Annotated in this window: 60 protein-coding genes; 27 read left to right on the top strand and 33 right to left on the bottom strand. The window is 63.8% G+C overall.

The features are described 5' to 3' along the window. Positions 1-30: 30 nt before the first annotated feature. Positions 31-1020, bottom strand: coding sequence for an aldo/keto reductase (locus LI72_RS13360; RefSeq protein ID WP_033926448.1), 990 nt, complete (start codon positions 1018-1020; stop codon positions 31-33). Next, entirely contained in the window at positions 1017-2237 is a 1221-nt protein-coding gene (locus tag LI72_RS13355; protein ID WP_033926447.1) for a dicarboxylate/amino acid:cation symporter, read from the bottom strand. Before LI72_RS13355 ends, LI72_RS13360 begins: the two co-directional genes overlap by 4 nt. Positions 2238-2390: 153 nt before the next feature. Here LI72_RS13355 and glmM point away from each other — a divergent pair, with 153 nt between their 5' ends. The 5 genes from glmM to LI72_RS13330 all read left to right on the top strand — a co-directional run bounded on the left by glmM (position 2391) and on the right by LI72_RS13330 (position 6480). Beyond that, entirely contained in the window at positions 2391-3734 is a 1344-nt protein-coding gene (gene glmM, locus LI72_RS13350; protein ID WP_033926446.1) for a phosphoglucosamine mutase, read from the top strand. Further along, positions 3734-3964 carry a DUF1272 domain-containing protein gene (locus tag LI72_RS13345; protein WP_017670217.1) on the top strand — a complete coding sequence of 77 codons (231 nt, stop codon included), beginning with the start codon at positions 3734-3736 and terminating at the stop codon, positions 3962-3964. The genes glmM and LI72_RS13345 overlap by 1 nt, the downstream gene beginning before the upstream one ends. 96 nt (positions 3965-4060) lie before the next feature. Then, entirely contained in the window at positions 4061-5206 is a 1146-nt protein-coding gene (thiD, locus tag LI72_RS13340; protein WP_033926445.1) for a bifunctional hydroxymethylpyrimidine kinase/phosphomethylpyrimidine kinase, read from the top strand. A 112-nt stretch (positions 5207-5318) separates the two neighbouring features. Continuing rightward, the gene (locus tag LI72_RS13335; RefSeq protein WP_033926444.1) at positions 5319-5942 is read left to right on the top strand and encodes a superoxide dismutase; all 624 of its coding nucleotides are present in this window, start codon (positions 5319-5321) and stop codon (positions 5940-5942) included. Positions 5943-6102: 160 nt separating this feature from the next. Next, positions 6103-6480, top strand: coding sequence for an STAS/SEC14 domain-containing protein (locus tag LI72_RS13330; RefSeq protein WP_156139617.1), 378 nt, complete (start codon positions 6103-6105; stop codon positions 6478-6480). Positions 6481-6625: 145 nt separating this feature from the next. Here the strand turns inward: LI72_RS13330 and LI72_RS20060 are convergent, their stop codons facing one another. The 6 genes from LI72_RS20060 to LI72_RS13300 all read right to left on the bottom strand — a co-directional run bounded on the left by LI72_RS20060 (position 6626) and on the right by LI72_RS13300 (position 12945). Beyond that, entirely contained in the window at positions 6626-7384 is a 759-nt protein-coding gene (locus LI72_RS20060; RefSeq protein ID WP_156139616.1) for a hypothetical protein, read from the bottom strand. A 111-nt stretch (positions 7385-7495) separates the two neighbouring features. Further along, on the bottom strand, positions 7496-8140 hold the full coding sequence (locus LI72_RS13320) for an inner membrane-spanning protein YciB (protein WP_231562477.1): 645 nt from the start codon (positions 8138-8140) through the stop codon (positions 7496-7498). Then, positions 8137-9063, bottom strand: a complete 927-nt coding sequence (ftsY, locus tag LI72_RS13315) for a signal recognition particle-docking protein FtsY (protein WP_033926441.1) — start codon at positions 9061-9063, stop codon at positions 8137-8139. The genes LI72_RS13320 and ftsY overlap by 4 nt, the downstream gene beginning before the upstream one ends. Then, positions 9060-10415 carry a tRNA (N(6)-L-threonylcarbamoyladenosine(37)-C(2))-methylthiotransferase MtaB gene (mtaB, locus tag LI72_RS13310; RefSeq protein WP_033926440.1) on the bottom strand — a complete coding sequence of 452 codons (1356 nt, stop codon included), beginning with the start codon at positions 10413-10415 and terminating at the stop codon, positions 9060-9062. The genes ftsY and mtaB overlap by 4 nt, the downstream gene beginning before the upstream one ends. Before the next feature lie 5 nt (positions 10416-10420). Then, positions 10421-11215, bottom strand: coding sequence for a diaminopimelate epimerase (gene dapF, locus LI72_RS13305; protein ID WP_033926439.1), 795 nt, complete (start codon positions 11213-11215; stop codon positions 10421-10423). A 41-nt stretch (positions 11216-11256) separates the two neighbouring features. Then, entirely contained in the window at positions 11257-12945 is a 1689-nt protein-coding gene (locus LI72_RS13300; protein ID WP_033926438.1) for a putative bifunctional diguanylate cyclase/phosphodiesterase, read from the bottom strand. 418 nt (positions 12946-13363) lie between these two features. On the opposite strand from LI72_RS13300, the gene ffh reads away from it, so the two are divergent. The 9 genes from ffh to LI72_RS13255 all read left to right on the top strand — a co-directional run bounded on the left by ffh (position 13364) and on the right by LI72_RS13255 (position 20845). After that, a complete protein-coding gene (gene ffh / locus LI72_RS13295) occupies positions 13364-14854 on the top strand; it encodes a signal recognition particle protein (protein WP_033926437.1) in 1491 nt (496 codons plus the stop codon). 51 nt (positions 14855-14905) lie between these two features. Continuing rightward, positions 14906-15355, top strand: a complete 450-nt coding sequence (gene rpsP, locus LI72_RS13290) for a 30S ribosomal protein S16 (RefSeq protein WP_033926436.1) — start codon at positions 14906-14908, stop codon at positions 15353-15355. 97 nt (positions 15356-15452) lie between these two features. Continuing rightward, positions 15453-15926, top strand: coding sequence for a ribosome maturation factor RimM (gene rimM, locus LI72_RS13285; RefSeq protein WP_033926661.1), 474 nt, complete (start codon positions 15453-15455; stop codon positions 15924-15926). Positions 15927-15957: 31 nt separating this feature from the next. Continuing rightward, on the top strand, positions 15958-16233 hold the full coding sequence (locus LI72_RS13280) for a hypothetical protein (protein WP_033926660.1): 276 nt from the start codon (positions 15958-15960) through the stop codon (positions 16231-16233). Further along, complete coding sequence (locus LI72_RS13275) at positions 16230-16604, top strand: type II toxin-antitoxin system VapC family toxin (protein WP_033926435.1); 375 nt, start codon at positions 16230-16232, stop codon at positions 16602-16604. The genes LI72_RS13280 and LI72_RS13275 overlap by 4 nt, the downstream gene beginning before the upstream one ends. Beyond that, positions 16601-17332: a tRNA (guanosine(37)-N1)-methyltransferase TrmD gene (trmD, locus tag LI72_RS13270; RefSeq protein ID WP_033926434.1), complete on the top strand. Its 732-nt coding sequence runs from the start codon at positions 16601-16603 to the stop codon at positions 17330-17332. Before LI72_RS13275 ends, trmD begins: the two co-directional genes overlap by 4 nt. Positions 17333-17342: 10 nt before the next feature. Further along, on the top strand, positions 17343-17732 hold the full coding sequence (gene rplS, locus LI72_RS13265) for a 50S ribosomal protein L19 (protein ID WP_033926433.1): 390 nt from the start codon (positions 17343-17345) through the stop codon (positions 17730-17732). 96 nt (positions 17733-17828) lie between these two features. Next, complete coding sequence (locus LI72_RS19120) at positions 17829-19682, top strand: putative 2OG-Fe(II) oxygenase (RefSeq protein WP_081984975.1); 1854 nt, start codon at positions 17829-17831, stop codon at positions 19680-19682. A gap of 137 nt (positions 19683-19819) precedes the next feature. Continuing rightward, on the top strand, positions 19820-20845 hold the full coding sequence (locus LI72_RS13255) for an aspartate-semialdehyde dehydrogenase (RefSeq protein WP_033926432.1): 1026 nt from the start codon (positions 19820-19822) through the stop codon (positions 20843-20845). 43 nt (positions 20846-20888) lie between these two features. Here the strand turns inward: LI72_RS13255 and LI72_RS13250 are convergent, their stop codons facing one another. Genes LI72_RS13250 through LI72_RS13240 form a run of 3 tightly spaced genes read right to left on the bottom strand, consistent with a single transcriptional unit; the run spans position 20889 to position 24026 of the window. After that, on the bottom strand, positions 20889-22478 hold the full coding sequence (locus tag LI72_RS13250; protein ID WP_033926431.1) for a DHA2 family efflux MFS transporter permease subunit: 1590 nt from the start codon (positions 22476-22478) through the stop codon (positions 20889-20891). Positions 22479-22489: 11 nt separating this feature from the next. Beyond that, complete coding sequence (locus LI72_RS13245; protein WP_033926430.1) at positions 22490-23599, bottom strand: HlyD family secretion protein; 1110 nt, start codon at positions 23597-23599, stop codon at positions 22490-22492. Further along, complete coding sequence (locus LI72_RS13240; protein WP_033926429.1) at positions 23592-24026, bottom strand: MarR family winged helix-turn-helix transcriptional regulator; 435 nt, start codon at positions 24024-24026, stop codon at positions 23592-23594. The genes LI72_RS13245 and LI72_RS13240 overlap by 8 nt, the downstream gene beginning before the upstream one ends. A 94-nt stretch (positions 24027-24120) precedes the next feature. Here LI72_RS13240 and LI72_RS13235 point away from each other — a divergent pair, with 94 nt between their 5' ends. From LI72_RS13235 to LI72_RS13220, 4 genes are all read left to right on the top strand, one after another. Beyond that, the gene (locus tag LI72_RS13235) at positions 24121-24771 is read left to right on the top strand and encodes a 2-hydroxychromene-2-carboxylate isomerase (protein WP_033926428.1); all 651 of its coding nucleotides are present in this window, start codon (positions 24121-24123) and stop codon (positions 24769-24771) included. After that, positions 24768-25532, top strand: a complete 765-nt coding sequence (locus tag LI72_RS13230; RefSeq protein WP_052129836.1) for an alpha/beta fold hydrolase — start codon at positions 24768-24770, stop codon at positions 25530-25532. The genes LI72_RS13235 and LI72_RS13230 overlap by 4 nt, the downstream gene beginning before the upstream one ends. Positions 25533-25624: 92 nt before the next feature. Then, positions 25625-26515, top strand: coding sequence for a bestrophin family protein (locus tag LI72_RS13225; RefSeq protein ID WP_033926427.1), 891 nt, complete (start codon positions 25625-25627; stop codon positions 26513-26515). 78 nt (positions 26516-26593) lie between these two features. Further along, positions 26594-28429 (top strand): M2 family metallopeptidase, encoded by a 1836-nt coding sequence (locus LI72_RS13220; RefSeq protein ID WP_033926426.1) that lies wholly within the window; start codon positions 26594-26596, stop codon positions 28427-28429. Positions 28430-28569: 140 nt separating this feature from the next. On the opposite strand, the gene LI72_RS13215 is transcribed toward LI72_RS13220, so the two are convergent. From LI72_RS13215 to LI72_RS13195, 5 genes are all read right to left on the bottom strand, one after another. Beyond that, positions 28570-29145 carry a hypothetical protein gene (locus LI72_RS13215; protein ID WP_033926425.1) on the bottom strand — a complete coding sequence of 192 codons (576 nt, stop codon included), beginning with the start codon at positions 29143-29145 and terminating at the stop codon, positions 28570-28572. Positions 29146-29332: 187 nt separating this feature from the next. Further along, complete coding sequence (locus LI72_RS13210) at positions 29333-30961, bottom strand: SulP family inorganic anion transporter (protein WP_156139615.1); 1629 nt, start codon at positions 30959-30961, stop codon at positions 29333-29335. A gap of 50 nt (positions 30962-31011) precedes the next feature. After that, positions 31012-31683, bottom strand: coding sequence for a carbonic anhydrase (locus LI72_RS13205; protein WP_033926424.1), 672 nt, complete (start codon positions 31681-31683; stop codon positions 31012-31014). A 33-nt stretch (positions 31684-31716) separates the two neighbouring features. Then, a complete protein-coding gene (locus tag LI72_RS13200; protein ID WP_033926423.1) occupies positions 31717-32058 on the bottom strand; it encodes an ArsR/SmtB family transcription factor in 342 nt (113 codons plus the stop codon). A gap of 143 nt (positions 32059-32201) precedes the next feature. Beyond that, positions 32202-33647, bottom strand: a complete 1446-nt coding sequence (locus LI72_RS13195; protein ID WP_443018125.1) for an AMP nucleosidase — start codon at positions 33645-33647, stop codon at positions 32202-32204. 131 nt (positions 33648-33778) lie between these two features. Between LI72_RS13195 and LI72_RS13190 the strand changes: the two genes are divergently transcribed. Then, positions 33779-34354 (top strand): YbjN domain-containing protein, encoded by a 576-nt coding sequence (locus LI72_RS13190; protein WP_156139614.1) that lies wholly within the window; start codon positions 33779-33781, stop codon positions 34352-34354. A gap of 87 nt (positions 34355-34441) precedes the next feature. On the opposite strand, the gene rplI is transcribed toward LI72_RS13190, so the two are convergent. The 5 genes from rplI to LI72_RS13165 all read right to left on the bottom strand — a co-directional run bounded on the left by rplI (position 34442) and on the right by LI72_RS13165 (position 38529). Continuing rightward, entirely contained in the window at positions 34442-35050 is a 609-nt protein-coding gene (rplI, locus tag LI72_RS13185; protein WP_033926420.1) for a 50S ribosomal protein L9, read from the bottom strand. A gap of 12 nt (positions 35051-35062) precedes the next feature. Continuing rightward, positions 35063-35287, bottom strand: a complete 225-nt coding sequence (rpsR, locus tag LI72_RS13180; RefSeq protein WP_017670246.1) for a 30S ribosomal protein S18 — start codon at positions 35285-35287, stop codon at positions 35063-35065. Between the two features lie 20 nt (positions 35288-35307). Beyond that, positions 35308-35667 carry a 30S ribosomal protein S6 gene (gene rpsF, locus LI72_RS13175; RefSeq protein ID WP_033926656.1) on the bottom strand — a complete coding sequence of 120 codons (360 nt, stop codon included), beginning with the start codon at positions 35665-35667 and terminating at the stop codon, positions 35308-35310. Between the two features lie 205 nt (positions 35668-35872). Continuing rightward, the gene (locus LI72_RS13170) at positions 35873-37018 is read right to left on the bottom strand and encodes a GGDEF domain-containing protein (protein ID WP_033926419.1); all 1146 of its coding nucleotides are present in this window, start codon (positions 37016-37018) and stop codon (positions 35873-35875) included. Between the two features lie 101 nt (positions 37019-37119). Then, the gene (locus LI72_RS13165; protein WP_033926418.1) at positions 37120-38529 is read right to left on the bottom strand and encodes a phosphotransferase family protein; all 1410 of its coding nucleotides are present in this window, start codon (positions 38527-38529) and stop codon (positions 37120-37122) included. Positions 38530-38667: 138 nt separating this feature from the next. On the opposite strand from LI72_RS13165, the gene fabD reads away from it, so the two are divergent. From fabD to mltG, 5 genes are all read left to right on the top strand, one after another. Beyond that, positions 38668-39603, top strand: a complete 936-nt coding sequence (fabD, locus tag LI72_RS13160) for an ACP S-malonyltransferase (protein ID WP_033926417.1) — start codon at positions 38668-38670, stop codon at positions 39601-39603. Positions 39604-39683: 80 nt separating this feature from the next. Then, positions 39684-40421, top strand: a complete 738-nt coding sequence (gene fabG, locus LI72_RS13155) for a 3-oxoacyl-[acyl-carrier-protein] reductase (RefSeq protein ID WP_033926416.1) — start codon at positions 39684-39686, stop codon at positions 40419-40421. A 108-nt stretch (positions 40422-40529) separates the two neighbouring features. Beyond that, positions 40530-40766, top strand: coding sequence for an acyl carrier protein (locus tag LI72_RS13150; RefSeq protein WP_023836488.1), 237 nt, complete (start codon positions 40530-40532; stop codon positions 40764-40766). A gap of 224 nt (positions 40767-40990) precedes the next feature. Beyond that, positions 40991-42250, top strand: a complete 1260-nt coding sequence (gene fabF / locus LI72_RS13145) for a beta-ketoacyl-ACP synthase II (RefSeq protein ID WP_033926415.1) — start codon at positions 40991-40993, stop codon at positions 42248-42250. A 9-nt stretch (positions 42251-42259) separates the two neighbouring features. Continuing rightward, a complete protein-coding gene (gene mltG / locus LI72_RS13140) occupies positions 42260-43231 on the top strand; it encodes an endolytic transglycosylase MltG (protein WP_033926655.1) in 972 nt (323 codons plus the stop codon). A gap of 12 nt (positions 43232-43243) precedes the next feature. Here the strand turns inward: mltG and LI72_RS13135 are convergent, their stop codons facing one another. Continuing rightward, positions 43244-43663: a hypothetical protein gene (locus tag LI72_RS13135; RefSeq protein WP_052129835.1), complete on the bottom strand. Its 420-nt coding sequence runs from the start codon at positions 43661-43663 to the stop codon at positions 43244-43246. Positions 43664-43885: 222 nt separating this feature from the next. Between LI72_RS13135 and LI72_RS13130 the strand changes: the two genes are divergently transcribed. Both LI72_RS13130 and LI72_RS13125 read left to right on the top strand, forming a co-directional pair. Then, positions 43886-44431, top strand: a complete 546-nt coding sequence (locus LI72_RS13130; protein WP_033926414.1) for a peroxiredoxin — start codon at positions 43886-43888, stop codon at positions 44429-44431. Positions 44432-44566: 135 nt separating this feature from the next. Next, complete coding sequence (locus tag LI72_RS13125; protein ID WP_197051926.1) at positions 44567-45058, top strand: 2'-5' RNA ligase family protein; 492 nt, start codon at positions 44567-44569, stop codon at positions 45056-45058. A 6-nt stretch (positions 45059-45064) separates the two neighbouring features. Here LI72_RS13125 and LI72_RS13120 read toward each other — a convergent pair whose 3' ends face one another. The 9 genes from LI72_RS13120 to LI72_RS13080 form a co-directional block, all read right to left on the bottom strand. Further along, positions 45065-45550 (bottom strand): hypothetical protein, encoded by a 486-nt coding sequence (locus tag LI72_RS13120; protein WP_156139612.1) that lies wholly within the window; start codon positions 45548-45550, stop codon positions 45065-45067. A gap of 153 nt (positions 45551-45703) precedes the next feature. Further along, positions 45704-46126: a MucR family transcriptional regulator gene (locus LI72_RS13115; protein WP_033926412.1), complete on the bottom strand. Its 423-nt coding sequence runs from the start codon at positions 46124-46126 to the stop codon at positions 45704-45706. A 164-nt stretch (positions 46127-46290) separates the two neighbouring features. After that, positions 46291-46971: a GNAT family N-acetyltransferase gene (locus LI72_RS19115; protein WP_052129834.1), complete on the bottom strand. Its 681-nt coding sequence runs from the start codon at positions 46969-46971 to the stop codon at positions 46291-46293. A gap of 85 nt (positions 46972-47056) precedes the next feature. Then, complete coding sequence (locus tag LI72_RS13105; RefSeq protein ID WP_052129833.1) at positions 47057-47485, bottom strand: winged helix DNA-binding protein; 429 nt, start codon at positions 47483-47485, stop codon at positions 47057-47059. Continuing rightward, positions 47451-47903, bottom strand: a complete 453-nt coding sequence (locus LI72_RS19110) for a hypothetical protein (protein WP_052129832.1) — start codon at positions 47901-47903, stop codon at positions 47451-47453. The genes LI72_RS13105 and LI72_RS19110 overlap by 35 nt, the downstream gene beginning before the upstream one ends. Before the next feature lie 31 nt (positions 47904-47934). After that, positions 47935-48285: a hypothetical protein gene (locus LI72_RS13095; protein ID WP_033926411.1), complete on the bottom strand. Its 351-nt coding sequence runs from the start codon at positions 48283-48285 to the stop codon at positions 47935-47937. A gap of 56 nt (positions 48286-48341) precedes the next feature. Beyond that, a complete protein-coding gene (locus LI72_RS13090) occupies positions 48342-48809 on the bottom strand; it encodes a helix-turn-helix domain-containing protein (RefSeq protein WP_033926410.1) in 468 nt (155 codons plus the stop codon). Positions 48810-49076: 267 nt separating this feature from the next. Then, positions 49077-49994 carry a cysteine synthase A gene (gene cysK, locus LI72_RS13085; protein WP_033926409.1) on the bottom strand — a complete coding sequence of 306 codons (918 nt, stop codon included), beginning with the start codon at positions 49992-49994 and terminating at the stop codon, positions 49077-49079. Continuing rightward, on the bottom strand, positions 49991-51304 hold the full coding sequence (locus tag LI72_RS13080; RefSeq protein ID WP_033926408.1) for an MFS transporter: 1314 nt from the start codon (positions 51302-51304) through the stop codon (positions 49991-49993). Before LI72_RS13080 ends, cysK begins: the two co-directional genes overlap by 4 nt. Before the next feature lie 189 nt (positions 51305-51493). On the opposite strand from LI72_RS13080, the gene LI72_RS13075 reads away from it, so the two are divergent. Next, the gene (locus LI72_RS13075) at positions 51494-53239 is read left to right on the top strand and encodes a DUF885 domain-containing protein (protein WP_033926649.1); all 1746 of its coding nucleotides are present in this window, start codon (positions 51494-51496) and stop codon (positions 53237-53239) included. Between the two features lie 4 nt (positions 53240-53243). Here LI72_RS13075 and LI72_RS13070 read toward each other — a convergent pair whose 3' ends face one another. Both LI72_RS13070 and LI72_RS13065 read right to left on the bottom strand, forming a co-directional pair. Then, entirely contained in the window at positions 53244-53585 is a 342-nt protein-coding gene (locus LI72_RS13070; protein ID WP_033926407.1) for a BufA1 family periplasmic bufferin-type metallophore, read from the bottom strand. Between the two features lie 214 nt (positions 53586-53799). Next, positions 53800-54403, bottom strand: a 604-nt coding sequence (locus LI72_RS13065; RefSeq protein ID WP_033926406.1) for a 2OG-Fe(II) oxygenase, incomplete at its 5' end; no start/stop codon positions are given.

Below are 54403 nucleotides of genomic sequence, written 5' to 3'. Positions count from 1 at the left end.
CCCCGCTCCAGCGGTCGCGATCAGGTCAGTTCAAATCCGCACCATCTTCATGCCCATTTCGCCATAGCGCGGACCCGCGGTCGCGCCTGCGGGCGCGGCGGCATCGAGCGCGTCGAGATCGGCGCGCGTCAGCGTCACGTTCACCGCCGCCATCGAATCTTCCAGCGTCGCGCGGCGCTTCGATCCGGGGATGGGGACCACGTCATTGCCCTGCGCCAGCAGCCAGGCGAGCGCGATCTGTGCCGGGCTGACGCTGTGCGCTGCCGCCACCTTCTTCACCGCATCGACGATGGTCATGTTGGCGGCAAAATTCTCATCCGAGTAGCGCGGATCGTTGCGCCGGTAATCGCCCTCGGGAAGGTCGGACCGCTGGCTGATCTGGCCGGTGAGGAAGCCGCGCCCCAGCGGGCTGTAGGGCACGAAACCGATTCCGAGGTCCTGGCACAAGGGCAGGATTTCGTCCTCCACGCCGCGCTCCCACAAGGAATACTCGCTCTGCAGCGCCGCGATCGGGTGGGTGGCATGCGCGCGGCGGATGTTGTCTGCGCCCGCCTCGGACAGGCCCAGGAAACGCACCTTGCCCTCTTCGACCAGCCGCGCCATCGCGCCCACAGTCTCCTCGATCGGCACGTTGGGATCGACGCGGTGCTGGTAATAGAGGTCGATGGTGTCGACACCCAGGCGCTTCAGCGAGCCCTCGCACGCGCGGCGGACATTCTCGGGCGAGCTGTCGACGCCGCGATAGCCGCCATCCTCGATCTTGAAGCCGAACTTGGTGGCGATCACCAGCCGGTCGCGCCGTCCGCGGATCGCCTGGCCCAGCAGCTCCTCGTTGACATAGGGCCCATAGACCTCGGCGGTATCGAAGAAGGTCACGCCGAGCTCGATCGCGCGCTCCAGCGTGGCGATGGACTCGCGATGGTCGGCCTTGCCGTACATCGCCGCGCCAATGCCCGCCATAGGCATGCAGCCCAGGCCCAAAGCCGAGACATCCAGACCCCCGAGGTTGCGATAGATCATTTCGTGTCTCCTTCGGCACGGGCGATAGCCGTTGTCACCGCCATGTCCATGGTCACGTTGCCCAATGTGCGCATGATATCGGGGAATACCTCGATCGCCAACAACAGCGCCAGCGGCTCGATCGGCACGCCCATCGCAAAGCAGATCGGCGCGATGGCGCTGATGAAGCTGATCGACCCCGGCAGCGACACCGACCCCATGGTGGTGATCGCTGCAGCGGCGAGCCCTGCGGCGAGCGCAACGGGGCCAAGCTCAATGCCCATCAGATGCGCGACATAGACCGCGACCGCCATGTTCATCGCCGGGCCGGTGGCGCGGAACAGCGCGACCGCAATCGGCAGCACGACATCGGCGGTGCGCTCGCCCACGCCCAGGCTGCGCACGCCGGTGAGCATCGTCGGTAGCGAGGCAAGCGAGGACTGGGTGGAAATCGCCACCGCCTGCGCGGGGATCGACGCGCGCAGAAAGGCAGGCGGGCTGATCCGCCCGGCAAAGGCGGCGATGGCAAAAGCGGTGAACCACATCACCGACCCCACGCTGACCACGATCAGCACATAATGGCCCAGCGCCCCGAACGCTGCGCCGCCGGCGCGTGCGCCGACCACAAGACCCAGCGCGAACACGCCGATCGGCGCCAGCGCGAGCACCCAGCCGATCAGGATGATCATGGCATCGCCCGTCGCGCCGAAAAAGCCCTGCACCGGCATCCGCTTTTCGGCGGGCAGACGGGTCAGCGCAAAGGCGAAGGCGAGCGTGAAGATGATCAGCGGCAAGATCGCGTCATTAGCCGCGGCGGCAATCGGATTGGTGGGAACCAAGGCGCGCAGGAATTCGGTGAAGGGCGGAACCTCGCCGGTCGGCTGCGCGGACGACAGCGCCCCCTGCAATGCCAGGCGCGCGGATTCGGGAAGCGGGAACAGGCCCAGCAGCGAAGGGGTGACCACCGTCGCCATTGCCGCCGACGCCCAGAGCAAAATGATCATCGTGACGATCGCGCGCACGGTCAGCCGTCCGGCGCTCGCCATTTCGGCGGTGCGCAATATGCCGGTGATCAGCAGCGCCACCACCAGTGGCACCACCGTCATCTGCAAGCCCCGCAGCCACAGCGAACCGATCACATCGGCCGCATCGACAATGCCGGGCGCGCCGTTGCCCAAGGCGATCCCGATCGAGATGCCGATGATGAGGGCACCCAGCACCAGCAGTGTTTTCAGCATTCAAAAGCCCCTGTCATGTTGTCTACCTGCCCGCATCGGCGGGGATTTTCCATGTTTCTTTACCCTGGTCTGCCACCATAGAAGCGCGCGGATGGCTGGCAAGCGGCAACGCAATCGGTTAGGCCCATACGCTGCAAACGGAGAAAAGCATTCGTGACACGCAAGTTTTTCGGCACTGACGGCATCCGCGGGCGCACCAACAGCGGTTTCATGACCGCAGCGATGGCCATGTCCGTCGGCCAGGCGGCAGGCGCGCACTTTCTGCGCGGCACGCACAAGCACCGCGTGGTGATCGGCAAGGATACCCGGCTGTCGGGCTACATGATGGAAAACGCGCTGGTCGCGGGCTTCACCAGCGTGGGCATGGACGTGGTGCTGGTGGGGCCGATGCCGACGCCTGCGGTGGCTTTGCTCACGCGGTCGATGCGCGCGGACCTGGGCGTGATGATCTCGGCCAGCCACAACCCGTTTCAGGATAATGGCATCAAGCTGTTCGGTCCCGATGGCTTCAAGCTCTCCGACGAGGACGAGATGCGGATCGAGGCTTTGCTCGAACAGGGCGAGCCGCAGCTGGCGGCGTCCGAGGCGATCGGCCGGGCGCGGCGGATCGAGGATGCGCGCGGGCGCTATATCCATGCGGTCAAGGAATCCCTGCCCGATCGGGTGCGATTGGACGGCCTCAAGATCGTCGTCGATTGCGCGCATGGCGCCGCCTATCAGGTCGCGCCCTCGGCCTTCTGGGAACTGGGCGCGGAGGTCATTGCCATCGGCGTGACCCCCAATGGCCTCAACATCAACGACCGCGTCGGCTCCACCCATGTCGAAACGCTGCAGGAGCGCGTCGTCGCGGCGGGCGCGGATATCGGCATCGCGCTCGATGGCGATGCCGACCGGCTGATCGTGGTCGATGAAAAGGGCAGCGTCGTCGATGGCGACCAGATCATGGCGCTGATCGGCAGCGCCTGGGCGCGGCAGGGCCGTCTGCGCGGCGGCGGCGTGGTCGCCACGGTGATGTCGAACCTGGGGCTGGAGCGCTATCTGCAGGGCCAGGGGCTCGAGCTGATCCGCACCAAGGTCGGCGACCGCTATGTGCTGGGCGCGATGCGGGCAGGGGGCTATAACGTCGGCGGCGAACAGTCGGGGCATATGATCCTGCTCGACCATGCCACCACCGGCGATGGTACCGTGGCAGCGCTACAGGTGCTCGCCGAGCTGGTGCGCGAGGGCAAGCCCGCGAGCGAGCTGCTCCACGTGTTCGATCCGGTGCCGCAGCTGCTCAAGAACGTGCGCTTTGCTGGCGGCAAGCCGCTGGAAAACCCCCGCGTGCAGGCGGTGATCGCCGAGGCCGACGAGGAACTGCGCGGCAAGGGGCGGCTGGTCATCCGGCCATCGGGCACCGAACCGGTCATCCGCGTGATGGCCGAGGGCGATGATGCGGCGCAGGTCGAGACGATCGTCGATCGCATCTGCGCGGTGGTGGCGGAGGTGACGGCCTGATGCTGGAAATGCGGCCCGATTGCGAACGCTGCGGCGCGGATACACCCGCCGAGGCCCCCGGCGCGTTCATCTGCTCGTTCGAATGCACCTTCTGCGCCGAATGCAGCGAGGCGCTGGACGACATCTGCCCCAATTGCGGCGGCGAGCTGGTCGACCGCCCGGTACGGCCGAAGAAGCTGCTCGCCAAGTTTCCGGGGTCGGCTGTGCGGAAGTTCACGCAGCATGGGTGAGTTTCTTCCGTTTGTCCCGAGCGAAGTCGAGGGACCTTTTTGCTACCCTTTCGGATACGTCCCTCGACTGCGCTCGGGACAAACGGGGGTTGGGGTGTGAATAAGCCCGCCCGCATTCTCACCATCGCAGGCTCGGATTCCGGCGGCGGCGCGGGCATTCAGGCCGATATCAAGACGATCACCATGCTGGGCGGCCATGCGATGACCGCGATCACCGCGATCACGGCGCAGAATTCGCGCGGGGTCGATGCGGTGCAGGTGCTGGGGGCCGACATGGTCATCGCGCAGATCGACGCGGTGGCGCGCGATTTCGGGCTCGATGCGATCAAGATCGGCATGCTGGGCTCGCCCGAGATTGCAGAGGCGTTGGCCGATTGGCTGGCGGCGCAGGGGGGCGTGCCCGTGGTGTTCGATCCGGTGATGATCGCATCGAGCGGCGCGGTGCTGGCCGATGCTGCCACCATCGCGGCCTTCCGGCGCTTGATGGCCTGCGCCACTTTGGTCACGCCCAACCTGCCCGAACTCGAGGCGCTGGGCGGCGAGGCTGCGGTGCTGGAACTTGCCCCTGCGCTGCTGATCAAGGGCGGCCATGCGGGCGGCGAGACCGTCACCGACCGGCTGTTGACCCGCGAAGGCGAGATCGCCCGCTGGGAAGACCCGCGCATCGACAGCCCGCACAGCCATGGCACCGGCTGCACGCTTTCCAGCGCGATCGCGACGCTGCTCGGCCAGGGCATCCCACTCGAACAGGCGGTGGAGCGCGCGCGGACCTTCGTGCGGCTGGCGTTGCGCGATGCCCCGGCGTTCGTCGCCAGCAACGGCCCGATGGGACACCAGAGCGTGCGCAACGATGCGCTCGGCCCCGGCTGGCACCTCAACCAGATCACGCTGGGCGCGACCGATTATGCTGCCTCGGTGACCTTCTACCGCGCTTTGGGCCTGCGCCAGATCGTCGACAGCCCGGACAATTATTATGCCCGGTTCGAGGCGGACAACGGCGCGACGCTCTCGATCCATGTCGGCGAGGACGCGGGCGGGGCAGTGGCCTATCTCGAATGCGCCGATCTCGACGCGCGCGTTTCGGCGCTGGCATCGGAAGGCTTCGCCTTCGACCAGATGCCGCAGGACGAAAGCTGGGGCTGGCGCGAGGCGCGGCTCAGCGATCCGGCGGGCAATGTGCTGTGCCTGTATTCCGGCGGCGAGAACCGGCGCTACCCGCCATGGCGGATCGCAACCGATTGAGACACGCCCCGTAATTGCTGCAACCCCGTACGCTTTGGCCCTTTACCCGCAATGGCAATTGCCCATATGCGTTGCGGCAACAGTTCAACCGTTCCCAAACAGGAGATGACCCATGGCTTTCGTCCTTCCCCCGCTCCCCTATGAAAAGACCGCATTCGGCGACATCATGTCGGCCGAAACCTTCGATTATCACCACGGCAAGCACCACAATGCCTATGTCGGCAAGGCGAACGACATGGTGAAGGGCACGGACCTCGAAGGCGCGAGCCTCTCCAAGGTCATCGTCGCTGCCAAGGACAAGGGCAACAAGGGCCTGTTCAACAACGCCGCACAAATCTGGAACCACACCTTCTTCTGGCATTGCCTCAGCCCCGAAGCGCAGACCATCCCCGGCTCGCTCGAAGAGCGCATCAACGCCGATTTCGGTTCGGTCGCCGACATGAAGGACAAGCTGAAGGCAGAAGCCGTCGGCCATTTCGGCAGCGGCTGGGCATGGCTGGTGCTCAACGGCGACAAGCTGGAAATCACCTCGCTGCACGACGCGGACTCGCCGGTCGCGCACGAAGGCATGAAGCCGCTGCTAACGCTCGATGTGTGGGAGCACGCCTATTACATCGATTACCGCAATGCGCGCCCGGATTACCTGACGACCGTGCTCGACAAGGCGATCAACTGGGAATTCGTGGCGCAGAACCTCGACGGCAACGGCACCGCCCGGGCTGATCAGGAAGGCTGACGCTATCAGTCTTGATACCCCGTTCGCTGTAAAACATCAGCGAACGGGGATGATACTTACCACCATATCTCCGCATCACGCTCGACTTTCCGATTGTTCGTCCCTTTGACAAGGCGCATAAAGTCTTCCCACAAAAAGTGGTTGTGGCTTAGGGGGGCGTGTGTTTGAATTTTCATATCAGCGAGACCAGCGTCTGTTACGTGTGACCCAGCAGGGTTATTGGTCCTTGGAAGAATTCCGGGCTTTTGAAGCGGAGTTTCTTCGTCTTGACGCATCCATCAGGCACGATTGCCCCGTTTATCGCGCTCTGGCTGATTGCCGGGATTTTCCAGTCCAGTCTCCTGATATTGGAGAGGCCTTCAGCGCGTTGTTCAAAACACAGTTGTTAGACAATATCGACCGCTATGCAATCGTGGCTGGATCGTTTCTGAACAAGCTCCAGGTAAAGCGCGTTTTCCAGCAACCCAATTTCAGAACGTTTTTCGATCTGGATGAAGCCATGGCTTGGGTCGGTGAAGCCTCCAGTAAGGCAAGCTGACGTTCACTCCCCCTGCGCAGGCAGGGACCCATCATCAAACCTTCAAAGATTGCCCGGCGGGATAGGTCAGCAGATGGGCCGCTGCCTTCGCAGGGGACCGGTCAGGATGCTGAAGGTCGCTTTGCTACTCTTCCGTTTAAGCAGTTCACCTCATCAAGCGTTTGAGTTTGACCACTTGACGTTTCACCTGAGCCATCACTCTTTGTGAGATTTTTGCTGGTTCTTCCGTACCAGTCTCAGCGCATTCGAATATCGTGCTCGCCATCTCATACTCAGTGTCTGCGGCGGCAATCGCAAAATCCACTGCATAAGGCGTACCGGAGAGACTGCGCTTGAAGTCATCAACGGCTTGCCTTGCCGGAGCCAAGATCGCGTCATTACTACCAGCCTCGGTCAACGTGCATGGTGCATATGTCGTCGCTGTCAGCCGTCGCGCATCGGCACGAAAGGCTGCGCTCAACCCGTCTGGCGCGAAGGCGGGCGCATTTAGTGGAGGAGCGGATTTTGCCTGCTCGTCGAAGGCCATCAAACTGCCGCGAACATCTTCCCTTGTCATTTCAACATGTTTTTCTGCCCACACCAACTCACCGGAATCATTCCAGCAACCTGACTTTGTTTTCTGCTCGAAATCCGCATCTGCAGATGCGATTGCCAGATGAAACTTGCTAGCTGATGGTGCGCGCTGCTCGTAAGCCTGAACCGCTTCATGCTCCGGCTTGAGTTTTGCCGCGCGGTCAAACCCCTTGGGCGCATCGCATGAAGGTTTTCGTAGCGAGCTGTACATTTGACGAGCAGTGAATCGAAACGCCGCGTCATTTTGCGAAAATCCAAACTCGGAGCCGGGCCATGAAGAGCACGCAGCGCAGGGTATCAAAAGCGCTAAAAGGGGAATGCCCATCTTCATCGCGTGTCTCTCCGGATCCAATTTCTCGGATGATACTATCTCGACGATTTGTCTGTGACCAACACTCTGGTGATGGGCCCCTGCCTTCGCAGGGGTTCAGCAAGGGCGAGATTACTCTCCCTTCGCCCCCTCGATCGCTAGGCCATGCTTCATCAGCATCGGGATCTGGCTCATTGCGAAGAGGAAGGAGAGGGCGGTGACGCCCCAGACCTTGACCGTCAGCCAGGTTTCGAAGTCGAGGCTGTAGCGCAGGCCTTCGTTGATCAGCGCCATGGCGGCGAAGAACAGCCCCCAGTTGCGCGAGAGCTTGAGCCAGCCGGTCTCGTCCAGCCCGTCATAGGCGGCCTGCAGCAGATAGCGCAGCAGCGGGCGGCCGGTCATCCATCCGCCGAGCAGCAGCACCGCAAAGGCGGTGTAGATGATCGTCGGTTTGATCTGGATGAAGCTCTCGTCATTGAAATAGACGGTGAGCGCGCCGAAGCCGACGACCAGCACCGCGGACAGCCACAGCATCGGCGAGACGCGGCCGAGCTTCCATTTGGACATTGCCACAGCCACCAGGATCGCGGCCATGAACGCCAGTGTCCCGTTGATCGCGGCGCGGGTGGAGGCGAGCGCGGCGCCGTCGCTCTGGGTCAGCTTGAACACCGCGAAGAAGATCAGCAGCGGGCCGAAATCGAGCAGCAGCGGGAGCAGGCTGCCTTCCGATTTCTTCGGCGCTACGACTTCGGTCGCCTGAGGCATTTCTTCGCTCATTTCGCTCCTCCGGCGATCACATGCGCCAGATATTCGGGGTCAAAGGGCCTCAAGTCATCGATGGTCTCGCCCACGCCGATCGCATGGATCGGCAGGCCGAACTTCTCGGCCGCCGCCACCAATATGCCGCCGCGCGCGGTGCCATCGAGCTTGGTCATCACAAGACCGGTAACGCCCGCAACCTCCTTGAAGGTTTCAATCTGCGACAGGGCGTTCTGTCCGTTGGTCGCATCGAGCACCAGTACGACATCATGCGGCGCCTGTGGGTTCAGGCGGCCCAGCACGCGGCGGATCTTGGCGAGTTCGTCCATCAGCTCGCGCTTGTTCTGCAGCCGGCCTGCGGTATCGACGATCAGCACGTCGATGCCGGTGGCGGTCGCCTGCTTGACCGCATCGAATACGATGCCTGCCGCATCGCCGCCTTCCTTGCCGCTGACGATGGGGATGCCCAGCCTGTCCGCCCAGATCTTGAGCTGGCCGATGGCGGCTGCGCGGAAGGTGTCGCCCGCTGCCAGCATCACGCCATAATCCTGTTCCTGGAACAGGTGCGCCAACTTGGCGATGGTCGTGGTCTTGCCCGACCCGTTGACGCCGATCACCAGGATCACCTGGGGGCGCGGGAAAGCAATGATGTCGAGCGGCTCGGCGACGGTGCGAAGCGACTTGGCGATTTCCTCGCCGACGATCTCGCGCAGGCCTTCATCATCGAGCCCGCGCTCGAACCGGCCTTCGGACAGACGATTGCGCACCTTGCCCGCCATCTGCGGCCCCAGATCGCTGACGATCAGCGCTTCCTCGATCTCGTCGAGCTGATCCTCGTCAAGCCGCGACTTGGTGACCAGCCCGGTGAGGTTCTGGGTCAGCTTGTCCGACGTCTTGCGAAAGCCGCCCAGCAGGCGCTCGCTCCAGCTGCCCTCGCTCATATTCTTGTCTCCGCTGTCAGCGTATCGCCATCCTGCCCCGTGATGGTCACTGGCACGATCTTTCCGATATGGGAAGCATCGGGGCCGGGCAAAGCGATGCGCACAAAGTTTTCGCCATGGCCGGTGCGTCCGTCGCGCTCGACCAGAAGGTTCTGATGGGTGCCGATGAGACCCTGCCGCCAACGCGCCGCGCGTGCCTGCGCAGCCCCCCGCATCTCGGCGGCGCGGGCCTTGACGAGCGCGTGGTCGAGCTGCGGCATCCGTGCGGCAGGCGTACCGCTACGCGGCGAGAAGGGGAAGATATGGCCGTGGACGACATCGCAGGCGTCGAGGATCGAGAGGTTGTTGGCGTGCATGCCATCGTCCTCGGTCGGGAAGCCCGCGATCAGGTCCGCACCGATCGCGATCTCGGGCCGCCTTGCCTTCAGCCGCTCGACCAGCGCGATCGCCTGCGCGCGGCTGTGGCGGCGCTTCATCCGCTTGAGCATCATGTCGTCGCCCGATTGCAGCGACAGGTGAACGTGCGGCATGATGCGCGGCTCGCCGGTGATCAGATCGAACAACCGGTCGTCCACCTCCACCCCGTCCAGCGAGGAGAGGCGAAGGCGCTTCAGATCGGGAACGAGCTTCAGCACGCGTTCGATCAGCATGCCGAGGCTCGGCGATCCGGGCAGGTCTGGGCCATAGCTGGTGACGTCTACCCCGGTCAGCACCACCTCGGCATAGCCGCGTTCGACCAGCGCGCGCACCGCATCGACCACCGCGCCTGCGGGCACCGAGCGGCTGTTGCCGCGGCCATAGGGGATGATGCAGAAGGTGCAGCGATGGTCGCAGCCGTTCTGCACCTCGACAAACGCGCGGGCATGTTCGGCAAAGCTGGTAACCATGTGCGGCGCGGTCTGGCGCACGGCCATGATGTCGGAGACTTGGACCTTTGTCGCGTCCAGACCAAACTCCCCCCCGTTTGTCCCGAGCGAAGTCGAGGGACGTGGCGCATTACGTCCCTCGACTTCGCTCGGGACAAACGGAGAGAGGAAGGATGATGCCGTCAGCTTCTCCACATTCCCCAGCACCCGGTCCACTTCGGGCATGGCCGCGAACATCGCAGGGTCGGTTTGCGCTGCGCAGCCGGTGACGATGACCTGCGCGTGCGGCCGGGCCTTGCGCGCCTTGCGGATCGCCTGGCGGGTCTGGCGCACCGCCTCGTTGGTGACCGCGCAGCTGTTGATCACCACCACATCGTCGCGCCCCGCCAGCAGTCCGCGCATGGCCTCGCCCTCGGCAATGTTGAGGCGGCAGCCCATCGAGATGATCTCGGGGCCGGTCGGGGCGGGGGCAGGCAATGCGGACATGATCGTCAGAGGTCGATCTCGCCGGTAAACACATGGGTCGTGGGGCCGGTCATCTGGACGGTGCCGCCCGGCTGCCAGTCGATGGTCAGCGTGCCGCCCGGCAGATGCACCGCGACGGGACCGGTCACCAGCTTGCGCCGGATAGCCGCCACGGCGGTCGCGCACGCACCGGTGCCGCAGGCAAGCGTCAGGCCTGCGCCACGCTCCCACACGCGCAGGTGGATGCCATCGTCGGCGATCTGCGCGACATTGACGTTGACCCGCTCGGGAAACAGCGGGTCATGTTCGATCAGCGGCCCCAGCCGGTCGAGTTCGATGGCCTGGGAATCGGCCACGAAAAAGATCACATGTGGATTGCCCATGTTGACCGCCGCAGGATCGGTCAGATCCTCCCAGCCGACTGGCATGGTCAGCGTGTCCATCGGATAGGCGAGGGGGACAGCATCCCATTCCAGCCGCGGCTGGCCCATGTCGATGGTCACCGCGCCATCGGCCATCACGCCTCGGAGCAGGCCCGCACCGGTCTTTATGGTCACGTCATGGCCGGCCAGCGCCACCACGCAGCGCGTGGCATTGCCGCAGGCGCTGACCTCGCTGCCATCGTGATTGAAGATCTGCATGAAGAAATCGGCGTCCTGCGCGGGGCGCATCACGATCAGCTGGTCGCAGCCGATGCCCAGATGCCGGTCGGCAAGCGCGCACACCTGATCGGCCGTCAGCGACAGATCCTGTTCGCGCGCGTCGAAAACGACAAAGTCGTTGCCGAGGCCGTGCATCTTGTGAAAGCGGTGTTGCGCCATGGCGGCGCTTTATACGCTGGGTCGGCGCTTGTTAAGCGCTATCACTCGCCGCGCGCGGCGCGCAGCTGCGGTTCGGTCAGTTCGCCGGGCAGTTCGGGCACTTCAATCTGCGGTGACCAGCCATGGCCCAGCAGGTTGCGGTCGGCCAGCAGGCGGCGCGCCTGTTCGACCGACAAAGGCTGGCCGAAATGGAAACCCTGGCCCTTGGCGCAGCCGATTTCGGTCAGATGCGCGATCAGATCGCCATCCTCGATGCCTTCGGCGGTGATCGGCAGGCCCATCGACTCGCCCAGCATCGCGATCGTCTGGACGATGGCGCGGCTTTCCTTGCTCTCGTTCATCGAGGTGACGAAGCTACGATCGATCTTGATCCGGTCGAACGGCAGCGCACGCAGATGTGCGAGCGAGCTGTAGCCGGTGCCGAAATCGTCGAGCGCGACGCGCACGCCCTGGTTCTTGAGGCTGCCGATGATCGACTGGGCCAGGCCCATGTTCTCGAACAGGCAGCTTTCGGTGATCTCGATTTCCAGTCGGCTCGCGGGGAACCCGGTTTCGACCAGCAGCTTGACGATCTTCTGCGCCAGCCACGGGTCGCGCAGCTGCACCGGCGAGATGTTGACCGAGATGGTCAGGCTCTGATCCCAGCCGCGCGCATCTTCCATCGCCTGGCGGATGACGCAGGCGGAAAGGTCGCCGATCATGCCGGTATCCTCGGCGATCGGTATGAAGATGTCGGGAGAAATCTGGCCGAGTTCGGGCGAGTTCCAGCGCGCCAGCACCTCGAATCCGATCAGGGTGCCGGTGGCAAGGTCGATCTGCTGTTCGTAGAACGGCACGAATTCGCCGCGGCCGATGCCGACGCGCATGCCCGATTCGATCTTGTTGCGGAACTGGACTTCGCTTTCCATCCGCGGATCGAACCAGCAATAGCGGTTCCGGCCGTGCTTCTTGCTGGCATACATCGCGATGTCGGCGCGGCGCATGAGCACATCGAGGCTGTTGTCGCACAGATCGGCGCGGGCGATGCCGATCGAGGCGGTGACGGTGAGTTCGGCATCGCCGCTGCTCGCCGGGCCGCTGATCGGCTTGCTGACCTGTTCGATCAAGTCTTCGGCTACGCGCTGCACGGTCTCTGGGAAATCGGAATCGAAAATGAAGGTGCAGGCGAATTCATCGCCGCCCAGCCGTGCGACATGGCTGTTGGGGGGCATCGTGGCCTTGAGGCGGCGCGCAACCTCGACCAGCACCTTGTCGCCGGCATCATGGCCCTGGATGTCGTTGATGTTCTTGAAGTTATCCAGATCGAGCATCAGGTATGCGACCGTCATCTCGCGGCGCGCGGCCTGGGCGATCAGGCTGGCCGACGCTTCGCCGATCGCGCGGCGGTTGAGGCAGCCGGTCAGCGGATCGGTGACCGCCAGCGTCTTGGCCTGTTCCTCGGCGCTCTTGTGATGGGCGATCTCGCGGTACAGTTCGCTGTAGCGCCGCCAGCCGAAGATGATCAGGGCGATGTTGAGCAGCAGGGCAGTGACCGCGACATTGTCCGGCGACACGGCCTTGCCGTAGAAATGGCTGATGGCATCGGGCAGAACGCTGCCCGCGCTGCCCACGAACATCAGGATGGCCGCGGTCATGATGCCGCCCGCGACGAAATCCCGGCTGCGGACGGCGCGACCGGTCAGCGCGTCGGTGCGGCTGCTGTTGGCATTGGCGGTGGTGTCATGCAGCACGGTTCATCCCCTCGGCCGGAGTGAGGCAGCCGGCCGAATGGATGAAGACTAGGTTACGAGCGTTAAAAGAGTGTTTATGTTGAAACCGCCAAAATGGGGCGGAATTAAGCTTTGCTGCGGGACACGGTGGTAAACCTGCGGTTAACGCGGCTGCAGCGCGGGCGCGTGCCGGTGGAGGTGCCTTGTGGGGCTTGCCAGCCCGTATCGATTGCGCTAGGGGCCACCCCAGCTTTTTGCGCAGACCCTGTGCAGCGAGCACCCAAGTACAGCCGCCTCAGATCGCCTGGTCGATCTATGTGCGCGCCGGTCGGCGAGGTTTCGCCCACCGGCGTTTTGTGCGTTTGTCGCAGGACAGGCCGGGTGTTCTTGATCGGGGCGAGTTGGGCATCCATGTGGGCGGACAGAAGGAGAAGCGGATATGTTCGATAATCTGACTGATCGCCTTGGCGGCGTGTTCGACAAGCTGCGCGGTCGCGGCGCGCTGAAGGAAGAAGACGTCCGCTCGGCGATGCGCGAGGTTCGCATCGCGCTGCTCGAGGCCGATGTCGCGCTGCCCGTCGTCCGCGATTTCATCAACACCGTTACCGAGCAGGCCGTCGGCCAGTCGGTGCTCAAGTCGGTCGCGCCGGGCCAGCAGGTCGTCAAGATCGTCAACGACGCGCTGACCGAAATGCTCGGCTCCGAAGCAAGCGACCTCGATCTGGCCGTGGCCCCGCCCGCCGTCATCATGATGGTCGGCCTGCAGGGATCGGGCAAGACCACCAGCACCGCGAAGATCGCCAAGCTGCTCAAGGAAAAGCACGGCAAGAAGGTCATGATGGCCTCGCTCGACGTGCAGCGTCCCGCCGCGCAGGAACAGCTCAAGGTGCTGGGCGAGCAGGTCAATGTGGCGACTTTGCCGATCGTCGCCGGCCAGATGCCGGTCGATATCGCGCGGCGCGCGCTGCAGTCGGCCAAGCTGCAGTCGTTCGATGTCGTGATGCTCGACACCGCAGGTCGGCTGCACGTCGACCAGCAGTTGATGGACGAGATGAAGGCGGTCGCCACCGAGGCGACGCCTAAGGAAATCCTGCTCGTTGTCGACTCGCTGACCGGTCAGGACGCGGTCAACGTTGCGCAGAACTTCTCCGAGCAGGTGCCGCTGACCGGAGTGGTGCTGACCCGCATGGATGGCGATGCGCGCGGCGGTGCGGCGCTCTCGATGCGTGCGGTCACCGGCCGCCCGATCAAGTTCGTCGGCATGGGCGAGAAGATGGACGCGATCGAGCCGTTCCATCCGGGCCGTGTCGCGGGACGTATCCTGGGCATGGGCGATGTCGTCAGCCTGGTCGAAAAGGCCGCAGCAACGGTCGAGAAGGAAGACGCCGACAAGCTTGCCGCCAAGATGTCCAAGGGTCAGTTCGATATGAACGACCTGCGCACCCAGCTGCGGCAGATGACCAAGATGGGTGGGCTTGGCGCGCTGGCGGGCATGATGCCGGGCATGAAGAAGGCCAAGGCCGCGATGAGCGCCAGCGGCGTCGACGACAAGGTGCTGGTCCATATGGATGCCATCATCGGATCGATGACTCCCAAGGAGCGCGAAAAGCCCGCGCTGCTCAACGCCAAGCGCAAGATCCGCATCGCCAAGGGATCGGGAACCACCGTGCAGGACGTCAACCGGGTGCTCAAGATGCACCAGGAGATGGAAGGCGCGATGAAGAAGATCCGCAAGATGGGCGGATTGAAGGGCCTGGCCGCGATGTTCGGCGGCGGCGGTGGCGGCGGTCCTCTGGGCGGCGGCAAGATGCCGAGCGAGGACGACATCGCCGGGTTGCTGGGTGGCAGCGGCGGCAAGGGCATCGGCGGCGGGCTTTCCGGCCTGCCGGGCGGGCTTCCCCCCGGGTTTCAGAATTTCAAGAAAAAGTGATTTAAGTTCAAATATTTCAGACTAAATATTCCAAGAAAGGTTAAGGTTCACATGTCGATTTCCATGCGTCTGTCGCGCGGCGGTTCCAAGAAGCGCCCCTATTACAAGATCGTCGTTGCCAACAGCCGCGCGCCGCGCGACGGCAAGTATCTTGAGCAGATCGGCACCTACAACCCGCTGCTCGCCAAGGATTCGGGCGAGCGCGTCAAGATCAACGAAGAGCGCGCCAAGCACTGGCTGTCGGTCGGCGCACAGCCCACCGATCGCGTTGCCCGTTTCCTCGATGTCGCCGGCATCAAGGAGCGCAAGGCTACCGTGAACCCCAAGAAGGGCGAGCCGGGCGAAAAGGCCAAGGAACGCGCTGAGGAAAAGGCGACCAAGATCGCTGAAGCCGAAGAAGCCGCTCGCGCAGCTGAAGAGGCCAAGAACGCACCGGCCGAAGAGCCTGCCGCTGAAGAAGCACCGGCTGAAGAAGCCGCTGCCGAACAGGCTGAAGGTTAAGTCACTGCGCCTCTCCCCTCCCGCTTGCGGGAGGGGGCAGGTTCAGCATCGCTGAACCGGGGTGGGCCAGAATGAATTCTCTGTTGAAAGCGTCTGCATGTCTGACCGCCCGATAACCCTGGCCGTCATCATCGGCGCGCACGGCATCACCGGCGAAGTCCGTCTCAAGCTGTTCGGCTCGGGCCTGGACGGGGTGAAGGCGCACAAGAGCTTCAACAACGGCGCGCTGACGCTCAAGTCGCTGCGCCCGCAAAAGGACCTTGGCATCGCGCGCTTTGCCGAGATCACCGACCGCAACGCCGCCGAAGCCGCACGCGGCACCGAACTCACCGTTCCGCGATCGGCGCTCCCGCCGCTGGCCGAGGGTGAATATTATCACGCCGACATGGTCGGCCTGCCCGTGGTGTCGGAAACCGGCGAACCTTTGGGCACCGTTCGCGCGATCGAGGATTTCGGCGCAGGCGACCTGCTCGATATCGCCAAGGCAGACGGCAAGACTTTCATGGTGCCGGTGGCCGCCGCCAATATCGGCGAGGACCGCATCGCAATTGACCCTGTCTGGGCCGAATAGTATATACATCACGTATATACAGGAGGCCGTGATGGGTAAGGAATACCGCGCGAAGAGTTTCAAGTCGGGTAATTCCGTTGCCATCCGCATGCCCGCGGCTTTGGGGATCGAGCCGGATCGCGAATGGACGATTACCGAACAGAATGGCGAGTATGTCGTTCGGGAGATTGGTGCGCCACGGCGCAAGTTCAATATAGACAAGGTCGCAGGCTCAGCGACGAACCTCAAGCCGATCAGACCCGAGGATAGGGTATTTGAAGAGCGGCCGCTGCGGTGGGATTTGTTGAGCGGCAGTTATGACGCATGAAATACCTGCTCGACAGCAACGTCATCATTGCTCTGACCATGAACGCGGATCATCGCGTAGTCGGTCGCGCTGGCGAGTGTTTCGAGGGCGACATCGTCACCTCCGCGATTGCTATCGCCGAAGTTGCGCTCGGCTCGGTGCGGGGAAAGCCTCCGGGATTTTTTCAGTTGCAAGCCTTTCTCGAGGAAGTACCGGTTTTGGCTTTCGATATCGCTGCTGCCCGTGCCTATGCAGCGTTGCCGTTCAAGCGTCGCAGTTATGACCGCTTGATTGCTGCACAGGCATTGTCCCAGAATCTCATCATGGTCACAGACAATGAGAGAGATTTTGCCGATATCCCCGGCCTCGCGGTCGAGAACTGGACCCAATGACCTTCGCAGCCCAGATCCTCACGCTCTACCCCGAGATGTTTCCCGGACCGCTCGGCCACAGTATCGCCGGACGTGCGCTGGCCGAGGGGCGCTGGTCGCTCGACGCCATCCAGATCCGCGATTTTGCCACCGACAAGCATCGCAGCGTCGATGATACGCCTGCAGGCGGAGGGGCAGGGATGGTGCTGCGCGCCGATGTGCTGGCGAGCGCTGTCGATCATGCCCTGGAACGCTCGCCGAACGCGCCGGTGATCGCGATGACACCGCGCGGCGCGCCGCTCACCCAGGCGCGCGTGAGGCAACTCGCGGACGGCCCCGGCGTCACGATCCTGTGCGGGCGATTCGAGGGGTTTGACGAGCGCCTGTTCGATGCGCGCCCCATCGAGGAGATTTCGATCGGCGATTACGTGCTTTCGGGCGGGGAAACCGGGGCTTTGGTGCTGCTTGACGCTTGCGTTCGGCTGTTGCCCGATGTAATGGGCGCCTCTTCCAGCGGAGACGAAGAATCGTTTGAGAACGGTTTGCTCGAATATCCGCACTACACCCGACCTCAAATCTGGGAAGGGCGTGCGATCCCCGAAGTGCTGCGATCGGGGGATCACGCGAAAATCCGGGCATGGCGTGACAGTCAGGCTGCGGAGATCACACGGCTAAGGCGGCCGGATCTTTGGGAGCGCCATGGGGGCACTCCGGATCTGTCGCCCTCTGGTGCGCGGCGAAAAAGATAGGACAGGTCATATGAACCTCATCCAGACGCTCGAGGCAGAAGCCATCGAGGCATTCAAGGCTACCAAGTCCATCCCCGACTTCCGGGCTGGCGATACCGTTCGCGTCGGCGTGCGCGTGGTCGAAGGCGACCGCACCCGCGTCCAGAATTACGAAGGCGTGTGCATTGCACGCTCGAACCGGGGCCTCGGCTCCAACTTCACCGTGCGCAAGATCTCGTTCGGTGAAGGCGTCGAGCGCGTGTTCCCGCTCTATTCGCCCAACATCGATTCGATCACCGTCGTCCGTCGCGGCGTCGTGCGTCGTGCGAAGCTCTATTATTTGCGTGGCCTCACCGGCAAGCGCGCTCGTATCGCCGAGCGCCGCGACAACCGTCCGGCCAAGGGCAGCACCGAAGGCTGATCCTTCGTCCGCACCTGCTGCAATTCGTCAAAGGGCGGTCCTCACGGGCCGCCCTTTTTCGTTGCGCTTGGAGGCAGCTTTGCGCAGGGAAGCGCCATGGCCTTACCTCCCGGACCCGCTCAACAGATCATCCCCCGCGCCATGGCGCACCTGCGCGCAGGCAATGCTGCGGCGGCGCGGATGGACTGGTATTCGCTATCCCCCGCCGATCAGGCGCACCCTGACTGCCTGTTCGTCCGCGGACTGATCGATCGCGCCGGCGGAAGGCTGAACGAAGCCGCGCAGGCGCTGGCCGCCGCGATCGAGGCCGCACCGATGGTACCGCAGATCTGGAAGGTCTATGCCGAGGTGCTCGACGAGCTCGGCAACACCATGGAGGCCCTGCGCGCGGTCGACCGGGCCGCCGCCATTGCGCCGGGCTATGTCGATGCCTGGCACGACATGGCGGTGCTGGCGATCAAGACCGGGCAGCATGATCTGGCCGAACAGGCGCTGGTCAACCTGGCGGGCGTGAAGGGCGACGATGCGCGGTTGCCGCTGTTGCACGCAACGCTGGCGCAGGCGCGCGGCCAGCATGATGCAGCGATCGAGGGCTTTCGCGCGGTGCTTGCCGCCAAGTCGAACGACCGGCGTACCCTGCACAACCTTGCGGCTTCGCTGCGTGAGGTCGACGAACCCGAGGCGGCGCTGGCCTCGGTCAACGAGGCGATCCGCCACCGGATCGATACGCCGGAAAGCTTCACACTGCGGGCGCATCTTCTGGCCGAACTCGGAGAGTTCGAAGCCGCGGTCGACCAGTATCGGGACGTCATTGCGCGCTTCCCGGACTATCTCGATGCCCATGAAACGCTGGCGCGGCTGATGCCGCAGTTGGCCGGGGGCGAAACCGTCGCGCTGAATGCCTATCGCAATGCCTTGCAGGATCGCCCCGATGCCAAGCCGCTCTGGATGTCCGCCATCGCGTCTGCCAAGGCGCTGGGCCAGGCGGAGCAGATGCGCGAATGGGCGGATGCTGCGCTTCAGCGGTTCGGCGATACCCCCGACATGCGGTTCACGCGCGCATCTGCCGATATCGCCGCAAGCGACTGGCCCGCGGCGCGGGAACGGCTGGAAGAACTGGTCGCGGCGCACCCCGACAGCCACAGCGCGCAGCTGAACCTGGCGCATGTGCTGCTGGCTCAGGGCGATCCGGCAGCGGCCGAAGGGCATGCCCTGGCGGCGACCCGGCTCAACCATCGCGATCAGGTCGCCTGGGCGCTGCTCACGATCATCTGGCGGCTGCTGGAGGACCCGCGCGAGCATTGGCTGGCCGATTACGAGCGGCTGGTGATGCCGGTGGACCTCGCAGCGCCCGATGGCTGGCGCGACATGGCCGGCTTCCTGGCCGATCTCAAGCCGGTGCTGGAGGCGATGCACACCACGCAGATGCACCCGGCCGAGCAGACCCTGCGCGGCGGCACGCAGACGCGCGGATTACTGTTCAACCGGCGGCATCCCGTGATCCGCGGGCTGGCGCAGTCGATCCATCACGCGATTGGCAGCGCCTTGTCTGCGCTGGCGTTCGATCTCGATCACCCCTTTCTGGGGCGGATGGGCGACGATACCGCGTTTGCCGGATCCTGGTCGGTGCGGCTGGCAAGCGAGGGCTTCCACGTCAACCACATCCACCCTGCAGGCTGGCTGAGCTCCGCCTGCTATATCGCGCTGCCGGACGAGGTCGCGCGCGGTGACGCTCATGCAGGCGCGCTGCAGTTCGGCGTGCCCGATACCGTGTTCGGGCTCGATCTCGCACCCCGCCGCATCGTCGCGCCGGTCGAAGGCCGTCTGGTCATCTTCCCCAGCTATCTGTGGCACGGCACGCTTCCGTTCGAAAGTTCCGCGCACCGGATGACAGTGGCCTTCGATGCCGTGCCCAAGGCGGTTCTGTCTGAGGCGAATATTCTGGCCTGATCGATGGCTTGGCTGGCGCATTGTTGCGCGCCAAGGTCATTCGCCGCAACATCTCGGCGCAAGGCCCTGTTTGCGGGTTGTCAGGCGGGGGCTTAGCGGCTAGGCGCGCCGGTGCATTGCACTGGAGGATCATTCAAGTGGGTTATCGTGTTGTCGTAGTCGGCGCGACCGGAAATGTCGGTCGTGAAATGCTCGCCATCCTGGCGGAGCGTGAGTTCCCGATTGATGAAATCGCAGCTGTTGCCTCGTCGCGTTCGACGGGCACGACGGTCGAATTCGGCGATACCGGCAAGATGATCAAAGTGCAGAATATTGAGCATTTCGATTTCACCGGCTGGGACATTGCGCTGTTTGCCGCAGGGTCTGCCGCGACCAAGGTCTATGCCCCCAAGGCCGCATCGCAGGGCTGCGTGGTGATCGACAATTCGTCGCTCTACCGGATGGAGCCCGATGTTCCGCTGATCGTTCCCGAAGTAAACCCGGACGCGATCGACGGGTACAAGGCGCGCAACATCATCGCCAATCCCAATTGCTCGACCGCGCAGCTCGTGGTGGCGCTGAAGCCGCTGCATGATGCCGCGACGATCAAGCGCGTCGTCGTTGCCACCTACCAGTCGGTCTCCGGCGCGGGCAAGGAAGGCATGGACGAGCTGTTTGAGCAGTCGCGCAATATCTTTGTCGGCGACAGCGCTGAGGCGAAGAAGTTCACCAAGCAGATCGCCTTCAACGTCATCCCGCATATCGACGTCTTCCTCGACGATGGATCGACCAAGGAAGAATGGAAGATGGTGGTCGAGACCAAGAAGATCCTCGACCCCAAGATCAAGCTCACCGCGACCTGCGTGCGCGTGCCGGTGTTCGTCGGCCATTCCGAAGCGGTGAACATCGAGTTCGAGAACGAGCTGAGCGCCGAGGATGCCCAGAAGATCCTGCGCGAGGCTCCCGGCATCATGCTCGTCGACAAGCGCGAAGACGGCGGATACGTGACCCCGGTCGAGTGCGTTGGCGATGGCGCGACCTATATCAGCCGCGTGCGCGACGACAGCACGGTCGAAAACGGCATCTCGCTGTGGTGCGTGTCCGACAACCTGCGCAAGGGCGCGGCACTCAACGCCGTGCAGATCGCCGAACTGCTCGGCCGCCGCCACCTCAAAAAGGGCTGAGACTGGCACCCGGTGGCGCCATGCCACCGGCCCTCGGTTCCGCTCACTCCCCAACGTGCACGGGTGCGCTGGCCATGCCCTGGGGACGGCGGAGCAGCAGCAGCAGCGGGATGGCGGCGAGGTTGACCAGCATCATCGCCCAGAAATCGTCGATATAGGCGACCATCGCGGCCTGGCGGTTGATCTCTGCGTTGACGGCCAGCATCGCCGCATCGCCGAGTGCGCCGAATTTTTCGGCCGTTGTCGGATCGAAAGCGGACAGGGATGTGTCGGTCACATGCGATGCCAGATCGGCATGGCTCACCTGGATGTTGAAGCTCAGCAGCGTGGTGAGCACCGAAATGCTGATCGATGCGCCCAAGCTGCGCGAAAGGTTGAGCAGGCTGGCACCATCGGTTCGATGGCGCGGCTCCAGCGTGGCGAAGGCCATCATGTTGAGCGGAATGAACACCAGCCCCATGCCCACCCCTTGCACGAGGCCGGCGACGACCACCGGCTGCCAGCTCATGCCCAGCGACCAGCCCGTCATCATCCACAGCGAAACGGTCGAGATTGTGGCTCCGGTGACCATCAGCCAGCGCGGGTCCATCCGCGTCACCAGCCGCCCGGCGATGCCCATGCTGACCAGAATGCCAAAGCCGCGCGGGGCCAGCAGCAGGCCAGTGTCGAGCACCGAATAGCCGAACAGCTGCTGCAGCATCGGCGGAAGCAGGGCCATGCTGGCGAACATCACGACGCCCACGACCAGCATGAACAGCAGGGCCGCGACCATGTTGCGATTGGCCAGCATCGCGCGATCGAACATGGGGTTCCTGCCCCAGATCATGTGCAGCGCGAACACCCACAGGCAGGATGTAGCCACGGCTCCCTCGATCAGGATCTCCGGGCTGGAAAACCAGTCGAGCTGCGTGCCGCGATCGAGCATGATCTGCATCGTGGCCAGCCCGAGCGCGAGCATCGAAAAGCCGAAAAGATCGAACTTGCGAGTAGTGCGGGCCCGGCTAGGCAGCAGCCACGCCAGCAGGGCGATGGTGACGATCCCCACCGGGACGTTGACCAGGAACACCCAGCGCCAATCGTAATTCTCGGTCAGCCAGCCCCCCAGGACCGGGCCCATGATCGGGCCGATCATGATACCCATGCCCCAGATCGACATGGCCTTGGTCTGTCCGCTGGGCGGGTTGATATCCATCAGCACGGTTTGCGACAGCGGGCCGATAAAGGCTGCGCTGATCCCCTGGATCGCCCGGAACAGCACCATTTCGGTCAGCGTGGTCGCAGCGCCGCACAGCATCGATGACACGGTGAAGACGATGACCGCCCAGATGAACAGGTTGCGCGATCCGACGCGTTCGGCCAGCCAGCCGGTGATCGGGATGGCAATCGCGGACGCCACCAGATAGCTGGTGAGGGCCCAGGTCACCGTGTCCGCCGTGGCGCCAAGGCTCGATTGCATGTGCGGCAGCGCGACATTGGCGATCGTGGTGTCGAGGATCTGCATGATCGTCGCCATCATCACCGCCAGGGTCAGCAGCCCCTTGTGCCGCACCGGCATGGCATGCACGTTGGGCCCGACCAGGCTTTTTGCGGGTCGCGCTTCAGGTGCAGCAGCAGGGGTGGCGCGGCTGGCCATGGCGCGTGCGCCTAGCGCCGATTGCCGGTGTCGACGGTCACTTCGGCGGAGAGGCCTGCGATCAACTTCCGATCGCCAATGCCGTCCAGCCGGATGCGGACCGGCACCCGCTGCGTCACCTTCACCCAGTTGCCGGTGGCATTCTGCGCCGGAAGGATGGAAAATTCAGAGCCCGTTCCCGCGCCGATGCTGTCGACCCGGCCCCGGAGCTTGAGCTCGGGATAGGCATCCAGCCGCACTTCGGCGGGCTGGCCCACGCGCATGTGATCGAGATCGGTTTCCTTGAAATTGGCCTCGATCCAGCTGCGGCCATCGGCAACGATCGTCAGTGCGGGGAGGCCGACGACCATCGATTGGCCCAACTGCAACCGCTCGGCCTGCACCACCCGACCGCCGACCGGCGCACGGACCACCGTCCGGGAGAGGTTGAGCGCTGCCGTCTCGCGGCGGACCCTTGCCTGGGCAATCGCCGGATTGACCCCCGGCATCGCGCTGCCCGTGGTCAACCGGGCGCTGGCTTCAGCCGAATCGGCCTGCGCGGCGCGCAGTTGTTCGCGGGCCATCTCGACCTTGCGCGCTGCCTCGTCGAGCCGTGCCTTGGTGGTGAAGCCGCGCTGCATCAGCGCGTGCTGTCGCTCGAGATCGATCTGCGCATAGGCAATGGCATCGCGCGCGGCGGCAATGCCGACCCCGGTCGAACGTGCCTCGCTGGCCAGCGTGGCCACCGAGACCTGGGCACCGGCAATGTCGGCATCGGCCTGGCGCACCGCCAGCGCATAGGGTTCGGGGTCGATGCGGAACAGAACATCGCCCCGGGCCACGGTCATGTTCTCGCGCACGCGCGCATCGATGATCCTGCCGCCGACTTCGGGCGAGACCGCAACCTTGTCCTGCTGGACATAGGCATTGTCGGTCGAGACATACCGGCCGCCCGGCAGCCAGACGTATCCGCCGACCGCCACGAGGGCCAGCGGCACCGACAGCATCAGAACGCGGACCGGCCAGCGACGCCTTGGCCCCGCCTCGGTGCGGGGCAGGGGGCTGCGGCTCGGATCTTCGGTCCCTGCAACCGTTGCGGTGTCGTCGCCTGCTGGCGTCGCTTGGCTATCGGCATCAAGCATCGACGGCCGCCCTGCGCGACAGATTGCTGCGCATCTTGTCGACCAACTGCCGCAACAGGGCCCGTTCTGCTGCGTCGAGCCCGGTGAGCGCAATTTCCTGCACCTGGTCGGCCTCATGCTGCAGCTGCGCCATCAATGGCTGCGCCTTGTCGGTCAGGTACAGGTTCCACGCGCGCCGATCGGTCGGATCGGGCTTGCGGCACACCATGCCGGAATCGGCCAGCCGGTCGATCATCCGCGACAGCGTGATCGGCTCGACCTCGAGAAGGTCGGCAAGTTCGCTCTGACGCATTCCGGGTTCGCGATGCAGCCGCGCGACGGCGCGCCATTGGAGGCTGGTCATCCCCAGATCGCGGATATGGCCATCGAACATCCGCCGGAAAAGCCGGGCGGTGTCGTTGATGAGGAAGCCGATCGAGTCTTTCATGGCTATCAACATAATAGCATATGATATTAAATCTATTCGCCTCTGGCGCACAAGGCGATTGCATCGGCAGCTGTGTTTTGGCAGTCTGTGTGTCATGACATTGACAGCCGACATCTTCTGGTCCTTTCGCTCGCCCTACAGCTATCTTGCGATGCGGCGGTACCGCGCGATGGAGGCGCGCTATGACCTGACGCTCAACCTGCGCCCGGTCTATCCGCTCGCAGTGCGCCAGCCCGATTTCTTCGAGAAGAACCCTCCCGGCTGGCTGCGCTATACCTTCACCGATGTCTTCCGGCTGTCGCGCTATCTCGACATTCCGTTCGGGCCGCCCAATCCCGATCCGATCGTGCAGGACATCGCGACCCGCACCATCGCTGCCGATCAACCTTATATCTATCGCATCACGCGCATGGGGCAGGCCGCTGCGCGACAGGGCAAGAGCCTGGCGTTCTGCGACGAGGTGTCGCAGCTGATCTGGGGCGGCGCGGCGGGTTGGCACGAAGGCGATCATCTGGCCGGCGCTGCAGAGCGGGCTGGGCTCGACCTTGCCGAGCTCGATGCGATCGCCATCGCCGATGCCGAGGCGCTCGATGCTGAAATCGCCGCCAACCAGGAGGCGCTCGAAATGGCAGGGCATTGGGGGGTTCCCACCCTGGTGTTCGATGGCGAGCCCTTTTTCGGTCAGGATCGCATCGATCTTGCCATCTGGCGCATGGAGCAGGCAGGCCTTAAAGAGCGGGGATGACCGCGACACTCCCCAGCATCACCACGACCCGCATCCGCTCCTTCGACGGCACCGAGCTTGCCGTGCATGAAACAGGCGAGGGCAGGCCGCTGTTGCTGCTGCATGGGCTGTTTTCGAGCGCCGAGACCAACTGGATCAAGTTCGGCCATGCCGCACGCCTGGCGGGCGCCGGGTTTCGCGTGATCATGCCCGATCTGCGCGCGCACGGGCACAGCGGTGCGCCGCATGATCCGACCGCCTATCCGCGCGATGTGCTGGTCGATGACGCGCTCAGCCTCATCGAGACGCTGGGGCTGGATGATTTTGATCTCGGGGGTTTCTCGCTGGGCGCACGGACCACGGCCAAGCTGCTGACGTCGGGCGTCACGCCGCGCCGCGCTGTCATGGCGGGCATGGGCTGGGAAGGGCTGACCGGATGGGGCCGACGGCGCGATTTCTTCGTCACCGCGATCGACCGGCGTGACGAGGTCAAGCGCGGCGATCCGCATTTCATGGCGGTCGCGTTCATGAAGACGCAGGGGATCGATCCGGTTGCGGCCCGGCTGCTGCTGGGCAGCTTTGGCGAGGTCGACACCGAGACCCTGGTGGCACGCGATGTCCCGGTGCTGGTCGTGTGCGGCGCAGACGATTCCGACAATGGCAGCGCGCCCGAACTCGCACGGCAGCTGAAGGCCGCCACCTATCGCGAGATCCGGGGCACGCACATGTCGAGCGTGCTCGAGCCAGCCTTGGCGGAGGAAATGGTCAGCTTCCTGACCTGAAAATAACCTGTGTTGCATTGCTGCGGTGCAACACAATCGGCTCTGGCCGGTAATGCTGCCGACAGTTTCCCTCGAACGCGATCGGTACGCAGATGATCATCCCCTCGACTCCCAGCGCAACGCGCATCCTTCAGGAAGTCTGGAAGCCGCTGACGGTGCTGTTCGTGTGGGACGTCATCGTCACGATCACCTATTTCTTTCTGCCGTTCCAGGCACCGGGGCTGCCGCTCACCATCTTCGGCTCGGCGCTCGCGCTGTTCCTCGGTTTCAGGGATACCGCCGCTTATGCCCGGTGGTGGGAAGGGCGGGTGCTGTGGGGGCAGATGATCAATGCCTCGCGCAGCCTGGCACGCGCGGCGCTCGCCTTCATCGGCGATGGCACGGCCACCGGCCGGGACATCCGGCGCGACATCGTCATCCGCCAGATCGCGTATGTGCACGCCCTGCGTGCCGCGCTGAGGCGACAGAACGACTGCCCGGATCTGGAGCGCCTGCTGTCCGACGACGAGGTCAATCTGGTCAAGCAGCGGCGCAACGTGCCCAACGCCATCCATGATGGCACCGGCTATCTGGTCGCGCACGCCCAGCGCAGCGGCGACATCGATACCATCCAGCAGGCACAGATCGAGGCGGTGCTGGTGGATATCTCGAACGCGCAAGGCGGGATGGAGCGGATCAAGAACACCCCGCTGCCGATGCAGTATCGTTTCTTTCCGGCGCTTTTCACGCGGGTGTTCTGCGTTTTGCTGCCGATCGGACTGGTCGAGACCCTGGGTGTGGCCACGCCCGTGGGATCGACCATCGCCGGACTGATGTTCCTGGCCATCCTGCAGATCGGCGAGGATCTGGTCGATCCGTTCGCCAACAGCGTGCACGACGTTCCGCTCAGCGCAATGTGCCGCACGATCGAAATCGATCTGTTGCAGGCGCTGGGCGAGCCGGCGCCCGAGCCGCTGGCGGAGGTCAAGGGCGTGCTGTGGTAGGGGTGCGAATGCGCTTGACCTGACCGGGGGGCGAGCCCAATCCTGCGCGGCATCAACCGATATTCAGGGTGCCTTAGCATGATCCTTCGTACCTCGCTCGCCGCGCTGGCCTTTGCGCTGGCCATACCCAATGCCGCCCTTGCTGAAGAGGCCGCGCCGCAGACCACGGCGGCCAAGCCCACGGCCGAAGACGCCGAAGCCTTTGTCGCGGCGGCGGAAAAGGAAGCCTTCGACTATACCGTCTCGGCGAGCCGGGTGTTCTGGGTCAATTCGACCTATCTCACCGATGACACCAACGCCCTGGCCGCCGAAGTCGGAGCCAAGGGTACCGAGATGCAGGTGCGGTTCGCGCTCGAAGCCGCGAAGTTCAACGATGTGGCGGAGTTTAGCGAAGAGACCCGGCGCAAGCTGGACAAGCTGCGTGGCGGCATCGTTCTGCCCGCTCCGACCACCGAGGGTGCTGCGGCCGAACTCAACACCATCGCCACCGAATTGCAGTCGATCTATGGCAAGGGCAAGGGGACGCTGGACGGCAAGCCGGTCAGCGGATCGGACATCGAGGCCGCGATGGGCGATGTGCGCGATCCGGCCAAGCTCAAGGAAATGTGGGTCAGCTGGCACGACAATGTCGGCACGCCGATGAAGGCCGATTATGCGCGGATGGTCGACATCGCCAACCAGGGCGCGCGCGAGCTGGGCTTCAAGAATGTCGGCGCGATGTGGCGCGGACAGTATGACATGAGCGCGGACGAATTCGCTGCCCTGACCGAGAAGCTGTGGCAGCAGGTCAAGCCGCTCTATGACGATCTGCACTGCTACACGCGCACCAAGCTGAACGAGAAATATGGCGATGCGGTGCAGGCCAAGACCGGCCCGATCCGCGCCGATCTGCTCGGCAACATGTGGGCGCAGGAATGGGGCAATATCTATGATGTCGTGGCCCCGGCCGGGGCGGGCGATATCGGCTATGACGTCACCGAGCTGCTCAAGGCCAAGGCCTATGATCCCATCAAGATGGTCAAGGGCGGCGAAGCCTTCTTCTCGTCGCTGGGCTTTGCGCCCTTGCCCGAAACCTTCTGGCAGCGTTCACAGTTCGTGAAGCCGGCGGACCGAGAAGTGGTGTGCCACGCCAGCGCCTGGGATGTCGACAACAAGGACGATATCCGCATCAAGATGTGCATCAAGGTGAATGCCGACGACTTCACCACGATCCACCATGAGCTGGGGCACAACTATTATCAGCGCGCCTATAACAAGCAGGATATGCTGCATCTGGATGGCGCGAACGATGGTTTCCATGAAGCGATCGGTGACATGGTCGCGCTGTCGATCACGCCCGATTATCTGGTCGAGATCGGCCTGCTCGACAAGGCCAAGGTCCCCGGCGCGGACAAGGATCTGGGTCTGCTGCTGCGCCAGGGAATGGACAAGCTCGCGTTCCTGCCGTTCGGCCTGCTGGTCGATCGCTGGCGCTGGGGCGTGTTCGATGGCAGCATCAAGCCTGCGGGTTACAACGATGCATGGACGGCCTTGCGGCTGCAGTATCAGGGCATTGTCCCGCCCGCCGAGCGCCCCGCCGATGCCTTCGATCCCGGCGCGAAATATCACATTCCCGGCAACACGCCCTACACGCGCTATTTCCTGGCGCGCATCCTGCAGTTCCAGTTCTACAAGGCAGCCTGTGACATTGCCGGGTGGAAGGGGCCGCTGCACCGCTGCAGCTTCTATGGCAACAAGGATGTGGGAACTCGGCTGAACGCCATGCTGGAAATGGGCGCGTCCAAGCCCTGGCCTGATGCGCTCGAAGCGTTCACCGGTTCGCGCGAAATGGACGGCACGGCGCTCGTGGAATATTTCGCGCCGCTGCAGACTTGGCTGAAGGAACAGAACAAGGGCAAGCAGTGCGGCTGGTAAGCCGCGCCACTTGCCCTTGCTGACATGCTCTATACAGGTGTGGGGCCTGCTCTCCTGAAGCGGGGGGCGCCTCTATCTGGAAAGCAGGCCCCGAGGCGCCGCACGTGAGGGAATCGCGCGCAGCACCCAACTCGGGTCGATCAGTTCACCTTGTAGGGTGAACCTGCCGCCGTGGCCGTAGAAGGCACGACATTCTGATCGACATAATCACTGTTCTCGTCTGCCGCATGGGTGGCAGACACCTTGTTGCGGCGGGACAGCGCGATCGCGGCTGCGATCAGCGCGATGCCGCCTGCGGCCAGGCCCAATGCCAGTGCGGGATGGGCCCGCGCCTGCTGTGCGGCATAGCGGCTGTTCTCGCCCAGCTTGTCGGACAATTCGCGCGCGGCGACCGACAGGCGCTCGGTGGCGTCATGCGCCAGTTCTTCGGCCTTGTCGCGCAGCGGACCCATTTCGGTCGACAGCGACTTGACGTTGTCCGAGATGATCGCGCCTGCAGCCGTGGCATTGCGGCGCGCGATGTCCGATGCGATCTTCGCGTTCTCGGCGATGACTTCACCGGCCAGACGTGCTGTTTCGGTGGCCTTGGCGCGCAGTTCGTCGCGGTTTTCATTGACCGATGCAAAGGCGCTGCTCGCCTCGGCGCGGGCGCGTTCGGCAAGGTTCAAGGCATCTTCCTTGATGCGCGCGGCAGCGGTCTTGATGGCGTCGCTCATGGTCGTCTCCTCATTCACGGGCCGGACGAGCAAAGCTCTCCAGCATCGCAACCAATACGCCGTGAATTTGGCTTTGTTCCCTGAGCATCGACTGGAAATGCAAATCTTTCGATGGGCGTTACCAGAACGGCCACCGGATTGCTCCGATGGCCGCTGGATCAGGCTTCAATTCAGGTGACCGAAAGGGTCAGGCAGCCGGCTCAAGCACCGGCCGGGCTTTTTTTGGCCCGTCTCCCGGACCATGGCCGCTGCCGTTATTGTCGGCAGCATCCTGCATCTTCTGGTAGGGAGAGGCATAGCGATCGCGCAGGTCCTTCCACTCCATCACCATCGTGCCGCCCGTGGCGTTGTGCTGCTTCTCCCACGCGCCGAGCATGTCGAGACAGGCATGGTCGATGTGGTCCAGATGTTCGACATGGACGTGCACCTCGCGGCCCGACTTCACCGTTTCCAGCACGCTCGCCAGACGCGGGATCGAGAAGAAGGTGGCCGATCCGTGCAGGAACACATCGGTACGGTTGGCCATTTCGTCGTCCTCCAGGTCCACGCGGACATGGGTGAAGGTATAGACCACCTTGGCGGTGGCGAGCACGAAGCCGATGATCACGCCGGTGAGCAGATCGAAGGCGACGATGCCGCCCAGCGTGGCAAAATAGATGACCAGCTCGACCTTGCCATAAGTGGCGATTTTCTTGATCTGCGCGACGTTGACCAGCTTGTATCCGGTATAGACCAGGATCGCGGCCAGTGCCGATGTCGGGATATAGGCGAGCAGCCAGGGCAGCGCCGCCACGGTCGCCAGGATCCACACGCCGTGCATGATGGCGGACAGGCGCGACTTGCCCCCCGCCTGTACGTTGGCGGACGACCGGACGATCACGCCCGTCATCGGCAGCGCGCCCACGGCACCGCACAGCATGTTGCCGATGCCCTGCGCGCGCAGTTCCTTGTCATACTTGGTGCGCGGACCGGTGTGCATCTGATCGACAGCCGTGGCGCACAGCAGCGTTTCGGCGCTGGCGACAAAGGCGAAGACCACGCCCAGCAGGATGATGTCCATCGAAAGACCGCGCTGCAGCGCTTCCATCGTCGGAATGTTGAGCGACGCTACAATGTTGTCGGGGACGGTGACGCGGTTGATGTCAAAGCCAGCGAACAGCGCCACCAGCGTGCCGACGATCACCGCGATCAGCGGGGCGGGGACCATGGCCAGCGACTTGGGCTTGAACTGGTTCCAGATCAGGATCGCCGCAATCGTGGCAACGCCGACCATGGCAGCCAGATGGTGACTGTCCATCGCCATCGGGAAGATCGCCTTGTAGATCGCCTCGGGGATCGACATCAGGTTTTCCAGGCCGCTGCCGCGCGGGCTGTCGTCGATCATTACGTGGAACTGCGATCCCAGGATCAGCACGCCGATGCCGGCGAGCATGCCGTGGATGACCGAAGGAGAAATCGCGCGGAACCACTGGCCCAGCCGGGCAACGCCAGCGACCAGCTGGAGTGCGCCTGCGATCAGGCCGACGACACCCATCATGATGAGACCGTGTTCGTCCACCAGCTGGTAGCAAAGCACCGCCAGGCCCGCGGCCGGCCCGCTGACCTGCAGCGGAGAGCCGGCCAGCGATCCGACGACGATGCCGCCGATGATGCCGGTGATCAGACCGAGGGCTGGCGGTGCGCCCGATGCGATGGCGACGCCAAGGCACAGCGGCAACGCCACCAGAAACACGACGACAGAGGCGAGCAGGTCTTGCGGCCAGCTTTTCTTCATCGTCTCGAATTCGCCCATCGGGGCTGTAGTCGCGGTCATCATCTTGCTCCTGGGGACAGGGAGGGCACGCTTACGAAATCAGGCGACCTGGGTCAGGCAGCACATTCGTGCTTGGCCAGCGCGATCGCCGCCATTTCGCTGGCATAATGTTCATGCACGGGGACGAATTTGTCCAGCGCAGCATCATAAGCGGATACGTCGCCGGTGCGGATGTCATAGACCCAGCCATGCAGCTGGAGCTCGCCTGCGGCCATGCGCGCTGCCACCGAAGGGTGGGTCTTGAGGTGGTTGAGCTGCAGGATGACGTTCTGCTGCAGCAGCAGGTTCATCTTGCCAGCGTCGTCGAGATCGGCGCCGATATGGTTGACCACCTCGACTGCAGCGCGCGAATAGCCCAGCCATTCGCGGACATGGGGCAGGCCATCGAGACCCGCCATGTTCATTGCACCCTTCATCGCACCGCATTCGGTATGGCCGCACACGACGATGTGCGGAACCTTGAGCGCGGCGACGGCAAATTCGATCGATGCGGTCATGCCGCCAGTCTGCTGGGTGTGCGGGGGCACGATGTTGCCCGCATTGCGGCAGATGAAAAGCTCGCCCGGCTCGGTCTGGGTGATCATCGCGGTTTCGATGCGCGAGTCAGAGCAGGTGATGAACAGGGCTTCGGGCGACTGGCCCTTGGCAAGGCTTTCGAACAGCTCCTGCTTTTCGGGAAAGACTTCGGTCTGGAAGCGGACAACGCCGGCGGCGAAATGGGGCATGGGGGGGCTCCTTTTGAGGCTATTAAGGGGGTGTCAGGACCAGAGTTCGCGAACCTCGCGGAGTTCTCCGGCCAGAGCGGCAGGGGCACGCGCCTCGACAAAGGCGAGGCCGTCGGTGATCCAGCCGGCAATCTGCGGCTGGGCGAGGCGGTACAGATGCTGACGCCCATTGCGCCGCTCCTCCACCATTCGCGCGGTACGCAGCAGGCTGAGGTGTTGAGACAGACGCGTGGGCGGCAGGCTGAGCCGTTCTGCCAGGGTGTTCACATCGCACTCGCCGGTGCGCAGCTCTTCGATCAGGCGGATCCGGTCGGGATGCGCGATCAGCTTGAAGACTTCGGCCAGCTCACGGGCAATGTGGACACGTTGAGGCATGCCGGCAGATTAGGGGCGGACCGCGATCCTCGTCAATACATACCTGCAAATATATGCAGATGTTACGGTAACGCCGTCCTCACGGATTGCAGGCGCCAGCGCGCCGATCCATCCGCCGCAGCGGGGATCGGCGCGTCCGCAAATCAGCGGAAGGGTGGCTCGTTGAAGGCGCGCAGCTTGCGGCTGTGCAGGCTGTTGGTCTCGCCGCGCAGGATCTCGCAGGTGCGGATGCCGATCTGCATGTGTGCGGCGATGGCCTCTTCATAGAAGCGATTCGCCTGGCCCGGCAGCTTGAGCTCGCCGTGCAGCGGCTTGTCGGACACGCACAGCAAGGTGCCATAGGGTACGCGGAAGCGGTAACCCTGTGCCGCGATGGTCGCGCTTTCCATGTCGATGGCCACGGCGCGGGACTGCGAGAACCGCAAGGCGCTGGCCGAATAGCGCAGTTCCCAGTTGCGGTCGTCGGTCGTCACGACCGTGCCAGTGCGCATCCGGCGCTTGAGGTCGGCGCCACTGGTGCCCGAGATGTCTTCGGCCGCGCCGGCCAGCGCCTGCTGGATTTCGGCAATCGGCGGGATCGGGATTTCGGGCGGCAGGACGTCGTCCATGATATGGTCGTCGCGCAGGTAGGCGTGGGCCAGCACATAGTCGCCGATCCGCTGGGTAGGGCGCAGGCCGCCGCAATGGCCGATCATCAGCCATACTTCGGGGCGCAGCACCGCGAGGTGATCGGTGATGGTCTTCGCATTGGATGGGCCGACCCCGATATTGACCAGGGTGATGCCGCCAAAATCAGGCGCGATCAGGTGATAGGCGGGCATCTGGTGCCTGCGCCAGGCGCTGTCGGCGACCAGCTGGCTGGGGTCGGCGCCCGGCTGGTCGGTGTACAGGCCGCCCGCGCCGGACAGCGCGGTATAATGGCCCTTGCCGATCTGGCTGCATGCCCAGCCAACGAACTCATCGACATAGCGGTGATAGTTGGTGAACAGGATGAAGCGCTGGACATGCTCGGCGGGCGTGCCGGTGTAGTGCCGCAGCCGCGCCAGCGAGAAATCGGTGCGCAATCCGTCGAACAGCGACAATGGCCGCTCCGATCCATGACCGAACGAGAGAAAGCCGTCGGCAATCTCGTCACCGATGTCGGCCAATTCGGTCGTCGGGAAATACCGCGCCAGCTCCAGCGGGGTGATGCCGCCGAGTTCGGGCCCGGAAATGCCGTCGAGCACGTAAGGGAAGGGGATTTCCTGCTGGCTCGGCTCGACTGACATGGTCACGTCATAGCTCTCGCGCAGCAGAGTGAGCTGCTCGGTCAGATAATCGGCAAACAGGCGGGGGCGGGTCACGGTCGTCGAATAGACGCCCTGGGCATTGAGCCGCCCGAACGACAGGCCGGGCACGGCGCCGCGCTCGGTGCCGTCATATTCGATTCGCAGCGAGGGATAGCTGAACGCGCCGCTCAGCCGCAGCGCGGGATCGGGCGGGGTGCCGTGTTCGACAAACGCCCGGATCGCGGATTGGAGATTGCCCACCGACTGCTCGTAATGGTCGGCCAGCTGTTCGATGATGGTTTCGATAGTGCTCATGTTCAGCTCTTAACCACTTCGGATGTCACTGTCATTACCGGAAAGGGGGCTGCGGCGGGCGCGCGATTTCAGGCGGTTGCAAGCGAGGCTGCGCCCCGCCTATGATAAGGCCCAATCATGATGAAGGGGATGGAGCGATGACACGATCTGACACGGCGCCGGCGTTGGCGATCAAGCGCGCCGCGATGGCCGCTTGCCTGGTGCTCGCATCTGTGGCCCCGGTCCAGGCCGTGGCCCAGGCGCAGAACCCGGCCCAGGGCAATGCCGACGATCGGGTCGAGGTCAACGCCTTCACCCCCACCAGCGTGCGCGAGGTACTTGCCCCCTTCGGCACCGCGGTGACCGTCGCCGACCGGCAGACGCCCGAGGGCCGACCGTTTGTCGAGGCGAGCTTTGGTCAGCTGAAGATCAACATGTTCTTCACCGCCTGCCCGCCGGGACAGCCCAACCAGTGCCAGGGCCTGTATCTGCTGGCCTTCTGGCCCAAGCCGGCAGAGCGCAATCCGCAGAACCTCGCGCAGGCGGCCGGCGACTTCAACCGGCTTTACGAGTTCAGCAAGGCAGGCGTCTCGGTTGCGGGCGAACCGTTCGTGGCGCGCTACCTGATCAGCGACTTCGGGGTGAAGCGCGGCACGTTGCGGCGCGAGGTGACCAATTTCGTGGTGCTGGCGCAGCGGTTCAACCAGGAAGTGGTATCGCCGCCCGCCCAATAGTCCGCGCAAGAACCGGACTGTCTGATACGAAAAAGCCGGGCTCCACCGCTGGAACCCGGCTTTTTGATGTGTGGCTGCAAAGCCCGATCAGGCGGCGGCTTCGCCGTCTTCCTCTTCGGGTTCGTCCATCTGGATGAGGCCCGGTTCAGCATTGGGATCGAACTTTTCCACGAAGCCGGCGGGCTTCTGGTCTTCTTCGAACATCTGCTGCATCACGTCGACACCGGCCTTCTGCAGCTCGGCTTCGTCGTCGCTGCGGGCAACGTTGACGGTGACGCTGACCGAAACTTCCGGGTGCAGCGCGATCTTGACCGGGAACACGCCCAGCGTCTTGATCGGGCGTTCCAGGATGATCATCGCCTTGGTGACGGCGGTGGCGCCGGCAGCGTTCAGCGCGTCGGCGATGTCGCGGACCGACACCGAACCGTACAGCTGGCCGCTGTTCGACGAGGCGCGGATGAGGACGACCTGCATGCCATCGACCGACTCGGCGCGCTTGGCGGCTTCGTCACGCTTGGCAATGTTGTCGGATTCGATGCGCTCGCGGTTGGCTTCGAAGACCTTGCGGTTGGCTTCGTTGGCGCGCAGGGCCTTCTTGTTGGGCAACAGGAAGTTGCGGGCATAGCCGTCCTTCACGGTGACAACGTCACCGATCGAGCCGAGCTTCTCGATCCGTTCGAGCAAAATGATCTGCATGTCCCTTGCTCCTTACTTCACGATGTATGGCAGCAGGCCGACGTGGCGTGCGCGCTTGATGGCCTTCGACAGCTCGCGCTGCTTCTTGCCGGAAACCGCGGTGATGCGGCTGGGGACGATCTTGCCACGTTCGGACATGAAGCCCTGAAGCAGGCGCACATCTTTGTAATCGATGGCGGGAGCGTTCTTGCCCGAGAACGGGCAGGACTTGCGGCGGCGGAAAAATGGGCGTGCCATGTGTCTTTATCCTTCCTGGCTCAAGCGTCGCGGTCGCGGCGGGGGCGACGTTCGCGGTCCTGCTTGCGCATCATCACCGACGGGCCGGCTTCCAGCTCGTCGACGCGCACGGTCAGATAGCGGATGACATCTTCGTTGATCGAAGTCTGACGCTCCAGCTCGGCAACGACGCCGGCAGGGGCATCGATGTTGAGCAGCACGAAATGTGCCTTGCGGTTCTTCTGGATCTTGTAGGCAAGATTGCGCAGACCCCAGGTCTCGGTCTTGGTGACCTTGCCTTCGTTCTGTTCGACAATCTCGGTTGCGGTCTGGGCCAGCGCGTCTACCTGGGCCTGTGACAGGTCCTGGCGCGCCAGAAAGACATGCTCGTAAAGCGGCATGTGCAAGGCTTCCTTTTTCATCTGCCGATCGCTGATGTGCGCACCATGCGACACACCCCTCCGGCTTTCTTCGATGCCTTCGGGGACGTCAGTCGTCCGAAGGCAAGCGCGGGCTAATACCCAAAAGGCGCAGGAAAGCAAGCGTGGTGGCAAGAAAAAGCGGCATGGACGACGGTAAACCTGCTTTGCGGGGTCAGAGGGGCGCTCAGGACCGGTGCGAGCTGTAGATCAGCACCTGATTGCGGCCCGAGTTCTTGGCCTCGTACAAGGCGGCATCGGCATTGCGCAGCACCTGGCGGTTGGGTTCGCCCGGCACAAACGGGGCCACGCCGGCAGAGAAGGTGATGCGGCCGATCGGCGCGCCATTGTCGCGGTTGACCAATGTGCGTTCGGCCAGTTCCTCGCGGACGGCATCGATCTGCTGCTTCGCCTCGGCCGTACTGGTGTTTTCCAGCACGATCACGAACTCTTCGCCCCCGTGGCGGGCGAGATGGCAATTGCCGCGCCCGAAGCCATCGAGCACCTTGGCGACCAGCTGCAGCACACGGTCGCCGGCCTCGTGGCCATGGGTGTCGTTGACCTGCTTGAAATGGTCGATGTCGATGAACGCCACCGACAGCGGCTCGAACCGTTCCTTGGCGCGGATCGCCGCGGCAGAGAATTGCTGTTCGAAGGCCCAGCGGTTGGGCAGCCCGGTCAGCTGGTCGCGCTGCGCCTTGTCATTGGCCTCGTCGAGCCGGCTGCGCATCTGGCTGAGCTTCTTGGTGCTTTCGTCCAGGCTCTCGCTCGCCTTCTTGGTCGACTGCATCATCTGCGTGGTGATCTTGAGCAGCGCCTTGAACTGCGCCTCGATCGGCATGTCGGCCTGTTCGGCGGGGTCAAGATCGCGCATCCAGTCGAGCCGCGACTGCAGCGCCTCGGCATAGGCCATGCTTTCCTTGCCGCTCTTGCTCAGGGTCTTGAAGCCGCCCGCAAGCAGCGCCTCGCTCTCGGCGACCAGCGCGTTCAGGTCGTTGACCTTCATCACGCCCTCGCACTCGTCCATGATTTCCGAAACCATCTCTGGCGACAGCCGACCATTGGTGTCGAGCTTGCGGTTGACCGCGGTGCGCAACGCATTGTTGCCACCGTTGAGATATTCCCAGCCCAGCTTGTAATGATCGGGCAGGGGGTCCAGCTGGACCTGTTCCAGGAACGAGAAGACCTTGAGATACATCTGTTTGGTGATGTTCTCGAAGACGCTCTCCTTGGGCGGGGCATCATCCTCCACCTTGGCCTGACCGGCCAGGATAGACGCGGCGAGCTTCATCCTGTCTCTGAGGTTGCCACGCTGCGCCTGAATTTCTGCCATCGGTTGACCCAATCGTCCTTAATTGAACATTCATGAGCCTTAACGACCGGCCGCGCTGCGGCTTAAGGCCCAAAATGAGGCCAAGTTATAATTTTTCCCGGTTATCCGGCTATTTCGGCCCATGCCGCCCGGGCGATCGGCAGCCCTGCATAGCGGGGCTGGTCGATCAGGCAGTTCTCCGCCGCCAGCAGCCGCAGATGGTGATGCACCGCCGGAGTGGCATGCGCGGGATCCTGCCGCAGGGCCGTGGTGAGACCCGTGGCATCAAAGCCCAGAATGTCGAGCCGCCGGGCCTGGCTCGCCCGGAAGCCGGGGCCCAGTGCGGCATCGCGCGCCGCCATACCCAGCGCGTTGGCTGCGACCCTGGCCTCGAAGCGCTGATGGCCGTTCGCCTGCGCTGCGATGCCGGCATCCAGCCACAACGCAACCGCATCGGCGAGCGCCGCACCCGAAGGCACGCCATTTTCGGGCGTCCTGTCGGTGCGGGGCCAGTCCATGCGCGCAGGGATATCGGCCAGGTCATCTGCCAGCAGCAGCATCAGGTCGATCTCGACCTCTGACACCCGGCGTCCGATCACCAGCCGTTCGGGCCCGCTTTGATCGCCGCGCCGCCAGATATCCGCCATCACCAGACAGCACACGCCCCACCACAGGCACGAATAGACCAGCCAGAAGCGGAACCGCGCCGGGTCCACCGGCGCACCGGTGATGGCCTCATAATATGGCAGCATGTCCTCGGGCCGGGCAAAGCCGCCCAGCGGCTTGTCGTAGCGACCAAAGCGCCAGCTGGGGATGCAGCCGAATGCCAGGTCCTGAACGGGATCGCCCAGATGCGCGAGTTCCCAGTCGAGCACGGCTGACAGGCCCTCGGGCATCACCAGCAGGTTGCCCATGCGAAAATCGCCGTGGCACAGGCGTGGCTCGACAGGTTGCGGCAGCGCTCGCTCCAGCCAGCCAAAGGCGAGCGCGTAAATCGGGGAAACGCCGCCCAGATCGCGCCAGCGCGCCTCCAGATCGGCGAGCATGTCCGCCGGGGCGCGGTAGCTCAACGAGGAGGGAAGCTGGGACGGCGGGATGGCATGGATCGCCGCCAGCTGCTCGGCCCATTGCCGGGGCAGGCGTTCGAGCGCCGGCGCGAACGCCGGATCGCGCAGCAGCACCTGCGGCAGCGCTTCGCCCGGCGCGCACGCCATGATGAAACCTTCACCCAGCCCGTGTTCGGGGGCCAATCGGGCACGGACCGCGGGCGCCATCACCCCGTGCCGCACGGCGGTGTCGATGACGTCGGCCTGCCCATCCAGGCTGAGCGCACCGGAATCGATCGCGGCATCGTCGCCGCGCAGGCCTTCGGGCATGCGCCGCAGGATCAGGGGCGTATCGCCCCAGATGAAGCGCCAGCTCTGCATGCTGGCTCCGCCTGAAAGCCGCTTGAGATCGCGCAGCGGACCATCGCCGCCCAGCGCCTCGCGGCAAAGCGTTTCCAGCCGCGCAGCAAAGAGTGTATCGTCCATCGCCTGGTGTTAATTGATCGATTAACCGGCCGCAAGCACCTTGCAACGGTGCGGCAACGGGGATAACGGGCGGCGCTTGACGCGCCGGGCTGGAGGGCCCTGGCGCGCTGAGGCAAATCTGGCGAGGGACATACAGCCGTGACACGCGCATTCATTTTTCCGGGACAGGGCAGCCAGAAGGTCGGCATGGGCAAGGACCTGGCCGCAGCCAGCGCCGAGGCGCGCGCGGTCTTTCAGGAGGTCGACGAAGCCTTGGGGCAGAACCTGTTCAAGCTGATGTGCGAAGGCCCGGCGGACGAACTGCAACTGACCGAAAATGCGCAGCCCGCGATCATGGCCAATGCCATCGCGGTGATGCGCGCGCTGAACCATGCAGCGGGCGATGGTCCGGTGACCTTTGCCTATGTCGCAGGGCACAGCCTGGGCGAATACAGCGCCTTGTGCGCCGCCGGATCGCTCGATCTCGCTACCACCGCACGGCTGCTCAAGCTGCGCGGTCAGGCGATGCAGGCAGCGGTGCCGGTGGGCGAGGGCGCTATGGCCGCCTTGCTGGGCATCGAGTTCGAAGAAGCGGTCAAGGCCGCCGAGCAGGCTGCGGGTGATCAGGTCTGCGCGGTCGCCAATGACAATGCCTTTGGCCAGGCCGTGATTTCCGGCCATGTCGCCGCAGTCGAACGCTGCCTGCCGATCGCCAAGGACCTGGGCGCGCGCAAGGCGATGATGCTTCCTGTGTCGGCACCATTCCACTGTTCGCTGATGCAGCCCGCCGCCGATCGCATGGCCGAGGCGCTGGCTGATACCGTGATCAAGACCCCGTGTGCGCCGCTGTTCGCCAACGTGACGGCGGCACCGGTGAGCGATCCGGCGCAGATCCGCGCGCTGCTGGTCGATCAGGTGACGGGCATGGTTCGCTGGCGCGAGTCCGTGCTGGCGATGCACGCGGCCGGGGTCGATCACTTCATCGAACTGGGCGGCAAGGTGCTGGTGCCCATGATCAAGCGTATCGTCGAGGACGTCGCCAGCGAAAGCCTGGTCGAGATGCGCGATATCGAAAGCCTGCTTGAGGTGGTCTGAGACCGAAAGACAACCCAATCGACCACGCCCGCCCGGACTGAGCGGAGGGGGCAGGGCGAGGCACTATTAGGAGAATTCGGATGTTCGATCTTACAGGCATGACTGCACTGGTGACCGGTGCCAGCGGCGGCATCGGTTCGGCGATTGCGCGCGGGCTTGCCGCGCATGGTGCGCGGCTGGCGCTGTCGGGCAGCAACGAGGCCAAGCTTGCCGAGTTTGCAGCCTCGCTGGGCGGCGATCATGTCGCGCTGACTTGCGATCTGTCCGATCCGGCGGCGGTCGACGGCCTGGTGCCGCGCGCAGTCGAGGCTCTGGGGTCGCTTGATATTCTGGTCAACAATGCCGGCATCACCCGCGACAACCTTGCCATGCGGATGAAGGACGACGAATGGTCCGATGTCATCCGCGTCAATCTGGAAGCCGCGTTCCGGCTCTGCCGCGCGTCTGCCAAGCCGATGATGAAGGCGCGCTTTGGCCGGATGATCTCGATCACCAGCGTCGTCGGCGCAACCGGCAACCCCGGCCAGGCCAATTATGCCGCGTCCAAGGCGGGGCTGGTGGGCATGTCCAAGGCGCTGGCGGCAGAGCTCGCCAGCCGCAACATCACCGTCAATTGCGTCGCGCCGGGCTTTATCGCCTCTGCCATGACCGAGGTTCTGCCCGAGGCGCAGAAATCGGCCTTGCTGGGGCGCATCCCGGCGGGCAAGCTGGGCGAGGGCGACGATGTCGCTGCCGCCGTGGTCTATCTGGCCAGCCGAGAGGCAGGCTATGTCACCGGCCAGACGCTGCACGTCAACGGCGGCATGGCGATGCTGTAAGGCAAAGCGCCATGCCAGCCCTCTTGCCAGCCGTGCAAAGCGGCATTAGGGCGGGCGGTGAATGTCAGTTCGCAAATTTTGGTTACACACAAATCGAAGGAACTCTGCATGAGTGAGACTGGGGACCGCGTTAAAAAGATCGTGATCGAGCATCTCGGCGTGGAAGCGGAGAAGGTCACCGAGGACGCAAGCTTCATCGACGATCTGGGCGCAGACAGCCTGGACATCGTCGAACTGGTGATGGCGTTTGAAGAAGAATTCGGGGTCGAAATCCCTGACGATGCTGCCGAAAAGATCAGCACCGTCAACGACGCCATCGAATATATCGACAGCCACAAGGGCTGATCAGCGGCAGATACAGGGGCTGGGCCCATTGCGCCGGCATAACGCTGCAACGGCCAGGGATGGCGGGCTGCGTTACCGTGCAAAAGCGGTGACCCGTGTAAAGATAGGATGGCTTCCCTGACTGTCGCATTGCGACCGGGGAAGCCATTTTTCGTTTTGAAGGGCCGCGGCATGGGGGCAACGCCTGCCGCCCGCCCCGACAAGAGCTTTCAGGAGTGAGGCGAATGCGCCGTGTAGTCATTACAGGTTTGGGTCTGGTCACGCCGCTGGGTGCGGATGTCGAGACGGCGTGGAGCAATCTGATCGCCGCCAAATCGGGCGCAGGGCCGATCACGCGTTTCGATGCGAGCGAGTACAAGTGCCGCATCGCCTGCGAGGTCAAGCCCGCCGACCATGCCTATGGCTTCGATCCCAATCTGCGCGTCGACCACAAGGTGCAGCGCCAGGTCGATCCTTTCATCATCTATGGCATCGATGCCGCAGGCCAGGCGCTGGAAGACGCCGGCCTCACCGACATGACCGAGGAAGAACGCTATCGTGCGGGCTGCTCGATCGGTTCGGGCATTGGCGGCCTGCCGGGCATCGCCAGCGAATCGCTGGTGCTCGATGCCAAGGGCCCCGGCCGGGTCAGCCCGCATTTCGTCCACGGCCGCCTGATCAACCTGATCTCGGGCCAGGTCAGCATCAAATACGGCCTGATGGGGCCCAATCACGCGGTCGTCACTGCGTGCTCGACCGGTGCGCATTCGATCGGCGATGCCGCGCGGATGATCGCGCTCGACGATGCCGATGTCATGCTGGCGGGCGGCGCCGAAGGCGCGATCTGCCCGATCGGCATCGCAGGCTTTGCCCAGGCACGCGCGCTGTCCACCCAGTATAACGACCAGCCCGAAAAGGCCTCGCGCCCCTATGATGTCGGCCGTGACGGCTTTGTCATGGGTGAGGGTGCAGGCGTCGTGGTGCTCGAGGAATATGAACGGGCCAAGGCGCGTGGCGCCAAGATCTATGCCGAGGTGATCGGCTATGGCCTGACTGGAGATGCCTATCACGTCACCGCGCCGCATCCCGAAGGCTCGGGCGCGTTCCGCTCGATGGAAATGGCACTGCGCAAGTCGGGCCTGGCGCTCGATGACATCGATTATATCAACGCGCACGGCACCTCGACGCCGCTGGGCGACGAGCTCGAACTGGGCGCGGTTCGCCGCCTGTTCGGCAGCGCGATCGAGACGCTCTCGATGAGCAGCACCAAATCCGCGATCGGCCATCTGCTGGGCGGCGCAGGCGCGGTGGAATCGATTTTCTGCGTGCTGGCGATGCGCGACCAGATCGTGCCGCCGACGCTGAACCTCGACAATCCCAGCGAGAATTGCATCGGTGTCGACCTGGTCCCGCACAAGGCCAAGGAGCGCAAGGTCAAGGCCGTGCTCAACAACTCGTTCGGCTTTGGCGGCACCAACGCCAGCCTCATCATGAAGGCGGTGTAATCCGCCATGCTGCGCCGATTGGGATGTATCGTTCTGGCGGGCGCGGCCGCACTGGTGCTGCTGATCGGCGGCAATTTCTATTGGGGCTGGACCGCATCGGGACCTGCGACACAGGAACTGGCGGTGGTCGTCCCTGCGGGCAGCTCGCTCGCAGGCGCCGCCAAGGTGCTGGAGGAAAAGGGCGCGATCAGCTCTGCCGGCGCGTTCCTCAACCGGGCCAAGGTGTTCGGCAGCAGCGATCCGATCAAGGCGGGCGAGTTCGTCATCCCTGCTGGCGCCAGCAACGCGCAGATCCTGAACATCCTGCAGGGCGGCGATGTCGTGTTGCGCATGGTCACGGTGCCCGAAGGCATGCCCAGCATCCTGGTGCATGAAAAACTGATGGCGGAAAAGCTGCTCACCGGCGAGGTGCCCGTGGCCGAGGAAGGATCGATCCTGCCCGAAAGCTACAGCTTCGAGCGAGGCGAAAAGCGCATCGCGGTGATGCTGCGGATGCAGAAGGCGATGCAGGGCACGATCGAGGAGCTCTGGCCCAACCGTTCGCCCGACACCGTGGTGAAGACGCCGCAGGAGGCGATCACGCTGGCGGCGATCGTCGAGAAGGAAACCGGCAAGCCATCCGAGCGCCGGATGATCGCAGGGGTTTATTCGAACCGTATCCGCAAGGGCATGATGCTGCAGGCGGACCCGACCATCATCTATCCGATCACACGCGGCAAGCCGCTCGGCCGCCGCATCCGCCAGTCGGAAATCTCCGACGTCAACGATTACAACACCTATGCGATGACGGGCCTGCCCAAGGGACCGATCACCAACCCGGGACGTGCGTCGATCGAGGCGGTGCTCAATCCTGCACGCACCGATGCGCTGTTCTTCGTCGCCGATGGCACTGGGGGGCATGTGTTCGCGACAACATTGGCCGACCACAACCGCAATGTCGAAAAATGGTTCGCCATCCGCCGCGCGCGCGGGGAAATGTAGTCCGCGTTTGCTTTAGCGGCTCCAGCGCCGCTTCTTGGCGGTCAGCGTCAGCCAGATTTCGAGCGCGATCGATCCTGCGATCAGCAACTGGAAGCCCAGCACTTCGGCGGTGAGATTGGCCGGGTCGCCAAACAGCCACGCGTTCTGCAACACAAGGCCGACCGCAGAGGCAATGAACAGCCACAGCGCAAAGTGCCGCCGCAGCAGCAGCGCGATCACGCCCGCCGTGCCGGTCACGGTGGTCAGGACAAATCCGTAAAAGGCGATTGGCGGGCGGGCGGCGTACAGCGCCTGCTGCTCGGGCGCGAGCTTGCTGACATCGCCGAGGCCGAGCACGGGATCGAACAGCAACGCGACCAGCCCGATGACATTCCAGGCCAGCAACGCGATGGCCAGCAGCCAGAACCAGCCCAGCGGCCGTGACATGATCATAGAAGGCGTCCTCCAGATACATCCAAAATGAGATAATGTGAGGTTGATGCAACCATGTCACGCATCCTTGCGTCGGGTCCAATGGACTGTCCCTACGAATGCGATCAAGTCATCGAAAAAAGCGATTAGAGCCGCATAATGTTTTCATTTCACAGCGGACGCCATTGCCCCTAGATGCTGCACTGCAAAAACAATTTTCCCCATCGTTCAAGGAGTTTCCGTATGATCGGACGTAACGTTCCCAATGTCTGCTTGAAAACGCGCGTGCGCGACGACAGCATCGAGGGCCCGAACCCCTTCCGCTGGCAGGACCAGCTGACCGGCGATCTGCTGGAAGGCAAGCGCGTCGTGATCTTCTCGCTGCCCGGTGCATTCACCCCGACCTGCTCGACCTCGCAGGTCCCCGGCTTCGAAGCGCTGTACGACGATTTCCTCGCCGAAGGCATCGATGAAATCTACTGCGTTTCGGTCAACGACGCATTCGTGATGTACCAGTGGGGCAAGTCGCTCGGCGTGCAGAAGGTCAAGCTGCTTCCCGATGGCTCGGCCGACTTTACCCGCCGCATGGGCATGCTGATCCGCAAGGACCACGTCGGCTTCGGCGAGCGCAGCTGGCGCTATGCCATGGTTGTCGACAATGGCGTGATCACCGACTGGTTCGAAGAGCCCGGCATCAACGATCATGGTCTGGACAGCGATCCCTATGGCGAAACCGCCCCGGAAAACGTGCTGGCCAAGATCAAGGCAAAGCAGCCCGAACTGGCCTGAGCCGGTTCGTCACCTATCCCTGATGGGTCGCAAGCGGGGGCGCGGTGCAGCGATGCACTGCGCCCCTTTGCGTAGGGTGCAGGCCGGGTTAAGGCCGTGAGTGTGCAACGCGACCCCATCATCATGACGGCCAGCATGGGCCCGGGTGACCAGGCCTGGGCCAATGGCTTGCGCCGCGCGCATTTTCCGCCAGAGCGCAACGTGTTGGATGCGCATATCACGCTGTTCCATCACCTGCCCGGCCATTGCGAGCACGAAATTGTCGCGCGGACTCGCGCGCTCGCGGCCGAGTTTGCCGTACCGAAAGCGGATCTGACCGAGGTCATGCACATGGGGCGGGGGGTCGCCTATCGTGTCCATTCGCCCGAGCTGATGGCCGTGCGCGAGATGATTGCCGAAGGGCTGCACGGCTTGCTGACCCAACAGGACCAGGGGCGCCCCCGTCTGCACATCACGGTGCAGAACAAGGTCGAGCCTGCCGTCGCCCGCGCGCTGCAGGCAGAGCTGGCAGCCGCCTTCATCCCCCGACCGCTGGCGATCACGGGGCTGGCGCTCCATTTCTACAAGGGCGGACCTTGGGAGCCGATCGGCCGTTGGCCGTTTCGAGGGCGCGCCAGGGCCTGCTGACCCGCGCTATCTGCGCAGCGCGCGCAACCCAGCGCGTCCGGCAATCACCAGGGTCGCGAGGATCGCAAGTCCGGTCAGCGCGAATTTGAGCGGGGTGAGCACGCTCTTGGCATCGAGCCAGTCCGCCCTTCCGCTGAGCGCGAGCAGCTGGATGATGTTCTCGGCATAGTCGCTCACCATGCCGGCGAGCATCACCCACGCGACCCAGCGCGCAGACCCGCCGCCCAGCCGCATCGCCAGGCCTGCGAAAAACGCACCATAAGCCAGCGGATAGAGCCCATCGTAGATCAGCGTGGCATGCGCGTGGATGTCGCGCTGCCAGGGTGACAGCCGCGCCAGCAGCGCGCGCGCAGATGCGCCGTTGAGCGTGAGATCGAGCATGCCGCCGATCGTCTCGCCGGTCTGGCGGAGCAACGCCCCCAGCAACACCATCGCGGCAAAGCTGAGCGCCAATATGGTCGTGCGGGCGAGGGGCGGAACAGGACTGGTCATGGCATCTCCCACGCGGGAACGCCCGATGGAGCGACCGCCATAAGCCTGAATGCCATGGGTTGAACCGCTAGCAAAGAACCTAGATCCGGGCGATGCCCGGTCAGGTCAACCGAAGCCTGAGCGCCGCGCCGCAGCGGGCGCGGCAGCCGAGGATCAGACCGCCTTCTTGCGACCGCCGCCACGGCCCTGCTTGCCCAAGCCGATCTGCAGCGCCAGCTCGCGGCGGCGTTCCGCATAGCTGGGGGCGACCATCGGGTAATCGCGCGGCAGGCCCCATTTGGTGCGATAGTCGTCGGGGGTCATTCCATAATGGACCATCAGATGCCGCTTGAGCATCCGCAGCTTCTTGCCATCTTCCAGACAGACGAGGTGATCGGGCTTGATCGAAGAGCGGATGGGAACCGCAGGTTCCTTCGGCGCTTCGGGCTGAACAGTCTCACCCTTGCTGATGCTGCGGAGCGCACTGTGGACGGACTCGATCAGCTGCGGGATTTCGGAATTCGCCAGCTTGTTGTTGCTGATATGTGCAACAACAATATCGGCGGTCAAAGATACCAGATGCTCGAGATCGTCCATGATTTTCCCCTACCCCTTCGAAAGGTCCGTTATGGATCAATCGATAGTCCGTATTGGAGGAAATGAAAAGCCGTTGTTTTGGGGGTAAAGAGTAAGGCCGCATTGCAGTTCGCGGCACTTAACATCGCGTGTAACAGAACAGTTCGATCGGCATTCATCGCCGATCAGTGCGCACCATTGCCTTGTGAAACAGCGCTTTGCGGCGCGCAGGGACTATCGCCAGCCGGAATATAGCCTGCAAGCGCAGCCATGATGTCACCAATCCCCTGCAATTGGGGTGCGGCTGCAATCGCGCGAATGGCTGGCCTGACCGCCAGGCGATAACTGATCACCCCTGCCGATGATTCCTGTCGTTCGCCACCGATCGAGAGGATGAACCGGTTGGCGGGCATGTTCTCCGCCAGCGTCTGGATATCGAGTTCGCAGATCGCTTCGACCTCGCAATGGATCAGCAGCACCGTCGTCAGCATGCGGGCGAGGCCTATGCCCTGATAATCATCGATAACCGCGACCGAAAACTCGCCGATCCGCGGATGATCATCGCACCGGATGGCGTGGACCGCCGCCACGGCGGGGTTGTCGATGCCATCGCAATGGATCGCGCCCCAGGCGATATGGTCATGTCCGTCCACATCGACCAGCCGCTCGATCACCGAATCGGACGGCATCGGCTGAACCGAGAAAAAGCGCAGATAGCGCGACTGTTCCGAAAGCCGCGCTATTCCTTCACGCATCCGGGGTTCGTCGGACTGGCGCACCGAGCGGATGCAGATCGGCTTGCCGTCCTCGGCCAAAGTCTCGATGATCTCATCGCGAAGTTCGGACGGCCCTCGACCTGACACCATGCGCCTCCATCGGTTGATGGTGGCCACTGTCGCACAGTTCGGCGGGAATGAGCAGACGAAAGATCGACGCTTCTGCCGACCGGGATCACACTGCGGCGAGTTCCTGGCGAAGTGAGTCGACCCAGTTGGCGACCGATCGGAACGCCTTTTCGGTCATCCTGAGATAGACCTTGCGGTGATCGCGCGGGTCTTTCTCCCGCCGCACGAGGCCGTCTTTGGCCATGCGGTCGATGTAGCGCAGCGATGTCGTCGCCGGCCGCCGCGACGCGAGGCAGGCGCTGGTCACCGATATGTCGCGCCCGGTGATATGGCCGACGAACAGGTCGAGCAGCATGTCCCAGGCGGGGTCAGAGAGCAGCTGCGCATCGGCGATATTGTCGCGATTGGCCCTCAGCTTGAGATAGCGACTGGCCGTTTCCGCCCGGGCTTTCCAGGGTTCGTTGGCATCGAGCAGCGGCGCGGGCGGCTGCTGTTCGCTTTCAGGCAGGAGGATCAGGCAATAGAACTGGGTCATTGGGGGGTACCAGACGTCTGAATTCCCGATGATCAAGATACACCCCCGCCACCATGCTGAGCAGCAGCGGCACGACCCAGAAAGTGGCAATTGCCGAGTAGATCTTGGGCAGATAGTCGGGTGCGATGATCGTCGCGAGATGGGTGGCAACGGTCAGCAGCTGGAAGGCGGTGATCCACAGCGGCCAGTACCGGTCGCTGCGCAGGGCAAAGATATAGGCGACCACCAGATAGGCGGCATCCACCGCCAGCAGCGGCCAATGCGTCTGTCGCCACTGGGTGTCCATGGCCTGTGCGACCCAGGTCAGCAGGGTCGCGATCACGAAAAGCCCGACGGCCTTTCTGCCTTCAGCCTGACCGTGCAGCCAGACAAAACCGCAGCTCAGCGATGCGAGCAACCAGAAGATGATGGAAATCATGGGATCTGATCATCGCATCGCCGGAACTGCGTCAACCGAATGTGGTCTCGGGCTCGCGCGCAAGCTCCTGCAGCGATCCGGCCAGCGGCGTCTCGCCAGGGCAGCCGACGCTCATCGGAGCCTGATCGCTGCGGCGCTTGATGGCATTGAGATGGCCGACGAGCTTGACCATGCTGCCGCGCGCCGAAATCAGATGGCCGGTGCTTTCGTGGATGGTGCGTAGCGCGATCTGCGAATCGCGGGCAGGGACTTCGGACAGCCCGTTGGCTTCCAGCATGGTCATCGACAGCCGGGCGGCATCGAGAAGGGCGCGGTCATAGCTTGCAAAGGACGAGCGGGTGTCCCCGGCGACAATGCGGACGGCGTTGCCATCAATATGCATGTTTCATCTCCTTGATGCACCGTCTGCGGTGCAAGGTTGCCGATCAATGCATCAGATCAGCTGAACGCCTTGAGCGCCCCGCCCAACACCAGCGCGAAAGCCGTGGTGTAGATCAGCGACAGTCCCGCAATACGCAGGATCGCCTGTGTCTTCTGGCCGTCGTCGAGTGTGGTTCTGATGCCGCCGAGGGGAGGAAATCCGATGCGCGTCTGCCACTGGTCGGTGGCAGGCGGAGCGGGCTTGTCTCCTTCCGACGCGGCAAGAGGTGTCACAGCCACTGCCACTGCGGCAATGTCCGGCGATTTGAGTTCAAATGGTTTGAATGCCGCAGGCTGGGCATTTTCCACGAGCCAGCGCGCCGCGGTGCGACGATCCGGCGCCCCCATGGTCTTCTTTGCACGCTGGAGGTACTGGTCGACAGTCATCGGCGTCAAACCGAGCTGCTTGGCGATTTCCTTGGAAGTATAGCCGTCGGCAACCAGGCGCAGACAGTTGACCTGCACATCGGTCAGTTCTGCATTCATCTGTTGCAAACCCGCCCCCGTCTTGCCGGTTCATCCGCTTTGGATGTCATTCACCTTCAATTCGGATATATCCTAAATGAAGGCACAAGGGAATTGATCCGCTGCGCAGTGCGGGGATTTCTGCCCAATCTGGGACAAAATCCCCGGAACCGCGACGTCATCCGAGCGCGAAAAATCGTCTCGTAATGCGCGATCCAAACCTGGCTTGCTGCGAATCACTTGTATTAGCGATTCGCACCACCCCATCTGCGGCGGCGCAGATCGTCCTTATTCGGGCAGGAAGTCAGGCACCGACAAATAGCGTTCGCCGGTATCGTAATTGAAGCCCAGCACCCGCGAGCCTGCGGGCAAATCAGCAAGCTTCTGCGCGATGGCCGCCAGCGTCGCGCCCGACGAGATGCCCACCAGCATGCCTTCTTCGCTAGCCGAGCGGCGCGCCATCTCCTTGGCATCGGCCTGATCGACCTTGATCACGCCATCGAGCAGCCGGGTGTGCAGGTTGCCCGGAATGAAGCCAGCGCCAATGCCCTGGATCGGGTGCGGGCCGGGCTGTCCGCCCGAGATCACCGGAGACAGCGCCGGTTCTACCGCATAGACCTTCAGATCAGGCCAATGCCGCTTGAGCTCCTGCGCGCAACCGGTGATATGGCCGCCCGTGCCCACGCCGGTGATCATCACGTCGATCGGCGCATCGGCGAAATCGGCGAGGATTTCCTGCGCGGTGGTGCGCACGTGCACGGAAATGTTGGCCGGGTTTTCGAACTGCTGCGGCATCCACGATCCCGGCGTCTGGTTGACCAGCTCCTGCGCGCGTTCGATAGCGCCCTTCATGCCCTTTTCGCGCGGGGTCAGATCGAAGGTCGCGCCGTAAGCCAGCATCAGCCTGCGCCGCTCGATCGACATGCTCTCGGGCATCACCAGCACCAGCCGATAGCCCTTGACCGCGGCCACCATCGCCAGGCCGACGCCGGTGTTGCCCGATGTCGGCTCGATGATCGTGCCACCGGGCTGGAGCGAGCCATCAGCTTCGGCTGCCTCGATCATCGCCAGCGCAATCCGGTCCTTGATCGATCCACCGGGATTGGTCCGTTCCGACTTGATCCACACCTGCGCGTCGCCGAACAGGCGGTTGATCCGGACGTGCGGGGTGTTGCCAATCGTCTCGAGGATGTTGCTTGCGATCATGTCGATGTCTCTCCTGCAGAGGGCGCCTTGGGCTGCGGCGCATTCGAATGGGGATGTGCCTCTTCCTCGGCAGGATCGAAGCTGCGCGCTGCGCCGATCTGCGGGAACAGCCGGGCCCAGAGTGCTGTCACCAATATAGCACCGCTGCCGCCCGCCACAACCGCCGCCACCGGCCCGATCAGCCAGGCGAGCATGCCGGAAAAGGCATCGCCCAGCTCGTTGGAGGCCGACACGGTGAGCAGCGAGACCGCAGATACGCGGCCGCGCTTGTCGTCTGGCGTGTTCAGCTGGATCAGCGACTGGCGCACATAGACGCTGAACATGTCTGCCGCGCCTGCGATGAACAGGCACGCCATCGAGACGATCAGGATTTTGCTGAAGCCGAAGACGATGGTCACCAGGCCGAACAGGAAGACGCTGGCCAGCATCTTGTTGCCGACATTGGTGCGGATCGGGCGGAACGAGAAGAGCAGGGCGACCAGAGCGGCGCCGGCCGCAGGGGCCGATGCCAGCAGTGACAGGCCCTGTTCGCCGACTTTCAGGATGTCGCGCGCGAACACCGGCAGCAATGCGGTCGATCCGGCGAGGAACACCGCAAACAGGTCCAGCGTGATCACGCCGAGCACCAGCTTGTTCTGCCCGACATAGGCCATGCCGTCGATGATCTGCGCAATCGGGCCCTTGCCCTTGTCCATGATCGTGCGCGGCACCGGGCCGACAGTCAGCATGGCAAGCCCCGCCACCGCATAGAGACAGGCGCTGACGATATAGGGCAGGTCGGGCCGGATCGCATAGAGCGGGCCGGCGATCGCCGGGCCCACCAGCATCCCCGATTGCCAGGCGATCGACGACAGCGCGATGGCGGTCGGCAGCGAAGCCTTGGGCACGAGATTGGGGGCCAGCGCGCTCAGCGACGGTCCCAGGAAGGCACGGGCGGTGCCCAGCAATGCCGCGATGCAATAGAGGATCGGCAGGCTGATCAGATCCTGGGCGGTGGTCCAGGCGAGCGTTGCGGCGATCGCCGCCTGACAGAACAGCACAATGCGCGCCACCAGCCGCCGGTCCATGCGATCGGCGATCCAGCCGACGAGCGGGGTGAGCACGAACAGAGGCGCGAACTGCAGCAGCCCGATCATCCCCAATCGTGCCGAGCTGGCGGCGATATCCATCGTCTCGCGCGCAATGTTGTACGCCTGCCAGCCGACGATCAGCATCATGCAGTACAAGGCCAGCATCGACGCCAGCCGCGTCAGCCAATAGGCGCGGTAATTGGCGATGGTGAACGGGTGGGGAGCGGCTGCCTGGTCCATGGCGGTGCGGTAGGCGAGCGAATGCCGGGCGGCAAGCAAGATGAACTTGGCACCGCCTCATCGCGCGTTGTGCGTGTGCGAAAGAATGTCCCTTCCCAAGGCTGGCTGTTGCTGTCAGCAATGGGTTTCATCCGGACCATCTGCCGGAACCGGAACGATCTGCATCGGAACAATCTCAAGAGGTCGCGCATGAACTGGTCGAAAAAGCTTCTCGCTGCAGCATCGCTCGCCGTGATGGTGACGGCGTGCAGCCCGGCAACGCCCGAAGCCCCAGGAGGGGCGGACAAGAGCACCGGCATCGATACCGCGTCCGAATGGGGCAAGTTCGTCGACACGTTCCTGACCGGCTATTTCCCGCGCAATCCGGATTTCGCGGTCTATCAGGGGCGGCACGAGTTCGATGGCAAGTTGCCCGACTGGTCGGAGGCCGGTCTTGCCGATCAGATTGCGTTCTTGGAGAAGACGCTGGCCGACGCCGAGGCGATGGACGCCACCAAGCTGAGTGCCGAGCAGACGTTCGAGCGCGATTATCTGATGGCGGTGGTGCGCGGCGAACTGTTCTGGCTCAAGGACGCCGATTGGCCCCGCCGCAATCCGGCGTTTTATGCCGGGACGCTCGACCCTTCGGTCTATGTCACCCGGCCCTATGCCGATGTCACCACCCGCGCCAAGGCCTTCATCGCCTATGCCCGCGGCGTGCCCAAGGCCGCCGAGCAGATTCGTGCGAACCTCAAGACCCCGCTCGACCCCTATGCCATCGACTATGGCGTCAATGCCTTTGCCGGCTATGCCACCTTCTTCACCGGGGATGCGCGTGCGGCCTTTGCCGCGGTGGAAGACGATGCGGTCAAGGCCGACCTCGAATCGGCGACGGCCGAGGCGAGCAAGGCAATGCAGGGCCTCGCCGACTGGCTGACCGCCCAGAAGGCCACTGCCAAGGTCAGCTACGCTTTGGGCCCCGACCTGTTCGGCAAGATGCTGGCCACCACCGAAATGGTCGATCTGCCGATTGCCGAACTGAAGGCGATCGGCGAGGCGGATCTCAAGCGCAACCAGGATGCGCTCACCTCTGCCTGCGCGCAGTTTGCGCCGGGCGCGAGCATGCCCGATTGCATGGCCAAGCTGTCGCTCGACAAGCCCGAGGATGGTCCGGTCGCCGAAGCGCGGCGGCAGCTGCCGGAGCTGCGTGCGTTCCTTGTCGACAAGGATCTGGTGTCGATCCCCGGCACGGAAGAGGCCAAGGTCGAGGAATCGCCGCCGTACAACCGGCAGAATTCGGCCTATATCGATATTCCCGGGCCATATGAGAAAAGCCTGCCATCGGTCTATTATATCTCGCCGCCTGATCCGTCATGGGCGCCGCAGGTGCAGGCCGATTACATCCCGCCCAAGAAGGACCTGCTGTTCACCAGCGTGCACGAGGTCTGGCCCGGACACTTCCTCAACTTCCTCCACGCCAACCGCGCCAAGTCGTTCTTCGGGCGGCTGTTCGTTGGCTATGCCTATGCCGAGGGCTGGGCGCATTATACCGAAGAGATGATGTGGGAGGCCGGGCTCGGCAAGGGCGACCCGGAGGTGCACATCGGCCAGCTGGCCAACGCGCTGCTGCGCAACTGCCGCTATCTTTCCGCGATCGGCCTGCACACCGGCGGCATGACCGTCGACCAGTCGCGCACCCTGTTTCGCGAACAATGCTATATCGATGAGGGCAATGCCCGCCAGCAGGCGCTGCGCGGCACCTATGATCCGGGCTATCTCAACTATACCCTGGGCAAACTGATGATCCGCAAGCTGCGCGCCGACTGGACCGCGGGCAAGGGCGGGCGCGAGGCGTGGAAGGCCTTCCACGATGCCTTCCTGTCCTATGGCGGCCCGCCGGTGCCGATGGTGCGCGCCGCGATGATGGAAGAGCCGAAGCCCAAGGCGGTGTTCTGACGGCTCAGCCCTTGGCAGGAACCGGGGGGTCGTTGTCGGCAACTTCCGTCAGCGATCCGCCCAGTTTCTCGCATTCGCCAGCCTCGGTGAATTTCCAGGCATTGCCCTGATAATCGACCGTGGATGTGCCCGCGCAGCTGGTGCCGGGGCCGGCGGCGCAGTCATTCTGCTTGGCAAGCGCGATGCCATAGCATTTTTCCTGCGCGGCAAGCTCGGTCGCGGCCTTGTCGATCGCCTTTGCGCTCGTCTCTTCGGACGATGCGGGTTTTTCTGACGAACAGGCAGCAAGGGATGCCGCAGCGATCATGGCTGAGGCGAGAGCAGCGAGCCTGGGTGATGGCGACATGGCAGAGGGTTCCTTGCAGCGTTGCGTTCAGGATCATCGCTGACACAGGCTGCGTGAGTCGTCAAACGGTGCGCTTGCAGGTTCCGCCGGCCTGGCGGCAGGCAAGCATAGCCATGCGGCAAAGATGCGATTGCGATGCCGGGTAGCCAACCTTGCTGCCCGGCACCGCTCCAGCCTTTGATCCGGCGTTAAATCCGCCAGCGGGAGGCCGGGATCACTGCGGTTCGTCGCGCTTGTAGACGTGCGGGTTCTCGCGAACGCCCTTCGGGAAAAGCTTGCGCACCATGCCGCGGGCCGCCGCATCTGCCCTCAGCAGCGTATCGCGCATCGGCTGTTCCGGCCGACCCCTGAACGAGGTGACATGAAACTCATCGTCGTCGCGCAGTGGTTCGTCGGAGAAATAATAGTTGGACACGCAGCACCGTGCGCGGTCAACGCGGATGGGGCTGACCGAATGCAGCGAGCGGCCGTGCGTGGCCATCACCACCAGCCGGTTGAACTTGCTTTCGATGGTGATCGCCGGGGCTTCCAGGCCGTTGGGCCACAATTCGAGGTTGCCGCCATTGGCCAGCGCCCAATCAGGCGACACGTAATACAGCAGGTTCAAAACGCGCCAGCGATCACGGTCCTTGTCGTGGCTGTTGTCGATATGCGGGTTGAGAAAATGCCCCTCGGTCATCATCGAGATACCGCCGGCATAGAGGTTCTCGTCCGGATAGGCCGATATCATGCCGCAGATTCCGCGCAGCGCAGTAACAATCCGCTCATCCTGGAATGCGTAGATCGCTTCTTCTAGGCCGTGTTGACAAAACACTTCA

Source organism: Sphingomonas sp. 35-24ZXX (genome assembly GCF_000786215.1).
GTDB lineage: Bacteria > Pseudomonadota > Alphaproteobacteria > Sphingomonadales > Sphingomonadaceae > Blastomonas.
Note: the sequence above shows the minus strand (reverse complement) of the source record. Positions and strands in the feature narration are given on the sequence as shown.

What these genes read in the sequence shown, in the direction of transcription:
- rpsP (WP_033926436.1), top strand. Translation starts at nt 14,906, where the DNA reads ATGTCGATTTCCATGCGTCTGTCGCGCGGCGGTTCCAAGAAGCGCCCC.
- LI72_RS13235 (WP_033926428.1), top strand. Translation starts at nt 24,121, where the DNA reads ATGACATTGACAGCCGACATCTTCTGGTCCTTTCGCTCGCCCTACAGC.
- LI72_RS13120 (WP_156139612.1), bottom strand. Translation starts at nt 45,550, where the DNA reads ATGACCAGTCCTGTTCCGCCCCTCGCCCGCACGACCATATTGGCGCTC.
- LI72_RS13345 (WP_017670217.1), top strand. Translation starts at nt 3,734, where the DNA reads ATGCTGGAAATGCGGCCCGATTGCGAACGCTGCGGCGCGGATACACCC.
- rimM (WP_033926661.1), top strand. Translation starts at nt 15,453, where the DNA reads ATGTCTGACCGCCCGATAACCCTGGCCGTCATCATCGGCGCGCACGGC.
- LI72_RS19120 (WP_081984975.1), top strand. Translation starts at nt 17,829, where the DNA reads ATGGCCTTACCTCCCGGACCCGCTCAACAGATCATCCCCCGCGCCATG.
- LI72_RS13215 (WP_033926425.1), bottom strand. Translation starts at nt 29,145, where the DNA reads ATGAGCGACGCCATCAAGACCGCTGCCGCGCGCATCAAGGAAGATGCC.
- ffh (WP_033926437.1), top strand. Translation starts at nt 13,364, where the DNA reads ATGTTCGATAATCTGACTGATCGCCTTGGCGGCGTGTTCGACAAGCTG.
- LI72_RS13105 (WP_052129833.1), bottom strand. Translation starts at nt 47,485, where the DNA reads ATGACCCAGTTCTATTGCCTGATCCTCCTGCCTGAAAGCGAACAGCAG.
- fabG (WP_033926416.1), top strand. Translation starts at nt 39,684, where the DNA reads ATGTTCGATCTTACAGGCATGACTGCACTGGTGACCGGTGCCAGCGGC.
- LI72_RS13165 (WP_033926418.1), bottom strand. Translation starts at nt 38,529, where the DNA reads ATGGACGATACACTCTTTGCTGCGCGGCTGGAAACGCTTTGCCGCGAG.
- LI72_RS13205 (WP_033926424.1), bottom strand. Translation starts at nt 31,683, where the DNA reads ATGCCCCATTTCGCCGCCGGCGTTGTCCGCTTCCAGACCGAAGTCTTT.
- LI72_RS13150 (WP_023836488.1), top strand. Translation starts at nt 40,530, where the DNA reads ATGAGTGAGACTGGGGACCGCGTTAAAAAGATCGTGATCGAGCATCTC.
- rplI (WP_033926420.1), bottom strand. Translation starts at nt 35,050, where the DNA reads ATGCAGATCATTTTGCTCGAACGGATCGAGAAGCTCGGCTCGATCGGT.
- LI72_RS13190 (WP_156139614.1), top strand. Translation starts at nt 33,779, where the DNA reads ATGACACGATCTGACACGGCGCCGGCGTTGGCGATCAAGCGCGCCGCG.
- LI72_RS19110 (WP_052129832.1), bottom strand. Translation starts at nt 47,903, where the DNA reads ATGATTTCCATCATCTTCTGGTTGCTCGCATCGCTGAGCTGCGGTTTT.
- LI72_RS13335 (WP_033926444.1), top strand. Translation starts at nt 5,319, where the DNA reads ATGGCTTTCGTCCTTCCCCCGCTCCCCTATGAAAAGACCGCATTCGGC.
- LI72_RS13250 (WP_033926431.1), bottom strand. Translation starts at nt 22,478, where the DNA reads ATGGCCAGCCGCGCCACCCCTGCTGCTGCACCTGAAGCGCGACCCGCA.
- trmD (WP_033926434.1), top strand. Translation starts at nt 16,601, where the DNA reads ATGACCTTCGCAGCCCAGATCCTCACGCTCTACCCCGAGATGTTTCCC.
- rpsR (WP_017670246.1), bottom strand. Translation starts at nt 35,287, where the DNA reads ATGGCACGCCCATTTTTCCGCCGCCGCAAGTCCTGCCCGTTCTCGGGC.
- LI72_RS13210 (WP_156139615.1), bottom strand. Translation starts at nt 30,961, where the DNA reads ATGATGACCGCGACTACAGCCCCGATGGGCGAATTCGAGACGATGAAG.
- LI72_RS13355 (WP_033926447.1), bottom strand. Translation starts at nt 2,237, where the DNA reads ATGCTGAAAACACTGCTGGTGCTGGGTGCCCTCATCATCGGCATCTCG.
- LI72_RS19115 (WP_052129834.1), bottom strand. Translation starts at nt 46,971, where the DNA reads ATGGTGTCAGGTCGAGGGCCGTCCGAACTTCGCGATGAGATCATCGAG.
- LI72_RS13125 (WP_197051926.1), top strand. Translation starts at nt 44,567, where the DNA reads ATGGGCCCGGGTGACCAGGCCTGGGCCAATGGCTTGCGCCGCGCGCAT.
- LI72_RS13240 (WP_033926429.1), bottom strand. Translation starts at nt 24,026, where the DNA reads ATGAAAGACTCGATCGGCTTCCTCATCAACGACACCGCCCGGCTTTTC.
- LI72_RS13220 (WP_033926426.1), top strand. Translation starts at nt 26,594, where the DNA reads ATGATCCTTCGTACCTCGCTCGCCGCGCTGGCCTTTGCGCTGGCCATA.
- LI72_RS13200 (WP_033926423.1), bottom strand. Translation starts at nt 32,058, where the DNA reads ATGCCTCAACGTGTCCACATTGCCCGTGAGCTGGCCGAAGTCTTCAAG.
- fabF (WP_033926415.1), top strand. Translation starts at nt 40,991, where the DNA reads ATGCGCCGTGTAGTCATTACAGGTTTGGGTCTGGTCACGCCGCTGGGT.
- LI72_RS13095 (WP_033926411.1), bottom strand. Translation starts at nt 48,285, where the DNA reads ATGCATATTGATGGCAACGCCGTCCGCATTGTCGCCGGGGACACCCGC.
- LI72_RS13135 (WP_052129835.1), bottom strand. Translation starts at nt 43,663, where the DNA reads ATGATCATGTCACGGCCGCTGGGCTGGTTCTGGCTGCTGGCCATCGCG.
- LI72_RS13130 (WP_033926414.1), top strand. Translation starts at nt 43,886, where the DNA reads ATGATCGGACGTAACGTTCCCAATGTCTGCTTGAAAACGCGCGTGCGC.
- rplS (WP_033926433.1), top strand. Translation starts at nt 17,343, where the DNA reads ATGAACCTCATCCAGACGCTCGAGGCAGAAGCCATCGAGGCATTCAAG.
- LI72_RS13070 (WP_033926407.1), bottom strand. Translation starts at nt 53,585, where the DNA reads ATGTCGCCATCACCCAGGCTCGCTGCTCTCGCCTCAGCCATGATCGCT.
- cysK (WP_033926409.1), bottom strand. Translation starts at nt 49,994, where the DNA reads ATGATCGCAAGCAACATCCTCGAGACGATTGGCAACACCCCGCACGTC.
- LI72_RS20060 (WP_156139616.1), bottom strand. Translation starts at nt 7,384, where the DNA reads ATGAAGATGGGCATTCCCCTTTTAGCGCTTTTGATACCCTGCGCTGCG.
- LI72_RS13230 (WP_052129836.1), top strand. Translation starts at nt 24,768, where the DNA reads ATGACCGCGACACTCCCCAGCATCACCACGACCCGCATCCGCTCCTTC.
- LI72_RS13360 (WP_033926448.1), bottom strand. Translation starts at nt 1,020, where the DNA reads ATGATCTATCGCAACCTCGGGGGTCTGGATGTCTCGGCTTTGGGCCTG.
- LI72_RS13115 (WP_033926412.1), bottom strand. Translation starts at nt 46,126, where the DNA reads ATGGACGATCTCGAGCATCTGGTATCTTTGACCGCCGATATTGTTGTT.
- LI72_RS13275 (WP_033926435.1), top strand. Translation starts at nt 16,230, where the DNA reads ATGAAATACCTGCTCGACAGCAACGTCATCATTGCTCTGACCATGAAC.
- LI72_RS13280 (WP_033926660.1), top strand. Translation starts at nt 15,958, where the DNA reads ATGGGTAAGGAATACCGCGCGAAGAGTTTCAAGTCGGGTAATTCCGTT.
- LI72_RS13080 (WP_033926408.1), bottom strand. Translation starts at nt 51,304, where the DNA reads ATGGACCAGGCAGCCGCTCCCCACCCGTTCACCATCGCCAATTACCGC.
- mtaB (WP_033926440.1), bottom strand. Translation starts at nt 10,415, where the DNA reads ATGTCCGCATTGCCTGCCCCCGCCCCGACCGGCCCCGAGATCATCTCG.
- LI72_RS13245 (WP_033926430.1), bottom strand. Translation starts at nt 23,599, where the DNA reads ATGCTTGATGCCGATAGCCAAGCGACGCCAGCAGGCGACGACACCGCA.
- LI72_RS13320 (WP_231562477.1), bottom strand. Translation starts at nt 8,140, where the DNA reads ATGAGCGAAGAAATGCCTCAGGCGACCGAAGTCGTAGCGCCGAAGAAA.
- LI72_RS13075 (WP_033926649.1), top strand. Translation starts at nt 51,494, where the DNA reads ATGAACTGGTCGAAAAAGCTTCTCGCTGCAGCATCGCTCGCCGTGATG.
- LI72_RS13170 (WP_033926419.1), bottom strand. Translation starts at nt 37,018, where the DNA reads ATGGCAGAAATTCAGGCGCAGCGTGGCAACCTCAGAGACAGGATGAAG.
- dapF (WP_033926439.1), bottom strand. Translation starts at nt 11,215, where the DNA reads ATGGCGCAACACCGCTTTCACAAGATGCACGGCCTCGGCAACGACTTT.
- LI72_RS13090 (WP_033926410.1), bottom strand. Translation starts at nt 48,809, where the DNA reads ATGAATGCAGAACTGACCGATGTGCAGGTCAACTGTCTGCGCCTGGTT.
- ftsY (WP_033926441.1), bottom strand. Translation starts at nt 9,063, where the DNA reads ATGAGCGAGGGCAGCTGGAGCGAGCGCCTGCTGGGCGGCTTTCGCAAG.
- LI72_RS13225 (WP_033926427.1), top strand. Translation starts at nt 25,625, where the DNA reads ATGATCATCCCCTCGACTCCCAGCGCAACGCGCATCCTTCAGGAAGTC.
- rpsF (WP_033926656.1), bottom strand. Translation starts at nt 35,667, where the DNA reads ATGCCGCTTTACGAGCATGTCTTTCTGGCGCGCCAGGACCTGTCACAG.